Source organism: Rhizobacter sp. P1_G5 (assembly GCF_056405435.1).
The window spans coordinates 1-45,287 of sequence record NZ_JBFUCB010000003.1; the positions used below are offsets into that span (position 1 = coordinate 1).

General features: G+C 70.6%; 42 protein-coding genes. 22 read left to right on the plus strand and 20 right to left on the minus strand.

Annotated elements, in window-relative coordinates; genetic code table 11:
* Positions 1-1,584 (minus strand): ATP-binding cassette domain-containing protein (locus AC1D12_RS00515; RefSeq protein WP_477838366.1); only part of this gene is annotated, 1,584 nt, incomplete at its 3' end.
* 291 nt (positions 1,585-1,875) lie between these two features.
* On the opposite strand from AC1D12_RS00515, the gene AC1D12_RS00520 reads away from it, so the two are divergent.
* Positions 1,876-3,696, plus strand: a complete 1,821-nt coding sequence (locus tag AC1D12_RS00520; protein WP_477838368.1) for an ATP-binding protein — start codon at positions 1,876-1,878, stop codon at positions 3,694-3,696.
* Here AC1D12_RS00520 and AC1D12_RS00525 read toward each other — a convergent pair.
* The 3 genes from AC1D12_RS00525 to AC1D12_RS00535 are packed head-to-tail and all read right to left on the minus strand — an operon-like array spanning position 3,647 to position 9,338.
* A complete protein-coding gene (locus AC1D12_RS00525; RefSeq protein ID WP_477825565.1) occupies positions 3,647-6,754 on the minus strand; it encodes an efflux RND transporter permease subunit in 3,108 nt (1,035 codons plus the stop codon). The genes AC1D12_RS00520 and AC1D12_RS00525 overlap by 50 nt on opposite strands.
* Positions 6,751-7,908, minus strand: coding sequence for an efflux RND transporter periplasmic adaptor subunit (locus AC1D12_RS00530; RefSeq protein ID WP_477825564.1), 1,158 nt, complete (start codon positions 7,906-7,908; stop codon positions 6,751-6,753). The genes AC1D12_RS00525 and AC1D12_RS00530 overlap by 4 nt, the downstream gene beginning before the upstream one ends.
* A complete protein-coding gene (locus tag AC1D12_RS00535) occupies positions 7,905-9,338 on the minus strand; it encodes an efflux transporter outer membrane subunit (protein ID WP_477838370.1) in 1,434 nt (477 codons plus the stop codon). Before AC1D12_RS00535 ends, AC1D12_RS00530 begins: the two co-directional genes overlap by 4 nt.
* Positions 9,339-9,447: 109 nt before the next feature.
* Here AC1D12_RS00535 and AC1D12_RS00540 point away from each other — a divergent pair, with 109 nt between their 5' ends.
* From AC1D12_RS00540 to AC1D12_RS00550, 3 genes are all read left to right on the plus strand, one after another.
* Positions 9,448-10,140, plus strand: a complete 693-nt coding sequence (locus AC1D12_RS00540) for a response regulator (RefSeq protein ID WP_047506747.1) — start codon at positions 9,448-9,450, stop codon at positions 10,138-10,140.
* A complete protein-coding gene (locus AC1D12_RS00545) occupies positions 10,140-11,180 on the plus strand; it encodes a sensor histidine kinase (protein WP_477838372.1) in 1,041 nt (346 codons plus the stop codon). The genes AC1D12_RS00540 and AC1D12_RS00545 overlap by 1 nt, the downstream gene beginning before the upstream one ends.
* Positions 11,181-11,319: 139 nt before the next feature.
* A complete protein-coding gene (locus tag AC1D12_RS00550; RefSeq protein WP_477838374.1) occupies positions 11,320-13,122 on the plus strand; it encodes a carbohydrate-binding protein in 1,803 nt (600 codons plus the stop codon).
* 49 nt (positions 13,123-13,171) lie between these two features.
* Here AC1D12_RS00550 and AC1D12_RS00555 read toward each other — a convergent pair whose 3' ends face one another.
* The 5 genes from AC1D12_RS00555 to AC1D12_RS00575 are packed head-to-tail and all read right to left on the minus strand — an operon-like array spanning position 13,172 to position 16,323.
* A complete protein-coding gene (locus AC1D12_RS00555; protein WP_477838376.1) occupies positions 13,172-13,675 on the minus strand; it encodes a hypothetical protein in 504 nt (167 codons plus the stop codon).
* A gap of 30 nt (positions 13,676-13,705) precedes the next feature.
* Entirely contained in the window at positions 13,706-14,107 is a 402-nt protein-coding gene (locus AC1D12_RS00560; protein WP_477826206.1) for a TA system antitoxin ParD family protein, read from the minus strand.
* 42 nt (positions 14,108-14,149) lie between these two features.
* On the minus strand, positions 14,150-15,031 hold the full coding sequence (locus AC1D12_RS00565; protein ID WP_477838378.1) for an RNA polymerase sigma-70 factor: 882 nt from the start codon (positions 15,029-15,031) through the stop codon (positions 14,150-14,152).
* Between the two features lie 51 nt (positions 15,032-15,082).
* Positions 15,083-15,577 carry an Ohr family peroxiredoxin gene (locus tag AC1D12_RS00570; RefSeq protein WP_477838379.1) on the minus strand — a complete coding sequence of 165 codons (495 nt, stop codon included), beginning with the start codon at positions 15,575-15,577 and terminating at the stop codon, positions 15,083-15,085.
* The gene (locus AC1D12_RS00575; RefSeq protein WP_477838381.1) at positions 15,574-16,323 is read right to left on the minus strand and encodes an SDR family oxidoreductase; all 750 of its coding nucleotides are present in this window, start codon (positions 16,321-16,323) and stop codon (positions 15,574-15,576) included. The genes AC1D12_RS00570 and AC1D12_RS00575 overlap by 4 nt, the downstream gene beginning before the upstream one ends.
* A 157-nt stretch (positions 16,324-16,480) precedes the next feature.
* Between AC1D12_RS00575 and AC1D12_RS00580 the strand changes: the two genes are divergently transcribed.
* Positions 16,481-17,476: a LysR family transcriptional regulator gene (locus AC1D12_RS00580; RefSeq protein ID WP_477838383.1), complete on the plus strand. Its 996-nt coding sequence runs from the start codon at positions 16,481-16,483 to the stop codon at positions 17,474-17,476.
* Here the strand turns inward: AC1D12_RS00580 and AC1D12_RS00585 are convergent.
* Entirely contained in the window at positions 17,469-17,948 is a 480-nt protein-coding gene (locus tag AC1D12_RS00585) for a carboxymuconolactone decarboxylase family protein (RefSeq protein WP_477838384.1), read from the minus strand. The two genes, AC1D12_RS00580 and AC1D12_RS00585, sit on opposite strands and share 8 nt — an antisense overlap.
* Positions 17,949-18,083: 135 nt before the next feature.
* Entirely contained in the window at positions 18,084-18,311 is a 228-nt protein-coding gene (locus AC1D12_RS00590) for a hypothetical protein (RefSeq protein WP_047506772.1), read from the minus strand.
* 182 nt (positions 18,312-18,493) lie between these two features.
* Between AC1D12_RS00590 and AC1D12_RS00595 the strand changes: the two genes are divergently transcribed.
* Positions 18,494-20,068 (plus strand): AbfB domain-containing protein, encoded by a 1,575-nt coding sequence (locus AC1D12_RS00595; RefSeq protein ID WP_477826212.1) that lies wholly within the window; start codon positions 18,494-18,496, stop codon positions 20,066-20,068.
* A 10-nt stretch (positions 20,069-20,078) separates the two neighbouring features.
* Here the strand turns inward: AC1D12_RS00595 and AC1D12_RS00600 are convergent, their stop codons facing one another.
* The 3 genes from AC1D12_RS00600 to AC1D12_RS00610 form a co-directional block, all read right to left on the minus strand.
* Entirely contained in the window at positions 20,079-20,909 is an 831-nt protein-coding gene (locus AC1D12_RS00600) for an urease accessory protein UreD (RefSeq protein ID WP_477838385.1), read from the minus strand.
* A gap of 178 nt (positions 20,910-21,087) precedes the next feature.
* Complete coding sequence (locus AC1D12_RS00605) at positions 21,088-21,501, minus strand: hypothetical protein (RefSeq protein WP_477827058.1); 414 nt, start codon at positions 21,499-21,501, stop codon at positions 21,088-21,090.
* Between the two features lie 193 nt (positions 21,502-21,694).
* Positions 21,695-23,260, minus strand: coding sequence for a clostripain-related cysteine peptidase (locus AC1D12_RS00610; protein WP_477838386.1), 1,566 nt, complete (start codon positions 23,258-23,260; stop codon positions 21,695-21,697).
* A 133-nt stretch (positions 23,261-23,393) separates the two neighbouring features.
* Here AC1D12_RS00610 and AC1D12_RS00615 point away from each other — a divergent pair, with 133 nt between their 5' ends.
* Positions 23,394-25,655: a tetratricopeptide repeat protein gene (locus tag AC1D12_RS00615; protein ID WP_477838387.1), complete on the plus strand. Its 2,262-nt coding sequence runs from the start codon at positions 23,394-23,396 to the stop codon at positions 25,653-25,655.
* A 93-nt stretch (positions 25,656-25,748) separates the two neighbouring features.
* A complete protein-coding gene (locus AC1D12_RS00620; RefSeq protein WP_477838388.1) occupies positions 25,749-26,720 on the plus strand; it encodes an AraC-like ligand-binding domain-containing protein in 972 nt (323 codons plus the stop codon).
* Here AC1D12_RS00620 and AC1D12_RS00625 read toward each other — a convergent pair.
* The 3 genes from AC1D12_RS00625 to uraH are packed head-to-tail and all read right to left on the minus strand — an operon-like array spanning position 26,675 to position 28,812.
* A complete protein-coding gene (locus AC1D12_RS00625) occupies positions 26,675-27,217 on the minus strand; it encodes an RDD family protein (RefSeq protein ID WP_465112774.1) in 543 nt (180 codons plus the stop codon). The two genes, AC1D12_RS00620 and AC1D12_RS00625, sit on opposite strands and share 46 nt — an antisense overlap.
* 42 nt (positions 27,218-27,259) lie before the next feature.
* Positions 27,260-28,453 carry a urate hydroxylase PuuD gene (locus AC1D12_RS00630; RefSeq protein ID WP_477838389.1) on the minus strand — a complete coding sequence of 398 codons (1,194 nt, stop codon included), beginning with the start codon at positions 28,451-28,453 and terminating at the stop codon, positions 27,260-27,262.
* A gap of 5 nt (positions 28,454-28,458) precedes the next feature.
* On the minus strand, positions 28,459-28,812 hold the full coding sequence (uraH, locus tag AC1D12_RS00635) for a hydroxyisourate hydrolase (RefSeq protein WP_047506788.1): 354 nt from the start codon (positions 28,810-28,812) through the stop codon (positions 28,459-28,461).
* Positions 28,813-28,865: 53 nt separating this feature from the next.
* Here uraH and AC1D12_RS00640 point away from each other — a divergent pair, with 53 nt between their 5' ends.
* From AC1D12_RS00640 to AC1D12_RS00660, 5 genes are read left to right on the plus strand one after another with little or no spacing between them, the layout of a single operon-like run.
* Positions 28,866-29,639 (plus strand): GntR family transcriptional regulator, encoded by a 774-nt coding sequence (locus AC1D12_RS00640; protein ID WP_477827053.1) that lies wholly within the window; start codon positions 28,866-28,868, stop codon positions 29,637-29,639.
* Positions 29,640-29,644: 5 nt separating this feature from the next.
* Positions 29,645-30,592: an allantoinase PuuE gene (gene puuE / locus AC1D12_RS00645; RefSeq protein ID WP_477838390.1), complete on the plus strand. Its 948-nt coding sequence runs from the start codon at positions 29,645-29,647 to the stop codon at positions 30,590-30,592.
* Entirely contained in the window at positions 30,589-32,352 is a 1,764-nt protein-coding gene (gene uraD / locus AC1D12_RS00650; protein ID WP_477825368.1) for a 2-oxo-4-hydroxy-4-carboxy-5-ureidoimidazoline decarboxylase, read from the plus strand. Before puuE ends, uraD begins: the two co-directional genes overlap by 4 nt.
* Positions 32,349-33,581 carry a M20 family metallopeptidase gene (locus AC1D12_RS00655; protein WP_477825369.1) on the plus strand — a complete coding sequence of 411 codons (1,233 nt, stop codon included), beginning with the start codon at positions 32,349-32,351 and terminating at the stop codon, positions 33,579-33,581. Before uraD ends, AC1D12_RS00655 begins: the two co-directional genes overlap by 4 nt.
* 25 nt (positions 33,582-33,606) lie before the next feature.
* A complete protein-coding gene (locus tag AC1D12_RS00660) occupies positions 33,607-34,626 on the plus strand; it encodes an ABC transporter substrate-binding protein (RefSeq protein ID WP_477838392.1) in 1,020 nt (339 codons plus the stop codon).
* A gap of 6 nt (positions 34,627-34,632) precedes the next feature.
* On the opposite strand, the gene AC1D12_RS00665 is transcribed toward AC1D12_RS00660, so the two are convergent.
* A complete protein-coding gene (locus AC1D12_RS00665; protein WP_477825371.1) occupies positions 34,633-35,181 on the minus strand; it encodes an ABC transporter ATP-binding protein in 549 nt (182 codons plus the stop codon).
* A 91-nt stretch (positions 35,182-35,272) separates the two neighbouring features.
* On the opposite strand from AC1D12_RS00665, the gene AC1D12_RS00670 reads away from it, so the two are divergent.
* Genes AC1D12_RS00670 through AC1D12_RS00685 form a run of 4 tightly spaced genes read left to right on the plus strand, consistent with a single transcriptional unit; the run spans position 35,273 to position 38,197 of the window.
* The gene (locus AC1D12_RS00670; protein ID WP_477838394.1) at positions 35,273-36,118 is read left to right on the plus strand and encodes an alpha/beta hydrolase; all 846 of its coding nucleotides are present in this window, start codon (positions 35,273-35,275) and stop codon (positions 36,116-36,118) included.
* Positions 36,115-36,936 (plus strand): ABC transporter ATP-binding protein, encoded by an 822-nt coding sequence (locus AC1D12_RS00675; RefSeq protein ID WP_477838395.1) that lies wholly within the window; start codon positions 36,115-36,117, stop codon positions 36,934-36,936. The genes AC1D12_RS00670 and AC1D12_RS00675 overlap by 4 nt, the downstream gene beginning before the upstream one ends.
* On the plus strand, positions 36,933-37,697 hold the full coding sequence (locus AC1D12_RS00680) for an ABC transporter permease (RefSeq protein WP_047506804.1): 765 nt from the start codon (positions 36,933-36,935) through the stop codon (positions 37,695-37,697). Before AC1D12_RS00675 ends, AC1D12_RS00680 begins: the two co-directional genes overlap by 4 nt.
* Complete coding sequence (locus AC1D12_RS00685; RefSeq protein WP_477825374.1) at positions 37,694-38,197, plus strand: nucleoside deaminase; 504 nt, start codon at positions 37,694-37,696, stop codon at positions 38,195-38,197. Before AC1D12_RS00680 ends, AC1D12_RS00685 begins: the two co-directional genes overlap by 4 nt.
* A gap of 52 nt (positions 38,198-38,249) precedes the next feature.
* On the opposite strand, the gene AC1D12_RS00690 is transcribed toward AC1D12_RS00685, so the two are convergent.
* Positions 38,250-38,981, minus strand: a complete 732-nt coding sequence (locus AC1D12_RS00690) for an aspartate/glutamate racemase family protein (RefSeq protein ID WP_477825375.1) — start codon at positions 38,979-38,981, stop codon at positions 38,250-38,252.
* Positions 38,982-39,265: 284 nt separating this feature from the next.
* Here AC1D12_RS00690 and AC1D12_RS00695 point away from each other — a divergent pair, with 284 nt between their 5' ends.
* The 5 genes from AC1D12_RS00695 (at position 39,266) to AC1D12_RS00715 (ending at position 44,074) form a co-directional block, all read left to right on the plus strand.
* The gene (locus AC1D12_RS00695; RefSeq protein WP_477825376.1) at positions 39,266-40,258 is read left to right on the plus strand and encodes an ABC transporter ATP-binding protein; all 993 of its coding nucleotides are present in this window, start codon (positions 39,266-39,268) and stop codon (positions 40,256-40,258) included.
* Positions 40,259-40,296: 38 nt separating this feature from the next.
* Positions 40,297-41,571, plus strand: a complete 1,275-nt coding sequence (locus AC1D12_RS00700; protein ID WP_477838396.1) for an ABC transporter substrate-binding protein — start codon at positions 40,297-40,299, stop codon at positions 41,569-41,571.
* Positions 41,572-41,655: 84 nt separating this feature from the next.
* Positions 41,656-42,504 (plus strand): ABC transporter permease, encoded by an 849-nt coding sequence (locus AC1D12_RS00705; RefSeq protein WP_477838398.1) that lies wholly within the window; start codon positions 41,656-41,658, stop codon positions 42,502-42,504.
* Complete coding sequence (locus AC1D12_RS00710; RefSeq protein ID WP_047506816.1) at positions 42,504-43,379, plus strand: ABC transporter permease; 876 nt, start codon at positions 42,504-42,506, stop codon at positions 43,377-43,379. The genes AC1D12_RS00705 and AC1D12_RS00710 overlap by 1 nt, the downstream gene beginning before the upstream one ends.
* A gap of 2 nt (positions 43,380-43,381) precedes the next feature.
* The gene (locus AC1D12_RS00715) at positions 43,382-44,074 is read left to right on the plus strand and encodes a GntR family transcriptional regulator (protein WP_477838399.1); all 693 of its coding nucleotides are present in this window, start codon (positions 43,382-43,384) and stop codon (positions 44,072-44,074) included.
* 17 nt (positions 44,075-44,091) lie between these two features.
* On the opposite strand, the gene AC1D12_RS00720 is transcribed toward AC1D12_RS00715, so the two are convergent.
* Complete coding sequence (locus tag AC1D12_RS00720; RefSeq protein WP_477838400.1) at positions 44,092-45,147, minus strand: MBL fold metallo-hydrolase; 1,056 nt, start codon at positions 45,145-45,147, stop codon at positions 44,092-44,094.
* Positions 45,148-45,287: the final 140 nt, after the last annotated feature.

Below are 45,287 nucleotides of genomic sequence, written 5' to 3' on the forward strand. Positions count from 1 at the left end.
GCCCTGCAGCGCGCGCTGCAGTTCCAGCGTGCTGTCGAGGTCGAGGTGGTTGGTCGGCTCGTCCAGCAACAGCAGGCAGGCCGGCTGGCCGCGCCACAGCGCGCAGGCGAGCGCGGCCTTCAGGCGCTCGCCCGCACTCAGCGCGCCCATCGGCAGCTCGACGTGCACCGCACCCAGGCGCAGCTGGGCCAGGCGCGTGCGCAACTCGGCGGGCGGCAGCGGGCTGTCGAGATCGCGCAGGTGTTCCAGCAGCGTGCGCTGCGCCGGCAGCGCGGCCGCGGCGTCCTGGTCGAGCACCGCGAACGGCACATGCAGCGTCGCGCTGCCCGCGGCCGGCGGCAGCAGGCCGGCGATCACCCGCAGCAGCGTGCTCTTGCCGCAGCCGTTCGGGCCGGTCAGCGCGATGCGCACCGGGCCGCTGAACGACGCGTCGCTCACCGGCGCTTCACCGTGCGGCAGCTGCAGGTCGTCGAGGCGCAGCACCAGCTTGCCGGGCACGACGCGGCTGGCCGGCAGCGCGACGAACACCGCCGGCTCCTGCGCGACGCGCCGGGCGGCATCGCGCACCGCAGCGTCGAGCGCGTGGCGGGTGCCGGCGTCGCGCTTCACGTCGCGCGCGTTCGTCGCCTCGGCCGTCTCGCGCATGCCGTTGATCGTGATCGCCGACAGGTTCGCGCTGCGGGCGTTGCGGCGCGCCTGCGACTGCTTGCGCTGCCGCGCAGCGTGCTCGCGGCGCAGCCGGGCCAGCGCGGTGTCGCGCTCGTTGCGCGCATGGGCGAGCGCCGCGCCGGCCGCCGCCGCCTGCGCATCGCGCTGCGCGACGTACAGGCCGTAGTCGCCGCCGTAGACCGACAGGCCGCGCGGCCCGAGCTCGACGATGCGGTCGACCGCACGCAGCAGTTGCCGGTCGTGGCTCACCAGCACCACTGGGCGCTGGCACTGGCGCAGCCAGCGCTGCAGCCACGCACGCGCCGGTGCATCGAGGTGGTTGCTCGGCTCGTCGAGCACCAGGCAGTCGGCCTCGGCCGCCATCGCGCCGGCCAGCGCGACGCGCATGCGCTCGCCGCCGCTCAGCACGGCCATCGGCGTGTCGGGCGAGACACCGGGCAGCCCGGCGTCGGCCAGCGCCTGCGCGGTGCGCGCCGGCAGGTCCCACTGGCCGTCCGCGAGCAGCAGGTCGTCGGCCGTCGCAAGGCCCGCCGCGAGGCGCTCGACCGCCGCGAGCGCCGCGGCCAGGCCCATCGCATCGGCCACGCGCCGCGGGTCGTGCGCGAGCAGCGGCGGGGACACGAGGTGCGCGCGGCCGGCGCGTTCGACGCGGCCGCCCGAAGGCGCGAGGCCGCCGGTCAGCAGCTGCACCAGCACGCTCTTGCCGGCACCGTTGCGCCCGACGATGCCGAGCCGCCCGGGCCCGATCGACAGCGACAGCGGGGTCGACCACAGCGCGCGGCCGTCGGGCGTGCGCCATTGCACGTCGCGCAGCTGGAACGCGAAGGAGGAAGCAGGAACGGAAGAAGCAGGAACGGAAGACGGGGCGGGCGGATGCGCCCCGGACGGACGCGGGCCCGTGGAGATCGATGACATGGCTGGCTTTCCAAGGAAGCTTCCGAAGAAGCAGGCACGCCACGCCGCCTCAAGGGGGCGTGGAACGGCGTTCGAAGGAAAGGCTCAGCGGCGCATCGGACGGGCAGGCAGGGCTGGAAAGACGGCGATCCTAGCGACGCTGTCGCGCACCGTCAACGCGCCGTCGTCAACTTGAAGGATGAACGGTCGGCGGCGCACCCTCCAAAGGCGGGATGCCGGGCCCTGTTGCGTTGTAGGACCGCGTACCATCCTCCGCACACCCAGCAAAGCGCATCACCGCAAAGGCGCGACGTGGAGACGACAGCCCCCGGTCCCGGCGACGAGCCCGGCCTCGCGTTCGAGGCCGGCGAACTGGCCGCGCGCAAGGCTGCGAACGCGCGCCGAGTCCACACCGTCCAGATCCCGGCGATCCGCGCCGTCGGCTTCGTGATCGTCTGCCTGATGGTCGTGCTGCAGGCGTGGCGCGAGGGCACGGTGCTCGCGCCGCTGCAGCTCGCGCTGATCGGCATCAACCTGCTGTACGCCGCGCTCGGCTGGATCGCGCTGCGCATCGGCTGGAAGCGCACCGGCCGGCTCGACCTGAGCCTGCTGCTGTTCCACGTCGACGTGCTGGTGTGGATCGCGAACCTGCACTACCTCGAGAAATCCAACCTCTTCTTCGCCTACCTGCTGCTGATGCGGGTGGCCGACCAGGTCGGCTTCGGCTTCCGGCGCGCATTCTGGTTCAACCACGTGGCGGTGGTCGCCTACCTGGTCTACGCACTGTGGCTGTGGACCTGGGAGCCGGCCGCGGTGCAGTGGCTCGAGCGGCTCGCGATCGCCGCGACGATGTACGTGCTCGGCGCCTACCTGTCGGTGACGGGCCTGGTGATCGAGCGGCTGCGCAACCGCATGAGCATCGCGGTGCGCTCGGCGCGCGAGATGGTCGACAGCCTCGAGCAGGYGAGCCGCGCCAAGTCGCAGTTCCTCGCGATGGTGAGCCACGAGATCCGCACGCCGATGAACGGCATCCTCGGCACCACCGAGCTGCTGCTGACGACCGGGCTGCAGCCCGACCAGCACCGCTACGCGAAGACCGCGCACCGCTCGGCGATGGCGCTGCTCGCGCTGATCGACGATGTGCTCGACCTGTCGCGCATCGAGGCCCGCAAGCTCACGCTGCACCCGGTCGCGGTCGACGTGGGCACGCTCGCGGCCGAGACCGTCGAGCTGATGAGCTTCGCCGGCCGCGACAAGCCGGTGACGCTGAGCTGCTCGCTGCCCACCGCGCTGCCGGCCGTCGTCGAGTGCGATCCGGTGCGGGTGCGGCAGGTGCTGGTCAACCTGCTGCACAACGCGATCAAGTTCACCGAGCGCGGCACGGTCGCGCTGGTCGTCACGCTGCTCGCCGACACGCCCGAGGCGGTGCGGCTGCGCTTTCGGGTCGAGGACACCGGCATCGGCATCGCGGCCGACAAGCTCGGGCTGATCTTCGATGCGTTCACGCAGGTCGACGGCAGCAGCACGCGCCGCCACGGCGGCACCGGGCTGGGCCTCGCGATCGTCAAGCAGCTGGTGGAGCTGATGGACGGGCGCCTGGGCGTCACCAGCGAGCCGGGCGTCGGCTCGGCCTTCTGGGTCGAGCTGGACATGAAGAAGTCGACCGCGACGCCGGCACCGGCCGCCACCACGCTGTCGGCGCTGCCTGCCGAAGCGGCCGAGCCGCGCGGCCCGCTGCGCGCGCACGTGCTGCTCGCCGAGGACGATCCGGTCAACCAGATGGTGCTGCACAGCATGCTGGTGAAGCTGGGCTGCGAGGTCGACATCGCGTCCGACGGCGCGGCCGCCTTCCGCGCCGCGCAGGAGTTCCGGCACGACCTGATCTTCATGGACCTGCACATGCCGGTGATGGACGGCCACGACGCGGCGCGCCAGATCCGCGCCTGGGAGCGCGAGCAGGGCGGCTACACGCCGATCGTCGCGCTGACCGCCGACGCGCTCGACGGCGACCGCGAGCGCTGCCTGCAGGCCGGCATGAACGATGTCGTCACGAAGCCGGTCAGCACCGCGATGCTGGCGTCGGTCATCGAGCGCTGGACGGGGCACCCGACGCAGCCCGCGTCGCCCTGGTGAACGGCAGCCGCTGGATCGCCAGCAGCAGGTCGTCGACATAGGTGAACACGACCGGGATCACGAGCAGGCTCAGCACCGTCGACGTGAGCAGCCCGCCGATCACGATCACGGCCATCGGCTGGCGGAAGCTCGCCTCGGCGCCCAGCCCGAGCGCGTTCGGCAGCATGCCCGCGCCCATCGCGATCGTCGTCATCAGGATCGGCCGCGCGCGCTTGTGGCAGGCATCGAGCAGGGCGTCGAGCCGCCCCATGCCGTGCGTGCGGCGCGCCATGATGGCGTACTCCACCAGCAGGATCGAGTTCTTCGTCACGATGCCCATCAGCATCAGCAGCCCGATCACCGACGGCATCGAGAAGCTCAGGTGCGTGACCAGCAGCGCGAACAAGGCCCCGCCGAGCGACAGCGGCAGCGCGCACAGGATGGTGGCCGGCTGCAGGAAGTCGTGGAACAGCAGCACCAGCACCGCGTAGATGCAGAACACGCCGATCGCCATCGCGAGGCCGAAGCTCTCGAACAGCTCGCCCATGCGCTGCAGCTCGCCCTGCTCGACCGGGTGCACGCCGGCCGGCAGGTGCTGCAGCGCCGGCAGCGCCAGCGCCTCGCGCTGCACCTCGCCGAGCGTGCGGCCGGCCAGCTCCACCGTCAGCGTCACGTTGCGTTCGCGGTCGAGCCGGTCGATCTGCGCCGGGCCGCTGCCGATCGCCAGCTCGCCGAGCGATGCGAGCGCGACGCTGCCGCCGCTGCCGGCCACGCGCAGCTGGCCGATCGCGGCCAGGCTGTCGCGCTGCGAGGCCTCGACGCGCACGCGGATCGGCACCTGGCGCTGCGGCAGGTTCAGCTTGGGCAGCGCCGTCGAGTAGTCGCCGTAGGTGCCGATGCGCAGGACATCCGCGGCGGCCCCGGCGGTCACGCCCAGCGCCGCGGCACGCGCTGCATCGGGCGTCAGCTGCACCTCGGGCCGTTGCAGCGCGGCGCTGGATGTCACGTTGCCGATGCCGTGCAGCGTGCGCAGCTGGCTCTCCAGCGCCGCGGCGGCCTGGTCGAGCGCCGCCGCATCGTTGCCGGCCAGCGTCAGCTGCAGGCTTTCGCCGTTGCCGCCGCCGCCCACCGCGCTGCGCACGCCCGGCAGGCCGCGCAACACGCCGCGCAGCTCGGCCTCGATCGCCGACTGCTTGCTCGCGCGCTCGCCGCGCGGTACCAGGTCGACCGTCAGCGTCGCGCTGTTGCTGCTGGTGCTCGCGCTCGACGAGGTGCCGGGGTGGTCCTCGCCGGCGGTGATGCCGACGGCGCTGAACACCTGCTTCACGCCGGGCACCGCGCGCATCCGGCGCGAGGCCTCGCTCGCCACCGCGTCCATCTCCGCCAGCGTGCTGCCGGGCGGCAGCGTCAGCGTGACGCGGGTCTGCGCGTTGTCCTGCGCGGGCAGGAATCCCGACGGCAGCAGCGGGATCAGCGCGAGCGACAGCGCGAAGAACGCGAGCGCCGCCAGCACGGTCGTCTTGCGCCGGCGCAATGCGCTGCGCGCCCAGCCGAGGTAGCGCGTCATCAGCGCGCTGTCGGCGGCCTCGTGCGGCGCCGGCGCGCCGCGCGCCTTCATCAGGTAGGCGGCCATCATCGGCGTCAGCAGGCGCGCCACCAGCAGCGAGCACAGCACCGCGACCGAGGCGGTGACGCCGAACTGCCGGAAGATCTTGCCGACGACGCCCGACATGAAGGCCGTCGGCAGGAACACCGCGACCAGCGTGAAGGTGGTCGCGACCACCGCGAGGCCGATCTCGTCGGCCGCCTCCATCGCCGCCTGGTACGGCGTCTTGCCGGCCGCCAGGTGGCGCGCGATGTTCTCGATCTCGACGATCGCGTCGTCGACCAGGATGCCGATCACGAGCGACAGCGACAGCAGCGTGATCGTGTTCAGCGAGAAGTCAGCCAGGACCATGAAACCGAAGGTCGGCAGGATCGACAGCGGCAGCGCCGCCGCCGAGATCAGCGTGGCCCGCGTGTCGCGCAGGAACCACCACACCACCAGCATCGCGAGCACCGCGCCTTCGAGCAGCAGGTGCATCGAGCCGCGGTAGTTGTCCTCGATCGGCGCGACGGTGTTGCTGGCCTCGGCCAGCGCGACCGACGGGTTGGCCTGCCCGAAGGCGGCGACCGCGCGGCGCACGGCGCCGGCGACCGTCACGTCGGAGTAGCCCTTCGAGCGCGACACCTGCAGCGCGACCACCGGCGCGCCGTCGCGCCGCGCGAGCGACGTGCGCTCGGCCGGCCCGTCGACGATGCGGGCGACCTGGTCGAGCCGCACGCTGCGGCCGTCGCCGAGGGCGATGCTCATCGCCGCGAGCTCCTGCGCCGAGCCGACCGCGGCCAGCGTGCGCGCCGACTGCCGCTGGCCGGCGATGTCGCCCTGGCCGCCGGAGCTGTCGGTCTGCGCCGCCTTCAGCTGCGACGAGACGGTGGCCGGGCTGATGCCCAGGCCGGCCATCAGCGCCGGGTCGAGCTCGATGCGCACCTCGCGGTCGATGCCGCCGATGCGCTGCACCGCGGCCACGCCCTTCACCGACAGCAGGGCCTTCGTCAGCTCGTTGTCGACGAACCAGGACAGGTCCTGTTCGTCCATCGACGCGGAGGCGGCGGTGAAGGTCAGCAGCGACGAACTCGCCGCGGTGCTCTTCGACACGGTGGGTGCCGACATGCTGGCCGGCAGGTCGGCGCGCGCGCTGTCGACCGCGTTGCGCACCTCGCTGAGCGCGACCTCGGCGTCCTTCTCGATCTCGAAGCTGACGGTGATCGCGACCGTGCCGTCGGTGATGGTGGTCGTGATGTGGTCGAGCCGCGTCAGCGACGCGAGCTTGTCCTCGATCTTGCGGGCGACCTCGGTCTCCAGCTGCGCGGGCGCGGCGCCCTCCAGCGAGGCCGACACCATGATGGTCGGCAGGTCCATGTCGGGAAAGTCCTGGATCTGCAGCTTGTGGAAGCCGATCAGCCCGAGCACGGTGAGCAGCACGAAGACGAGGACGGCCGGCACCGGGTTGCGGATCGACCAGGAGGAAATGTTCACGGGCGGGCGCCTTGCGGGTTCGGGTTGTCGTTCAGGGTCAGCTTGACGGCGGGGGCGGCCTGCGCGACCTGCACCGGCGTGCCTTCGGAGAGGAAGGCGCCGCCGCTCGCGACGACGCGGGCGTCGTCCTTCAGGCCGGTCAGCACCTCGACGCGGTCGCCGATGCGCCGGCCGATCGACACGGTGCGGCGCGTGACGGTGCCGTCGTCCTTCAGCAGGAACACGTCGTTGCGGCCGTCGCGCGGCACCAGCGCGGTCTGCGGCAGCGTCAGCGCCGGCGTCACCGGTCCGTCGATGCTGCCGTTGGCGAACAGGCCGGGCTGCACCGCGCTGTCGGCCGGCAGGCTGACGTAGACGAGCGCGCGGCCGGTGCTGGTGCTGAAGGTCGGCGCGACCAGGCGCACGCGGCCTTCGATCACCTGGCCGCTCGCGAGCGTCAGGTGCGCCACCTGCCCGGCCTGCACCTGGGCGAGCTGGCGGGCGGCCAGCTCGGCGCGCCATTCGACCTTGCCCTGGCGCACCAGCCGGAACAGCTCGGTGCCGGCCGGCACCACGTTGCCCAGCACCGCGCTGCGCGAGGACACGATGCCGTCATCGACCGCGAGGATGCGCGTCTGCGACAGCTGGATGCGGGTGGCGAGCAGGTCGGCCTCGGCCGACGCGAGCGCCGCCCGGTTGGTGGCCTCGGCGATGCGGTAGTCGTCGACCTGCTGGCCCGACAGCGCGCCGCTGCCGTCGACCGCGCCGGCGCGCTGCAGGTTCATCTGCGCCTGCGCGAGGCCGGCGCGGGCCTGCGCGACGGCGGCCTGCTGCTTCTGCAGCTGGGCCTGCAGCGCGTCGTCGGCCAGGCGCGCGAGCAGCTGGCCGCGGCGCACGCGGCTGCCCACGTCGGCGAGCAGCTCGGTGATGCGCAACGAGCCGGTCTCGGCACCGATCACGGCCTCCTGCCAGGCGCTCAGCGTGCCRCTGGCCTGCAGCGTCTGCGGCCAGGCGGTGCGGGTCGGCGTGGTCAGCGCGACGCTCAGCGCGGCGGCCGGCGTGGCGGCCTGTGCCGGGGCGGCCGAGGCGGTGCCGCCCCACACCTGCCAGGCGCCGCCGCCGATGGCGATCAGCAGGGCCGCGGCGATCGCGGTGGTCTTCAGGCTTGGTTTCATGGTCGGGCTCCGGGGGTTGAAGGGGCGGTGGCTTGCAGGGTGTCGACGGTCCAGCCGCCGCCCAGCGCCTTGTAGAGCGCGACCCAGTCGCGCACCTGGTCGCGTTGCAGCGTCAGCAGCGTCGTCTCGGCCGAGATCGCGGCGCGGCGCGCTTCCTCCAGCGTCATCAGGCTGCTGCGGCCGGCGCGCCAGTCGGCCTGCACCGAGGTGAAGTAGCGCCGGTAGCGCTCGGCCGCGGTGCGGGCATCGCGGCTGCGGCGGGCCGCGCCTTCGAGGTTGACGAGGGCGGTCTCGACCTCCTTCACCGCGCTGCGCACCGCGCTGCGGTAGCCGGCGAGCGCGGCGTCGTACGCGGCCTGCGCCGAGTCGACCGCCGAGCGCGCCTGCCCGCCGTCGAGCAGCGGGATCGACAGGCTGGGGCCGAACGACGCGCTGCGGGTCGATCCGGCGAGGCTGGAGGACGACACGCTGATCGTGCCGCCCAGCGTGAAGCTCGGGTAGCGGCCGGCCTCGGCCTGGCCGATCTCGGCGCTGGCGGCGGCGAGCGCTCGCTCGCTGGCGACCAGGTCGGGCCGCTGGCGCAGCAGGTCGGCCGGCACGCCGTCGACGCTGAAGGCATCGGGGATCGGCACGGCCGGCGGCGTCGCGTCGATCAGCGTGCGCAGCGCCGGTTCGTCGGCACCGGTCAGCGCGACGAGCGACTTGACCAGGCCTTCGCACTCGGTCTGCTGCGCGATCAGCGTGGCGTTGGCGCTGGCGGYGCTGGCCTCGGCCAGGTCGCCGTCGGAGGCGGCGCTGAAGCCGGCGCGCACCTTGACCTGCGTGAGGCGCACGGTCTCCAGCTGCGAGCGGACCTCGCTCTCGTCCTGCCGGGCCAGCAGCCGGCAGGCGCGGTACTGCACGTACGTGTCGGCCACTTCGGCGGCGAGCGAGACGCGGGCCTCGTGCCAGTCGGCGCCGCGCGCATCGACGCGGGCCTGCGCGGCTTCGCGGCCGCGCCGCAGCTTGCCGAACAGGTCGATCTCCCACGAGGCGTCGAGGCCGCCGCTGCGTGTCGTCGTGTCGCTCGTGACACCGTCGGTGCGCTGGTGTGACCGGCTCGCCGAAGCGCTGCCCGTGAGCGACGGCGCTGCCGACGCACGGGCGCTGCCGAGCGCGGCCCGCGCGGCGGCGATGTTGGCCGCGGCGGTCGCGAGCGACGGGCTGTCGGCCTCGGCCATCTGCACCAGGCGCGCGACCGTCGGGTCGTCGAAGGCCGACCACCAGCTGGCGAGCTGCACGCTGCTGCCGTGGTGCGGCAGCGCGGCCTGCCACGTGCTGCCGGTGGCGACCGCGGGGGCCTGGTAGTCGGGGCCGACGACTGCGCAGCCGCTCAGCAGCAGCGCCAGCGAGACGCCGAGCGCAACGGGTTTGACGAGGAATCTGGACATGCCTTCATCGTAGGAAAGCGCTCTGTCGGGCGGTGTTCGGCTGCGTCAAGTTGGGTAAAAGCGGGCGGGCGAAGGGTGTCGGCGGCTGTCGCCGCGCCATACTTCGCCGATGATTTCCGTGCTGCTGGTCGATGACGATGCCGAACTCACGTCGATGCTGGGCCAGTACCTGCAGCGCGAGGGTTTCGATGCGCACGCGGTGCACGACGGCGAGGCGGGGGTGGCCGAAGCGCTGTCGGGGCGCTACGCGATCGCGGTGTTCGACGTGATGATGCCGAAGCTGAGCGGCATGGAAGCGCTGCGCCGCATCCGTGCGACGAGCCGGCTGCCGGTGCTGATGCTCACCGCGCGCGGCGACAACATCGACCGCATCGTCGGCCTCGACATGGGCGCCGACGACTACATGCCCAAGCCGTGCATGCCGGGCGAGCTGGTGGCGCGGCTGCGCGCGATCCTGCGGCGCGTCACGCCCGCCGGCGACGAGGGCGCGTCACCGTCGCGGCGCCTGCAGGCCGGTGCGCTGGAGCTGATGCCCGGCAGCCGCAGCGCGCTGTGGCGCGGCGTGCCGCTGGAGCTCACCGGCACCGAGTTCAGCCTGCTGGAGGTGCTGGCGCGGCAGGCGGGGCAGCTCGTCAGCAAGCAGGACATCTCGAAGCGCGCGTTCGGCCGGCCGCTCGAGCGCTTCGACCGGCGCATCGACGTGCACATCAGCAGCATCCGGCAGAAGCTCGGCACGCGCGCGGACGGGCAATCGTGGATCCAGGGCGTGCGCGGCATGGGCTACCAGCTGCTGGTGGACTGATGGCGACCTTCTGGAAGCTGTTCGTCAGCCTGTGGGCGATCTGCATGATGGCCTTCGGGGCCTCGGTGGCGGTGCTGCATTTCACCGGGCACCGGCCACCACCGGACGACGGACTGTTCCCGCTGCTGCCGATCGCGCTGGGGGCGCTGATCAGCCTGATCTTCAGTGCCGGGGTCGCCAGCGTGCTGTCGCGTTCGCTGGGCCATCTGCGCTGGGGCCTGCAGCGCGCGGCGCAGGAGCGCTTCGAGACGCGGGTGCGCCCGCTGATGGACCCGCGCAGCAACGAGTTCGTCGCGGTCGCGCAGGAGTTCGACCGCATGGCCGAGCGGCTGCAGCTGATGCAGGCGACGCGGCGCACGCTGCTGCACGACCTGTCGCACGAGCTGCGCTCGCCGCTGGCGCGCATGCAGGCGGCGATCGGCCTGAGCCGGCAGGATGCCGAGGGCGCGCGGCTGCTGCACGAGCGCATCGAGCGCGAGGTGCAGCGGCTGGACCTGCTGGTCGAGGAGCTGCTGACGCTGCACCGGCTCGAATCGGCCGACGATCCGGCCGGCGAGCGGCTGGCCACCGCGCGGGTCGATCTCGTCGAGCTGCTGGTGGCGATCACCGACGACGCGGGCTTCGAGGCGCGGGCCGCGGAAGGCCGCAGCGTCGAGCTGCGCAGCGGCGGCGGTGCCTTCGTCGCGAACGTCAATGGCGACCTGGTCTACCGCGCGTTCGAGAACGTGATCCGCAACGCGGTCAAGTACACGGCGCCGGGCACGCGGGTGGAGGTGGAGGTGCGGCTGCCCGCGCATGGCAAGACGCTCGAGGTGCTGGTGTCCGACCGCGGGCCCGGCGTGCCGGAAGACAAGCTGCAGGCGATGTTCGAGCCCTTCGTGCGCCTCGAAGGCAGCGAGTCGGTGCGTGGCACCGGGCTCGGGCTGGCGCTCGCGCGCCGCGCGATCGTCTCGCACGGCGGACGGATCGACGCGAGGCGGCGTGACGGCGGCGGGCTGACCGTGTGCATCCAGCTGCCGGCGGACGGGCCGCAGGCCTGAATCGGGACCGGGCCCGGTTCACTGAAACCTGCGCACTGAAACCCGCTGTTACCCGGCGCGCGATGCGCGCCATCGCGAATCTCGCCTACGCTTGGCCCTCATTTTTGAAAACGGTTTCAAACCAGAAGGGAGCGTGATGGTGTCGAACAGGAATTCCGTGTCGTCGTTGCGTGCGGGCCTCGCCGCCGCGCTGCTGTCGGTGCTCGCGGCCGGCCCCGCGCTGGCCGACGTGCCGGCGCTGTCGGTCAGCGGCAACCAGCTGCAGGTGGGCGGCACGCCGGGCAGCCTGTCGGGCGTCAGCTACTACTGGAGCAACAACGGCTGGCCGGGCGCGAAGTACTACAACGCGAGCACCGTGGGCTGGCTCAAGTCGGACTGGAAGGCGAAGGTGGTGCGCGCCGCGATGGGTGTCGAGGACGCCGGGGGCTACCTGCAGGACCCGGCCTCGAACAAGGCGCGGCTGAAGGCGGTGGTCGATGCGGCGATCGCCAACGACCTGTACGTGATCATCGACTGGCACTCGCACTACGCCTGGCAGTACCAGGCGCAGGCGATCGAGTTCTTCCAGGAGATGGCGCGCACCTACGGCAAGAACAACCACGTCATCTACGAGATCTACAACGAGCCGAAGAACGACGCGAGCTGGAGCGGCAACGTGAAGCCGTATGCGCAGGCGGTGATCGGTGCGATCCGCGCGATCGACCCCGACAACCTGATCATCGTCGGCTCGCCGAACTGGTCGCAGGATGCCGACGTGGCGTCGCGCGACCCGATCACCGGCTACTCGAACATCGCCTACACGCTGCACTTCTACGCCGGCACGCACGGCCAGTGGCTGCGCGACAAGGCGACCACCGCGATGAACAACGGCCTCGCGCTGTTCGTCACCGAATGGGGCTCGGTGAATGCCGACGGCAACGGCGGTGTGGCCACCGCCGAGACCAATGCCTGGGTCGATTTCATGAAGGCGCGCAAGCTGAGCAATGCGAACTGGGCACTCGACGACGCACCCGAAGGCTCGGCCGCGCTGGTGGGCGGCGCGAGCGCCACCGGCGGCTGGCCCGAAGCGTCGCTGACCGCGTCGGGCAAGCTCGCGCGCAGCATCGTGCAGGGCTGGCCGGCGCCTGCGCCGACGACCTGCAGCAACACCGTGCTGCCGGCGACGCTGCAGGCGGAAAGCTTCTGCCAGATGTCGGGCGTGCAGGTCGAGGCCACCGCCGATGCGGGCGGCGGCAGCAACCTGGGCTACATCGACGCGGGCGACTGGATGACCTATGCGGTCGACGTGCCGGCCGACGGCAACTACCGCGTCTCGTACCGCGTGGCGAGTGCCGGCAGCGGCGCGAGCCTGCAGCTGGAGCAGGGCGGCGGCACGCCGGTGTTCGGCACGGTCAACATCGCCAGCACCGGCGGCTGGCAGAACTGGACGACGGTGTCGCACGTGGTCGCGCTGAAGGCCGGCAAGCAGGTGCTGGGCGTGTCGACCAAGACCGGCGGCTTCAACCTGAACTGGCTGCAGGTCGAGCGCGCCGACAGCGGCGGGACGGCGATCGCCACCGTGAAGGCGAGCACGTTCTCGCAGATGAGCGGCGTGCAGACCGAGGCCACCACCGACAGCGGCGGCGGGCAGTCGGTGGGCTACATCGATGCGGGCGACTGGCTGTCGTATGCCGGCACGCCGATCACGATCCCGAGCACCGGCACCTACACGATCGCGTTCCGCGTCGCGAGCCTGGACGGCGGCGGCTGGTTCTCGTTCGAGGAGGCGGGCGGCACGCCGGTGTATGCGACGGTGTCGGTACCGAGTACCGGCGGCTGGCAGAACTGGACCACGGTGAAGGCCACGCTGACGCTGACCGCGGGCACGCACAAGTTCGGTTTCAAGGCGCAGACGGGGGGCTGGAACCTCAACTGGTTCAGCGTGACACYGGGCGTGCAGTGAGCATGACCCGGTTGCGGCCGGGTTGCGGGAACCACCCGCTGCGCTGGGTTCAGGCGTCCGGGGGCCTGAAACGATCCGCATGGGCCGCGGACATCAAGGTCCGCAGCGTCGGCCACTTGCGTGTCCAGAACGGGCCGGCCGGGATCAGGCTCGGGTCGATCGCATCGGCCACGTGCCGCCCCCAGCGGGCCGCGACCTTGCGGCCGGCGTCGCTGAGCGCGAGGCATTCGATTTCCGACACGAGAGTCTGCAGGGGGCTGCGGCCGGCGGCGGTGTCGGCGGGTGATGCCAGCACCGCCTCCGATTGCAGAAACTTCCGCGCGACCTCGATCGCCAGCGACAACTGCAGCGCGCCTTTCTCGTTCTTCTTGTCCGGCAGCTCATGCAGGTTGGCCGCGCGGCTGCAGAGCAGGTCGAGCGGATGCATCACCAGGAAGCCGTGCTGGCCGAACTCGATGTGCATCGCGCGCTGCAAGACCTTCTTCGCGTCGAGGCCGATCACCTTGAAGATGACGTCGACGTTGACGAATTCCTCGGCCGAGATCCACCACATGCCATGGTGTTTCGGCTGCCCTGCGCCGCGTCACCACCCCTTGCCCGGCTTGGCCGGCAGGCGCTCGGTGACCTTGGCCGCCTTCACCCGTTCGCGTGAGAACAGGAAGAGGCTTTCCGGATCGCGTTCGCCGCGTTCGACGGCGCGCTCGAACTCCGCCTTCCTGGCGGTGATCGATGCCGCGCCGGTGTACGTCTTGCGCCGGCGGGTCTTGCCCGGCTCCGACGTGATGTGCGCCAGGATCCGGTCCTTGACGCCCGGGTCGCCCTGCAGCAACAGCAGCGACTCTTCCATCGTGATGCCGGCCGCATCGAGGGCCGCACCCAGGCGCACCCAGTACTCGATCTGCTCCGCCAGAGAACGGTGCACCGCCTCGCCGGCTGCAGCCGCAAGTTCATAGACGCCGTCGGACACGCGGATCGATTTGGCCATGGGGCCATCTTATGTGGCGTTTTGCGACATGACAAGGAGTCGTCAGCACCCTCCGAACGCCTGCGCCACCCGCACCAGCTTGTCCGGATTGCGCTGCACATGGATGCGCACGATGCGCTCGCCGTCGGTCTCGTACGACTGCGCCGATTCCAGCGCGCCGTGGAAGAAGCGCAGCAACCCCCACTCGCCGTTGATCAGCGCGAGCTCGATGCGCTGCTCGTCCTCCGGCCGCAGGCTCGCCGCGAAGAGCAGCTGCGCGATGCGCTGGCCGCCCAGCATCGGCCGCCCGAAGCTCGGCACCTTGCCGCCGCCGTCGCCGATCAGTTCCGCGTCGTCGGYCAGCATCGCCTTCAGCGCCGAGAAATCGCCGCCGGTCAGCGCCTGCGCGAAACGCCCCAGCAGGCGCCGGTGCGTGTCGGGCGACACCTCGAAGCGCGGCCGCTCCTCGCGCAGCTGCTCGCGGGCGCGGTGCACCAGCTGCCGGCACGCCGCCTCGCTCTTGCCGATCGTGCGGGCCAGCTCGTCGTAGTCGGCATCGAACACCTCGCGCAGCAGGAAGGCCGCGCGCGCCTCGGGCGCGAGCCGCTCCAGCATCAGCAGGAAGGCGACCGACAGGTCGTCGGCGCGCTCCAGCATCTGCTCCGGCGAATCCTGCGCATCGGTCAGCACCGGTTCGGGCAGCCACAGGCCGGCATAGTGCTCGCGCTGGACCTTCGCGGCGCGCAGCCGGTTGATCGACAGCCGGGTCGTCACGGTGATCAGCCAACCGGTCGGGTCGTCGCGCGCCACATAGTCGGCCTCGTGCCAGCGCAACCAGGCGTCCTGCACCACCTCCTCGGCCTCGGCCAGCGAGCCGAGCATGCGGTAGGCGATGCCCCGCAACCGGGGGCGCAGGCCGTTGAAGGTGAGCGAGGCGGTGTCCATCGATGGCAGATGCTCGAGTCACCCATTCTGTGACAAGCCGGCAGGGCGTGGTCACGGCGCGAGCCGCACCACGCTCGCGATGCCCTGGCGGGCCATCTTGGCGTAGGGGCACAGCCGCTCGGTCTGGCGCACCAGCGCCTCGGCCAGCGGCCGGTCGACGCCGGGCAGGGCGATCGCCACCTCGGCGCTCAGCGTGTGCAGCCCGTCGACCGGGTCGCGGCCGAAGGCCACCGAGACCGCCACCTCGGCGCCGTCGAGCGCGATCCCGTGGCGCGCCGCCAGCAGGTTCAGCGCGCCGTGGAAGCAGGCCGCATAGCCGGCCGCGAAGAGCTGCTCCGGGTTGGTGCCGCCGCCCGGCCCACCCAGCTCGGCGGGCAGCCGCAGCGCGAGTTGCAGCGCGCCGTCGTCCGAGCGCACGATGCCGGAGGCGCGGCCGTGCTGCGCCTCGCCGCCGCTCACGCGCACCGTGGTCTCGTACAGCGGCTCGAACGCGGGCCCGTGGTATTTGTCCAGCAGCGAGACTGGCGGCGGGCGCAGGCGGGTCATTGCGCGGCGAACCACGCCTCGAAGTTCACCGTGCCGAGGCGCGCGCCGTCGCCCGGCACCAGCGTGCCGTCGTCGATCTCGGCGCCGAAGTAGCGCGCATGCGCGTCGTCGACCACCGTGCGGGCGTCGTCCTTGGCGGCGAGGAGGCGCCGCACCAGCTCGGCCAGCCGGATGCGCTCGGGCCCGGCGATCTCGACCGTCGTGCGCAGCGGCTTGCCGAGCGCCACGTCGTGCATCGCATCGGCCACGTCGTCCGACGAGATCGGCTGCACGAACGCCGGCGACAGCCGCACCGTCTTGCCGTCGGCCTCGGTGCCCGATTGCGCGATGCCGCCGAGGAACTCGAAGAACTGCGTCGAGTGCACCAGCGTGTACGGCAGCGGCGAGGCCTTGATCAGCGCCTCCTGGGCCGCCTTGGCGCGGAAATAGCCGCTCGCCTGCAGCCGCTCGGTGCCGACCACCGACAGCGCGACGATGTGCCCGACGTCGGCGGCGGCTGCTGCGGCCAGCAGGTTGCGCGTCGAGGTCTGGAAGAAGTTCATCACCGCGTCGTCGGCGAACGACGGCGAGTTCGACACGTCGACCACCACCTTCGCACCCGCCAGCGCGGCGGCCAGGCCTTCGCCGGTGAGCGTGTTGACGCCGGAATTGGGCGAGGCGGCGAGCACCTCGTGGCCGCTGCGGGCCAGGCGTTGCACGAGCTTGCTGCCGATCAGGCCGGAGCCGCCGATCACGACGATCTTCATGGTGGGCTTTCAGGAGTTGCGGAGGGTGGAACGGATGCTAGGGAGCGCGTCCCGCCCGCGGAAGCCCTGCGGCAGGGACCACGCTGTTGCCTGCCGCGCACCAATCTTTTTTGGGGCGGCCTGTCACAAACCCGGGGGCTCGCGTGTTCTACAGGTCATGGACGCCTCAACCTCACTCGCTTCCCCTGCCGCGGCCGACACGCTGGCGGCCAGTTTCGCGGCCAGCTATGCCRGCGTGGTCGCCTTCATCGCCGTCGTCGACGAGGGCAGCTTCGCGAAGGCCGGCGAGCGGCTCGGCATCGGCCGCTCGGCGGTGAGCCGCAGCGTGCAGAAGCTGGAAGCCCAGCTCGACGCGCGGCTCTTCCACCGCACCACGCGCAGCACCGCGCTGACACGCGAGGGCGAGCTGTTCCATGCGAACTGCCGCGTCGGCGTCGAGCACATCGTGCAGGCGCTCGACGACATGCGCGAGCTGCGCCAGGGGCCGCCGCGCGGGCCGCTGCGCATCGCGTCGGCGCCCGGCTTCGGCCGCAAGGTGGTGGCGCCGCTGCTGCGCGGCTTCCAGGCGCGCTACCCGGAGATCGAGCTCGACCTGCGGCTCGACGACCGCCCGGCCGATTTCACGACCGACGGCATCGACGTGGCCTTCCGCGACGGCCGCATGGACGACAGCCAGGTGATCGCCAGGCAGCTGGTGCCGATGCAGGTGCTGGTGGTGGCGTCGCCCGCCTACGCGCGCCGGCACGGCCTGCCGCGCAGCGTCGACCAGCTGGCCGCGCACCACTGCATCAACGTGCGGCTGGCCTCCGGGCGGGTGCGCGATTGGGAGTTCAAGGTCGACGGCCAGCCGCGCAAGCTGGTGCCGCCGTCACGCCACACCTTCAACGATGTCGAGCTGGCGCTGCAGGCGGCACTCGACGGCCAGGGCCTGGCGCAGGTGGCCGCCTACCAGGCCTGCGAGCTGCTGCGCAGCGGCGAGCTGGTGTCCTGCCTGGGCGGCCAGGCGCCGGACGACCGCGGCCACTGGCTGTGCTGGCTGAGCCGGCGCCAGCTGCCGGCGCGCATCCGGGTGTTCATCGACCACATGACCACCGAGACGCGCGCGCTCGACCTCGAGTGCCCGCCGTTCGGGGCGGTGCCGGGGGTCAGCTGAGCCTGGCCTTGTCGAGGCCGAACGCGGTGTCCGACGAACCCGGCACGGTGCGGAACGCGACGTTGATGCGGTTCCACGCGTTGATGTTCATCACCGCGTAGGTCAGGTCGGTCAGTTCCTTCTCGGACAGCTGGCCGCGCACGCGCTCGTACACGTCGTCGGGCACGCCGTGCGGCGCCAGCGTGGTCAGCGCCTCGGTCCAGGCCAGCGCGGCGCGTTCGCGCGGCTCGAACAGCGTCGATTCGCGCCAGATCGCGAGGTGGTGCAGGCGCAGCGGGCGCTCGCCGTGGATCGTCGCCTGCTTGATGTGCATGTCGAGGCAGAAGCCGCAGCCGTTGATCTGCGAGGCGCGGATCGAGACCAGGTCGTGGATCTTCTCCTCGATCGTGCTGTCCTTCACCAGCCCGCCGAACTCGACGAACTTCTTGAAGAGTTCGGGCGCCTGGTGGACGTAGTTGATGCGTTGGGTCATCACATGCTCCTTGAGCCCCAGTGCGGCTGGGGTGCCCGGTTTCTGCTGAGTGCGGAATGGGGCAAATCGTAGGAGCGGGGTCCGCGCCGCGGAAGGCATGCGGCGGGGACCACGGTGTTGACCGCGGGGCACCAATCAGGGCGAAGGCTTCTGCGTCAGCGCCCGCACCTGCGCGGCCACGTCGGTGAGCTGGATCTTCAGCGCATCGAGCTCGCCGTCGACCGCCTCCGAGAAGGTCTCGAGCAGCGCGCCGAAGGCCTGCACGTCGGCGTTGTCGCCCCAGCCGTTGGCCTGGGCCAGGCCCTGGAACTTCTTCGCGATGCGTTCGGCCGTGATGCCCGATCTGGTGTGGGTGGCGTTCATGGGTGGTTTCCCTGGGTGAGTGGTTCGGATCGCCATCGTGCCACCCCTGGCGCACGGCTGCGGCGCGTTGCAAGGTGGTGCTTTATGAAACCGCTTGCAAAACCGCTAGGATCCGGCGATGGGCACCGTCAGAGTGCCCGGCAGCCGCGCCGATCGCCACACACATCACGTTGGAGGACACCATGAGAACACTGCGACCTTTGCTTGCGCTGCTGCTGGGCCTGATGGGCCTGCTCAGCGCGCCGTTCGCGTTCGCGCAGAACTGGCAGCTCGTCTGGCAGGACGAATTCCACGGCAGCATCAGCCCCGACTGGGTCTTCGAGACCGGCACCGGCTCGGGCGGCTGGGGCAACAACGAACAGCAGTACTACCGGCGCGAGAACGCGACGGTCGAGAACGACGCGCTGGTCATCACCGCGAAGCGCGAGGATTTCGGCGGCATGCGCTACACCTCGGCGCGCATGAAGACGCAGGGCAGGAAGAGCTTCAAGTTCGGCCGCATCGAGGCGCGCATTGCGCTGCCGGGCAAGCAGGGCACCTGGCCGGCGTTCTGGATGCTGGGCAGCAACATCAGCACGGTCGGCTGGCCTGCGTCGGGCGAAATCGACATCATGGAGCAGATCAACACCGGCGCCGACGTCTACGGCACCGTGCACTGGCAGGCCGCCAACGGCAGCTACGCGTCGTACGGCGGGCACGTGGCCACCAGCATCAACAGCTACCACGTGTATGCCGTCGAGTGGGACACGAACACCATCAAGTGGTTCGTCGACGGCGCGCAGTACCACGTGATCGACATCAGCAACAACGCCGGCGGCACCGATGAGTTCCAGCGCGATTTCTTCCTGCTGCTGAACATGGCGGTGGGCGGCAACTGGCCCGGCTTCAACATCGACGAAGGGGCGCTGCCGGCGCGCATGCTGGTCGACTACGTGCGCGTCTACCAACCGGGCACCGCGACCACGACGCAGGCGGCCTGGACCAGCCAGAACATCAACGGCAACGTGATCCGCCACCAGGCGAGCCGCGGCCGCATCGACCCGGCCGGCAGCGTCTCGCCGATCGCCGACGGCAACTGGACGATGGTGCCGGGCCTGGCCGGCGGCGGCGTCTCGTTCCAGTCGGTGAACTATCCGAACAGCTACTTGCGCCATCGCAACGGCGAGGTCTGGCTCGATGCCAACGACAACTCGACGCTGTTCCGCCAGGACGCCACCTTCAACCAGCGCGCGGGCCTGGCCAATGCCGGCGCGACCTCGTTCGAATCGTGGAACTTCCCCGGCCGCTACCTGCGCCACCGCAACTCGCTGCTGTACGTCGAGAGCATCGCGAGCGACGGTGACCGCAACGACGCCACCTTCGCGCGCACGCCGCTGCTGCAGGGCTCGGCGATCACGCTGGAGGCCGAGAACTACGCGGTGATGCAGGGCATGACGGCCGAAGCCTGCACCGAAGGCGGCCAGAACCTCGGCTACATCGACGCCAACGACTGGGTGGTGTGGGACGTGAACGTGCCCAGCGCCGGTACCTGGACGGTGCAGTACCGCGTCGCGAGCCAGAGCGGCGGCGGCGTGCTGCAGCTCGAGCGCGCCGGCGGCACGCAGGTGTACGGCAGCCTCGGCGTGCCGTCGACCGGCGGCTGGCAAAACTGGACCACGGTCTCGCACCAGGTGCAGCTGAGCGCCGGGCAGCAGCAGATCGCGGTGAAGGCGCTGCAGGGCGGGTGGAACCTGAACTGGATCAGGCTGAGCCGTTGATCCGGGTCCGTCAGGTGCGCCACACCCGGGGCACCTGCGCAGGCAACGCCCACGCGATCTCTCGCCAGCGCTTCCACACGCCCGTCAGCAGCTCCATCGCCGGCTCGACGCGGTGCGCCAGCACCCGCACCACGACCACCTCGTCATGCGGCGACGTCGCGCCGGCAGTGGCGCGCAGCGCGTGTGCCTCGAGCTGCTCGCGCGCCGCATCGATCAACACCTCCCGCCGCGCGCCCGCCAATGCGGAGCCACCAGCGAACCACATCGTCGCGAGCACGCTGTGCCCCGCGAAGCCCACCGGCGAATCGAGCAGCAGCCGGTCCTCGCCATCGACCGTGCCACGTTCCAGCCACACGCCCGGCAGCTCGATCTGCTGCGTGTAGCGGCCTGCATCGAACAGCTCGCCGCTGGCCGGCAGCCCGAGCGCCAGCACGTCCCAGCCGATCATCTCGGCACCGGGTTCCAGCTCGAAGCGCATGCGGTTCTCGGCCAGCGTGCGCCGGTAGCACAGCGTCTCCAGCGGCAGCCATTCGAGGCGCGCACCCTCGGCCACGCGCGCCGTCAGGCTCTGCACGGCCGTTTCGCCGAGGCTGCGGTAGAAGCGCGTCGCGCCCGGCGTCGTGATCAGGGCATGGGCGCCGGCGTCGAGCGTGGCTTCTATCGCCAGCACATCCCCGCCGACGATGCCGCCAGGCGGGTGCACCAGCACGTTGTGGCAGATCCCGGGGCCTTCGGGATGGAGGCTTTGCAGGACGCGCAACGGCCCGCTGTGTCGGTCGTGGACGACGCAGCGGCCGGCGTCGTGGCGGTAGTGGAGTTGCAGGCGACCGTTCCAGGCCATGGGCTCGGGGTGTTGATGCGGGGCGCGTGCAGTGTAGGGGCGGCCGCCGCATCCTCGGTCGGCACCGGCCGCCGCGTCTCCAGCAGCCAGATGCCGGGCGTGGTGTCGGCGAACGGGATCGCGACCGGCCCGAGGGCCGCCAGGCGGCGTTTGATCGACGGCAGCATGCGAGCCTCCTTCAGTGCGTCCGTGCGCCGGTGCGCGTGAACGGGGGCTCGGCCGGCTCGTCCACCGCCGGCTCGTCGAAGTAGCGGGCCGCCATCGCCTGCGCCATCTGCGATGGCGTCAGCAGCTGCAGGTGGGCCGGCGGCGCGGTGCTGCGGCTGATCAGGTCGAGCAGCAGGTCGAGTGCGATCGCGGTGGTCGACAACGCGAGCCACAGCAGCACCTGCTCGAGCCAGTCCTGCCCGATCACCAGCGCGACCGGCACCGAGACCCACAGGCTCAGGCAGTAGAAGCAGGCGAGCGACGAGCCCTCGCCGGCCCAGCGCCGCAAGGTCTCCAGCACGCGGCGCGGGCCGGCTTGCACGTGCAGCAGGTGGGTGAGGCGCCAGACGGCCAGCGCGCCAAGGACGGACAGGTACCACTTCATGGGCGTCTCCTGAGGATGGGATGGGGTGGAGGAATCCATGGACCGCATTCCATCGGCCCCGCCTTCCCATTGACACGCCCGTGTGCGGCCCGATCGCCCCGGGCGCGAGACGATCACGAGACGATGGGGCGCCGGACACAAAAAACCCCTGGGAGGACGGGCCTCGCAGGGGTTGAGGGGGAGCGCGGTGTGATCAGGCGCGGCGCGGTTTGTCCTCTCCCTTGGGGATGATGTCCCCGTCACCGCAGGGGTCGGGTTGGCGGCCCTTCGGCGGCTCGTAGCGCGCGTTGAACACCGGGAACTCGGGGATCGCCGCCGGCAGCAGGCCCTTGAACGGTTGGCCCTTGTGGTACTCGACGATGAAGTCGACCCAGTCGGTGACCTTCACGAAATCGATGATGTGCGGCTGCACGCGCGGCAGCGTCGGGTCGGGGTTCACGTCGAGGTAGTACGGCGAGCGCCAGTCCCACAGGCCGAGCAGCAGCGGGTCGGGCAGGAAGATGTTCATCGCGAGGTTCTTCGCCGAGAAGTCCCACAGCGCGCCGGGGGCCGTCCACGGCGCGTCGACGGCGCCGTAGCGCTTGATGTCCTTCAGCGCATCGCGCAGCCCGGCCGCCGCCTGCTGCACCTTGAACGGCGCGAAGTCGGTGGCCAGCAGCTCGGTGGCCAGGCTGTCGATGTCGGTCAGCTCGTCCGGCGTCTCCAGGTCCATGTTGGCGTTGGTGTCGAACTGCTGGGCGCGGCGGATCGCGGCGCGGATCTTCTGCACGATCGCCGGGCGTTGCGCAGGCGTCGAGGTGCGCAGCGCGGCGAGCAGCGCATCGGCCAGGTCGTCGATGCGCTCGACGATCGCCTGCAGACGGCCGAGCTGCACGACGCAGCCGACGGTCGGGTGGTTGCCCTTCGCGGCGAGGATGTCCTTGTTGCCGTCGGCGAACCACTGCGCGAGCTGCTGCGCGGTGGCGCTGCCGGCCGCCGCCAGTTTCTGGAACACCGCCGGGTAGGCCGCGCCGGCGGTGAAGAAGTTGTAGTTCTCGTAGCCGGTCGCGTAGTCGGCGTACGGCGCCACCGTGTGCAGCACCTCGACCGACATGTTGAAGCAGTTGTTGAAATGGATCGCGGCCAGCTTCGGGACGCCGGCGTCCTGGGCCTGCTTCAGCGCGTCGCCGAGGCCCCAGGTGGAGAGCGGCATCTGGCTGACCGGCAGCACCGGCGAGCCCTGCGGCAGCACCGGTGACCCCTGGGGCAGCACCGGCGAGCCTTGCGGCAGCACCGGGGTGCCGCCCGATTCGCTGAGGTGCCACTCGAAGGCGCCGCCGGCGGTGATGTTGTGGGCCGTCAGCTTGCTGCGATCGATCTCGGGCAGGAACCCGGCTCCATGGCCTTCGAGCGCGAGCACCAGTGCGGCGGCGGGATGGGCCTGGTGCGCCTGGCGCAACAGGCCGGCCAGCGTGTTCGGCGAGGTCATGTCCTGCTTCCAGCGCGAGGTGACGACCACGTCGGCCGGCTGCAGCGCCGCGATCTCCACGAGGTAGGAATCGTCGTCGGCCAGGTCGATCAGCGCGGTGACGTGCACGCCGCTGGCAGCGATCTTCGGCAGGGCCCGCATCAACGGGTGCTGCGACAGGTCGCGCGAGGTTCCGTCGGGGAACCCGCTCAGCACGGGATCGCCGCCGAACGGCGCGAGGACGACCAGCGCGACGCCGTCGGTCGCGGACGAGGTGTTCGGATCGGAAGCAAGGAGGCGGGGCAGGGGCATGACGGTTCCTCGATGAGGCAATGGGTGCGAAATCGCGTCGATACACTAACCGTCGCGCGCTCGCATGCCCAGGCATGGCGGACCGCGCAAATCCGTCGCGGTCCGGACGATCGCGAGACGATGCACCGGATCCATGGCGAACCATCCCCCTAACTTGCAGGGCGGCCCAGGTGCCGCAGCGCTGCCGCTGCCGGCCGGCACGGTGGAAACCCTGCTGGGGCAGGCGCTGGCCGCCCACAAGACGGGCACGCTCGACGACTGGCTGCGGCGTCGGCCCCGGGCCACCCGCTGGTTCGTCAGGCGCTTCCTGCAGCCGGTGCTCGGGACCGCCGGCGATGCGTTGCCGCGCGACCGTGCGCTGGTCGAGGCGACCGCGCTGTGGCTGCGCTGGGTCGTCTCGCAGCTGCGCCCCGACCAGGCGTCCGTGCTCTCCGGCATCGATGCCGCGGCATGGGTGGATCGCACGAGCTGGCGGCCGATGCTGGCCTTGATGTGCCACTACGGTTTCGAGCCGGTGCCCGATTTCCGGCAGCGCTACCGCCGCCATCCCGACGAGGCGGCCAGCGAGAACCTCTGCGGGCTGTGGGCGATCGGCCCGAGCACCTTCTACCGCTATCTCGAGAAGGGCAAGCGCCTCGCGGCCGAGGCGCTGCTGGAGCGCCCCGCGGCCGGCGAGCGGCGCATCGCGATGCGGCAAATGGTGCTGCGCGAGCTGCTGCCTCGCCTGGAGCTCGCGTCACCGGCGGAACTGGTCGATTGGCACCGGCGGCAATCGACGCTGGCGCTCGCGCAACAGGACACGTTGTCGGCGCTGTGGCACCTGCAGCAGGCGAGCGCGCCGGCCGCCTTCATCGAGCTGCTGCAGCGCGCGCGGGTCGACGTGGCCGACGATGCGGAAACCGATGCGCTGATCGCGCTCGTGGCCGCCGGTGCGTCGGACCCCCGGCAACGCTTCGACCTGCTGCTGGCACAGGCGGCGTTGTGGCGCATCCGCGATGCCGGCGATCGCGAGCGCCAGGCCTATGAGCAGGCGCTGCGGCTGGCCAACGGGTGCGGCGACGCCCTGATGCTGGGCATCGTCTACGGCGCACTCGGCAAGTTCTATGAACCGCGCGACGCCGACCGTGCCTTCGCGTGCTACGAGGACAGTGCGGAGTTCCTGCGCCGCGCGGGCCTGGAGGACGGCCGCCCGCCGGGTGCGGCGGTCGCCGAGGAGTACCTGGCGACGCTGGTCAAGCTCGCCTGGCTCTACGTGCTGCGCAACGACCCGCGCTCGCGCGCCGTGCTGGACCGGGCGGAGCCGTTGCGCCGCGACCCGTCGCTGTCGCCCGCCACGGTCGGCATGCTGGAGCAGACCTGGGGCGAGTACTGGCGCCGGGCCGGCGACCTGCGCCGGGCGCTCGAGCACAAGCACCGCGCGCTGAACATCTTCGAGCGCGAGGGCGACCGGCTGTCGGTGCTGAAGACCTACGCCAACCTCAGCCTGATCTACGGCGACGCGAAGGATTTCGACAGCGCGATCGCCTATTCGCAGCGCATCCTCGGGATGGCCGGCAGCGTTCCGATCGAACCGGAAACGCTGACCAGCACGCACCTGAACCTCGGTGCGACCTACTTCTGGCAGGGCCGCTACGGCGAGGCGATCGCCGAGTACCGGCAGGCCCTCGCGATGGGGGAGCAGGCCGGCCTGAGCCTGCACGTGCGCCGCGCGCACTACAACCTGGCCGAGGCGCACTACAAGCGCTACCAGCTCGACGCACAGCCCGATGACGAAAGCCAGGGCGATGCGCACGCGGCCGCGGCGCTGAAGGTCTCGCCGGGCGACAGCGATCCGGCCCACCTTGAGGCCACGCGCAACCTGAAGACCGAGATCCTCGGCCCGCGCGACGGCGCGCCCTACGACCGCCTGCTGCCGGAGGAATTCGCGGCCCACTTCGACGAGATGGCGCAGATCCAGCGCCACCGGGCAGTGCTGGCCGTGCCGATGGGGGCCGAGGCCCATGTGCGCGCGCGCCTGGCCATCGCGAACGCCTACCTCGCGATGTCGTCGAAGGAGCGCGAGGCGGCGCTGCAGCTGATCCAGAAGCACGGCCTGGGCGACGGCTTCGCGGCCGAGTTCGAGCAGCTGCGCAGCACCTTCAACCGCGAGCTGACGCGCGAGCAGCAACTGGCCACGCAGTGGGAGCGCGAGGCTGGCGAGCTGCTGCAGGAGCAGCGGCGCATCGCGGTGCTGGAGCACCTGTTCCGCGCCGGGTCGATCCAGAAGAGCATCTACGCGCAGGTGTGCGGCGTCGGCCTCGCGACGGCGTCGAAGCACCTCGCGACGCTGGCCGAGCGCGGCCTGCTGGAGCAGACCGGCAAGGGGCCGAGCACGCGCTACGTGCTGCCGGGCTGAAGTGTGTCGTGGACGACACAGACGCGCGGCCGTCATGTCTTGATCAAGGATTCGGCATGCAAGCCGCCGGCCCCCTCGGTAATCTGGTGCGCGATGAATGTGTCCGCCCCCGCCCACCCTTCCGTGCCCGAGACCTGGACGACCGATGGCCTGCCGCCGCGGCGGCAGTTCGACGCGTGGCGCGAGGTGATCGTCGATGCGCACCTGAGCTGGGACATCCCGAAGATCGCCTGCGACCGCTTCCCCGCCTTCATGCGCCAGCACCGGCTGGGCGGCGTGCGGCTGACCGACTGCACGTCCGCGGCGACGGTGAGCGGTACGCGCGGGCGGCGGCAGATCGCCCGCGACGACAGTGCCTGGCTGACCGTCGTGATGGTCGCGCAGGGCACCGAAACGCTGCGCTTCGGCGGCGACCGCGAGCTGCAGCTGGGCGCCGGCATGTTCACGCTCTGGGACAGCACGCAGCCGATGGCCTTCCAGACCAGCGACGACCTGCGCCAGATGTCGATGCTGGTGCCCGAGGCCGAGCTGCTGCGCCGCCTGCCGCGGGTGCGCGACCTGGTCGGGCGGCCGATGGACGGCCGGCAGGGCGCGGGCGCCTTGTTCGTCGAGCATTTCCAGCTGCTGATGCGGCGCTTCGGCGAGCTTCCCGCCGCCGGGCGGCAGGTAGCGCTGGGCGGCGCGCTCGACCTGCTGGGCCTGTGCCTGGGCGAGCAGCCGGCGCCGGGCCTGCGGCAGCTGGTGCGCGAGCAGCTGCTGCGCCACATCGAACAGCACCTGGCCGAGCCCTCGCTCGGCGTGGCGATGCTGGCGCGCCGCTTCCGCATGAGCGAGCGCAACGTGCACAAGCTGTTCGAAGGCACCGGCGAGACGGTGAGCGGCTGCATCCGCGACCGCCGCCTCGCGATGTGCCGGCGTGACCTGGAGGCGCCGGCGATGGCGGCGCGCCCGATCGCCGAGATCGCCCGCCACTGGGGCTTCGCGGACCCCAGCCACTTCAGCAAGGTGTTCCGGGCCGCCTACGGCGTGTCGGCGCGCGAGTTGCGTGCGAAGGCCGGGCGCTGACCGTCGCGCACCACCACCGTCCCTGCCAGCTTGTCGTGCCAGCCCTGCTTGCGTGCGTCGAAGGCGATCCAGAGGAAGCCGAGGAACAGCGGGAGGCTCGAGAGGTAGTAGCCCAGGTAGCGGCCGACGGACTGGCCCAGCGTCGGCGGCAGTCCGGTCTTCGCGTCGACGATCCGCATCTTCATCGCCATCTTGCCCGGCGTCGCCTGCCACTTCATCCAGCAGCCGATGTAGAGCACCGCCGGGAAGACCCAGGTCAGGAAGAACTCGAGCGGGTCGCCGGTGCTCGGGAAGGTCTTGGCGGGGACGTGCTTCAGGGCCCCGTAGTCGGACCCGTAGAAGAACCGGACCAGCGGGATGAAGAAGGCCAGGAAGAGCAGCGTGTCGGCGAAGCTGGCGATCGATCGCCGCCAGAATCCTGCGTACGCCACCTGCGTCGGGTTCGCATCGAGGTCGGCGACGGGAGCCTTCGGCGGGGCGTAGGGATTGGTGCTCATGCAGGACTCTGCGGGTGGGCGATCCCCGGATTGGCATCCGGGCTACGGGTGTGCACCGGCTTCGTACCAGCGCTTCAACACGGCTCGCTCATCATCGCTGATCTGCGTCGCATTGTTCAACGGCATCAGCTTCAGCACCACCGCCTGCTGGTAGACCTGCTGCGCATGCGCGGCGATGCCCTGCGGCGAATCGAGCCGCACGCCCTTGCTCGCGAGCTGCTCGTTGTGGCACATCACGCAGCGCGTGCCGACCACCTGCTGCACCTGCGCGAACGTGACGGGCTGCGAGGCCTGCGCAGCCGGCTTCGATGCCGGCGCGAGCCACACCGCCACCCCGGCCAGCAGCGCCGTGCCCGCCACCGCGAACTCCCACGGCACCCGCCTGCCCTGCGCCAGCGCCTTGTGCCGCACCACGAAGGCATGGCGGATCAGCGCCCCGGCCCCCATCACCAGCACCAGCACCGCCCAGTTGTGCGGCGCGCCGTAGAGAAAGCCGTAGTGGTTGCTGAGCATCGCGGYCAGCACCGGCAGTGTGAAGTAGGTGTTGTGCACGCTGCGCTGCTTGGCACGCTGGCCGTGCACCGSATCGACCGGCTSGCCGGCGCGCATCTGCGCGATCACGGTGCGCTGGCCGGGGATGATCCAGAAGAACACGTTGGCACTCATCGCCGTCGCCATCATCGCGCCGACCAGCAGGAAGGCCGCCCGGCCGGCGAACAGCTGGCAGGCGAGCCAGGCACCGACCACGACCACCACCGCGACCACCGCGCCGACGATGCGGTCGYCGTGGATACCGCGGCCGAACGCGCGGCAGATGCCGTCGTAGACGAGCCAGAACACCGCGAGGAAGGCCAGCGCCGCCGCGATCGCGCCGGCCGGCGACCACGCATGCACCCGCGCGTCGATCAGGAAGGTGCTGGCCTGCCACAGGTACAGCACCGTGAACAGCGCGAAGCCGGTCAGCCAGGTGGAGTAGCTCTCCCAGTAGAACCAGTGCAGGTGCGCCGGCAGCGACTTCGGCGCCACCATGTACTTCTGCGGGTTGTAGAAGCCGCCGCCGTGCACCGCCCACAGCTCGCCGTCGACGCCCTTGTCCTTCAGCTCGGGGGCCTCGGGCTTCAGCAGGCTGTTGTCGAGGAAGACGAAGTAGAACGACGAGCCGATCCACGCGATCGCGACGACGACATGCGCCCAGCGCAGCAGCAGGTTGACCCAGTCCAGCACATAGGCTTCCATGCGCGTCAGCTGCCGCGGTAGGTGGAATAGGCCCAGGGGCTCGCGAGCAGCGGCACGTGGTAGTGGGCGCCGGTGTCGGCCAGGCCGAAGTCGATCGGCACGCTGTCGAGGAAGGGGGGCTCGGGCAGCACGACGCCGCGCGCGCGGAAGTAGTCGGCCAGCTCGAACACCAGGCGGTAGCGGCCGGGCATGAAATCGGCGCCCTCCAGCAGCGGCCCGCCGGCGCGGCCGTCGGCATCGAGCTGCACGCTGCGCAGCAGGTGCGGCGTGGCGCCATCCACGCGATACAGGCGCACTGCCATCCCGGCGGCGGGGCTTCCGTTCATCGTGTCGAGCACGTGCGTCGTCAGTTTTCCCATGGTGGGAAAGTGTATACACTTTGCCTTCGAGAGCCAACCGAGCCGCCCGCTCCATGCCCCGCGCCGCCAGCCCCAAGTCGACCCCGCTGAAGCAGATCCGCCCGGCCCGGCGGCGTGCCGGCGCGGCTGATGGCGGCAGCGCGCAGCACATCGGGACCACGCAGCGCATCGTCGACGCCATCACCACCGCGATCGTCGAACGCCGGCTGATGCCCGGCACCAAGCTCGCCGAGCAGAAGATCGCCGATCTCTTCAAGGTCTCGCGCACGCTGGTGCGCCAGGCGCTGAACCAGTTGAGCCGCGACAAGCTGATCACGCTCGAGCCGGCGCGCGGCGCGCGCGTCGCGATGCCGAGCGTCGACGAGGCGCGCCAGGTGTTCGAGGTGCGCCACATGATCGAGGCGGCGCTGGTGCGCCGCGCCGCCGGCGCGCTCGATGCGGCGCAGCTGGCCGCGTTGCGTGCCCACCTGGCCGCCGAGCGCGAGGCCGTGCTGCGCACCGACGTCACCGGCCGCACGCGGCTGCTGGCCGATTTCCACGTCGTGCTCGCGCGCATGCTCGGCAACGAGGTGCTGGCCGAGATGCTGGCCGACCTGGTGTCGCGCTCGTCGCTGATCTCGCTGATGTACCAGTCGGCGCATTCGGCCGAGCATTCCTTCGAGGAGCACGTGGCCATCGTCGACGCGCTGGAGCGGCGCGATGCGCGCGCCGCGGTGCGGCTGATGCAGGCCCACCTGCGCAGCGTCGAGCGCAACCTGCGGCTCGATCCGCGTGTTCCGCCCCTGCCCGATCTCGCCGGCGCGACGCCGGCCCACGCCACCGCCTGAACGCCATGCCACCAACCACCTACCCCCGCGACCTCGTCGGCTACGGCGAGCACCCTCCGCACGCCGAATGGCCGGGCGGCGCCCGCATCGCGGTGCAGTTCGTGCTGAACTACGAAGAGGGCGGCGAGAACAGCGTGCTGCACGGCGACGCCGGCAGCGAGCAGTTCCTGTCGGAGATGTTCAACCCGGCCGCCTACCCGGCGCGCCACCTGTCGATAGAGTCGATCTACGAGTACGGCTCGCGCGTCGGCGTGTGGCGGCTGCTGCGCGAGTTCGAGCGCCGCGCGCTGCCGCTCACGGTGTTCGGCGTCTCGATGGCGCTCGAGCGCCACCCCGAGCTGACGCAGGCCTTCGTCGAGCTCGACCACGAGATCGCCTGCCACGGCTGGCGCTGGATCCACTACCAGCAGATGGACGAAGCCACCGAGCGCCAGCACATGGACATCGGCATGGACATCATCCACAAGCTGACCGGCGATCGCGCGTTCGGCTGGTACACCGGCCGCGACAGCCCGAACACCCGCCGGCTGGTGGCCGACTACGGTGGCTTCGAGTACGACAGCGACCACTACGGCGACGACCTGCCGTTCTGGCTGCAGGTGCGCAAGACCGACGGCAGCCTCGCGCCGCACCTGGTGGTGCCGTACACGCTCGACACCAACGACATGCGCTTCTCGCTGCCGCAGGGCTTCGCGACCGGCGACGATTTCTTCACCTACCTGCGCGACAGCTTCGACGTGCTGTACGCCGAGGGTGACGAATCGCCGCGCATGCTGAGCGTCGGCATGCACTGCCGGCTGCTCGGGCGGCCGGGGCGCTTTCGCGCGCTGCAGCGCTTCCTCGACCACGTGGAGGCGCACGACCGGGTGTGGGTGTGCCGCCGCGTCGACATCGCGCGCCACTGGAAGAGCGTGCATCCGTTCAACCCTGACAACGCCTGGGTGTGGAAATGAGCGTCAGCCTGCAGCAACTGAACGAAGCGACGCTGGAGGGCTTCGTCGCGCTGCTCGATGGCACCTACGAGCATTCGCCATGGATCGCCGAGCGCGCGTTCGCCGCGGCGCCGTTCGCGAGCCTCGCGCAGCTGCGCCAGGCGCTGGTGCAGGTGGTGCGCGATGCGCCGCGCGACGAGCAGCTTGCGCTGGTGCGCGCCCATCCCGAACTCGCTGGCAAGGCGCGCGTGGCATTGACGAGCGAGTCGGCCAGCGAGCAGTCGGTGTCCGGGCTCACGCAGTGCTCCGAGGCGGAGTACGCGCGGCTGCAGGCGCTGAACGCCGCGTACCGTGAGCGCTTCGGCTGGCCGTTCATCCTCGCGGTGCGTGGTCCGCGCGGCAGCGGGCTCACGCGCGCGCAGATCATCGAGACCTTCGCGCGCCGCGTCGACGGCCCGGCCGATGTCGAGCTGGCCGAATGCCTGCGCCAGATCCACCGCATCGCCGAGCTGCGCCTGGACGACAAGTTCGGCAGCGAGCCGACGCTGGGCAACCAGGTGTGGGACTGCGCCGAGCTGCTCGCGCAGCACAGCGACCCCGGCTACGCCGAGCAGGGCCAGCTCACCGTCACCTACCTGACCGATGCGCACCGTGCCTGCCAGCGGCAACTGGTGCGCTGGATGCAGGAGTGCGGCTTCGACGAGGTGTCGGTCGATGCGGTCGGCAACGTGGTCGGCCTCTATCACGGGGCGGACCGCGCCGCGCCGCGCCTGCTCACCGGCTCGCACTTCGACACCGTGCGCAACGGCGGCAAGTACGACGGCCGGCTCGGCATCTTGGTGCCGATGGTCTGCGTGCGCGAGCTGCAGCGCGCCGGCCGGCGCCTGCGGCACGGCATCGAGGTGGTCGGCTTTGCGGAGGAAGAGGGGCAGCGCTACAAGGCCACCTTCCTCGGCTCGGGGGCGCTGATCGGGCAGTTCGACGTGCGCTGGCTCGACCAGCAGGATGCCGACGGCATCGCGATGCGCGACGCGATGCGCGCTGCCGGCCTCGACCCCGCGACGATCCCCGCGCTGCAGCGCGACCCGTCGCGGTACCTCGGCTTCGTCGAGGTGCACATCGAGCAGGGGCCGGTGCTCAACGAGCTCGACCTGCCGCTGGGCGTCGTCACGTCGATCAACGGCAGCGTGCGCTACCTGGGCGAGGTGATCGGCATGGCCAGCCACGCCGGCACGACGCCGATGGACCGCCGCCGCGATGCCGCGACCGCGGTGGCCGAGCTGGCGCTGTACGTGGAGAAGCGCGCTGCGGCGCAGCCGCACCTCGTCGGCACGGTGGGCATGCTGACGGTGCCGAACGGCTCGATCAACGTCGTGCCGGGCCGCTGCCGCTTCAGCCTCGACCTGCGCGCCACCACCGACGAGGCGCGTGATGCGCTGGCCCGCGACGTCGTCGCCGAGCTGGAGCGCATCTGCGGGCGGCGCGGCCTGCAGCACACGCTGGAAGAGACACTGCGCGCCAGCGCCGCGCCGAGCGATGCGGCCTGGCAGGCCCGCTGGGAGCGCGCGGTCGAGGCCGGCGGCTTGCCTGTGCACCGCATGCCCAGCGGCGCCGGCCATGACGCGATGAAGCTGCACGAGGTGATGCCGCAGGCGATGCTGTTCGTGCGCGGCGGCAACTCCGGCATCAGCCACAACCCGCTGGAAACCATCACCACCCACGACGCACAGCTGTGCGTCGAAGCCTTCCAGCACCTGCTGGATCACCTGGAGACGACATGAGCGACGACCTCTGCGCGCGCCTCGATGCGTGGATCGACGCGCACTTCGATGAACAGACCCGCTTCCTGCAGGCGCTGGTGCAAGTGCCCACCGACACGCCGCCGGGCAACAACGCGCCGCATGCCGAGCGCACGGCGGCCCTGCTGCAGGGCTTCGGCTTCGAGGCTGAACGGCACGTGGTGCCGGGCGACGAGGTGCGCGCGGCCGGCCTGGAGAGCATCACCAACCTGATCGTGCGGCGTCGTTACGGCGACGGTCCGACCATCGCGCTGAACGCGCACGGCGACGTGGTGCCGCCCGGCGAGGGCTGGTCGCACGGCCCGTACAGCGGCGACATCGAGGGCGGCAAGCTCTACGGCCGCGCGGCGGCCGTCAGCAAGAGCGATTTCTCGACCTACACCTTCGCGGTGCGCGCGCTCGAGGCGTTGGGCGTGCCGCTGAAGGGCGGCATCGAGCTGCACTTCACCTACGACGAGGAGTTCGGCGGCGAGCTCGGCCCCGGCTGGCTGCTGAAGCACGGCCTGACGAAGCCCGACCTGCTGATCGCCGCCGGCTTCAGCTACCAGGTGGTGACGGCGCACAACGGCTGCCTGCAGATGGAGGTGACGGTGCACGGCCGGATGGCGCATGCGGCGATCCCCGACACCGGCATCGATGCGCTGCAAGGCGCGGTCGTGCTGCTGAACGCGCTGTATGCGCAGAACGCGCTGTACCGGCAGGTCACGTCGAAGGTGGCGGGCATCCGCCACCCGTACCTCAACGTGGGGCGCATCGAGGGCGGCACCAACACCAACGTGGTGCCGGGCAAGGTGGTGCTGAAGCTCGACCGCCGGATGATCCCGGAGGAGAACCCGGCCGAGGTCGAGGCCGCGCTGCGCCGGGTGATCGCCGATGCGGCGGCGCAGGTGCCGGGCATCACGGTCGAGATCCGCCGCCTGCTGCTGGCGCATGCGCTGCAGCCGCTGCCGGGCAACCGGCCGCTGGTCGAGGCGCTGCAGCGGCATGGCGAGGCGGTGTTCGGCGAGGCCATCCCGACCTCGGGCTCGCCGCTGTACACCGACGTGCGGCTCTACAGCGAGCGCGGCATCCCGGCGGTGATCTACGGTGCCGGGCCGCGCACCGTGTTCGAGAGCAACGCGAAGCGGGCCGATGAGCATGTGGTGCTCGACGACCTGCGGCGTGCCACGAAAGTGGTGGCGCGCACCTTGCATGACCTCCTGAAGGGCTGAAACGCCGATCCACCGGAGACCTCGCATGTTCGCTCGCCTGCTGGCCCTCGCCGCCGCCTTCCTCGCGCAAGGCGCCATCGCCCAGGACACCCCGATCAAGTTCCAGCTCGACTGGCGCTTCGAAGGCCCGGCGGCGATGTTCCTGGTGCCGGCCGCGAAGGGGTATTTCAAGGCCGAGAAGCTCGACGTGACGATCGACGCCGGCAACGGCTCGGGCGGCGCGGTCACGCGGGTCGCGTCGGGGGCGTACGACATGGGCTTCGCCGACCTCGCGGCGCTGATGGAGTTCCACGCCAACAACCCGACCGCGCCGGACAAGCCGGTCGCGGTGATGATGGTCTACAACAACACGCCGGCCGCGGTGCTGGCGCTGAAGAAGTCCGGCATCAGGGCGCCGGCCGACCTGAACGGCAGGAAGCTCGGCGCACCGGTGTTCGATGCCGGCCGCAAGGCCTGGCCGATCTTCGCGAAGGCCAACGGCATCGGCAACGTGGCCTGGACCGCGATGGACCCGCCGCTGCGCGAGACGATGCTGGTGCGCGGCGACATCGACGCGATCACCGGCTTCTCGTTCACCTCGCTGCTGAACCTCGAGGCGCGCGGCGTGAAGGCCGACGACGTCGTCGTGCTGCCTTACCCGCAGTTCGGCGTGAAGCTCTACGGCAATGCGGTCATCGTGTCGCAGGCGTTCCTGAAGAAGCGCCCGGACGCGGTGAAGGCCTTCCTGCGCGCGTTCGCGAAGGGCATGAAGGACGTGGTGGCCGACCCGGCTGCCGCGGTCGCCACCGTGAAGGCGCGCGACGGCATCGTCAACGAGGCGCTGGAGCTGCGGCGCCTGAAGCTCGCGCTCGATGCGACGGTGCTGACGGCCGATGCGCGGGCCGAGGGCTTCGGGGCGGTGCTGGCGCCGCGGCTGAGCCTGATGGCCAGCCAGGTGTCGGACGCGTTCGGCACCAAGGAGCGTGTGAACCCGGCGGCGGTCTGKGCCGACGGCTACCTGCCCGATGCGGCCGCGCGCAACCTGTTCGCGGTGGTCCGGAAGTAGCGCATGTCAGGGCACCACGGCCGACAACTGGAACATCAGCGCCGAGTTGCCGAGCACGTTGACCTGGGTCGACAGCGCCGGCGTCAGCTGCCAGCCGACCGTCAGCACCAGCCCGGGCGAGAAGCCCTTGTAGTTCAGCGGCACCTTGTCGTCGAACGGCGCCTTGTAGCCGTAGATCAGGCCGGCGGTCCACTGCGCGTAGAGCCGGTTCCAGTCGCTGAAGTCGGTCAGGCGCTGGCCGACGTAGGCGTAGGCGCTCGGCTGGCCGAACGAGTTGCTGAAGTAGGTGAGGCCCGAGACCACGCCGTTCGGCCGCTCGCGTTCGAGGCCGACCATCCACACGTAGCGGTGGTCCGGATCGCGCGAGTAGTGGTAGGTGGCCGGCGAGTACATCAGGCGCCAGACATCGGCGGCGGGTGCGACGTCGGCGGCGGGGGCGGCTACAGTGGCCGGCGGCGCCTCGGGCGCGTCCGGGGCAGCGGGTACGGTTTGCGCAGGGGTGCAGATCGACACGCCGCAGGCGCACACGGCAGACGCCAGGGCAGGAAACTTCATGGCGCTGATTGTCGCGAACTCTCGACCCCGTTTCTGGAGCCAGCTGTCCAGGCGTGTCGGATGGCTGTGCTCATTGATGTCATGCGTTGTCATGCTGCAGGGCTGCGCGTGGTGGGACCTGAAGCAGAGGCAATGGGTGTTCCGACCCTCGCCGGGGCAGCCGGCCGACGTGGTGCTGCGGCCGGGCGACGTGTCGTACGCGGTGGCGGTGCCTGGGGCAACACCCGGGGCGCAGGACCGGCTGCAGCTGTGGTGGATGCCGAATGCCGACCCGCAGGCGCCGACGCTGCTGTACCTGCACGGCACCTTCCGCGCGCTGTACCGCAACCTGCCGAAGATCGACGCGCTGCGCGATGCCGGCTTCTCGGTGCTGGCCGTCGACTACCGCGGCTGGGGCGAGAGCACGCCCCTCGTGCCGTCGGAGGCGACGATCCTGGCCGATGCCGACATCGCGTGGGCCGAGCTGGTGAAGCACCAGCCCGATCCGCGGCGGCGCGTGATCTTCGGTCATTCGATGGGCGGCGGCGTGGCGGTTGACCTGGCGAGCCGCCAGCACGCCGGGCGCGACTACGGCGGCCTGATCCTCGAGTCGACCTTCACGCGGTTGCCCGACGTGGCCGCCGAGCTGGGCGCGATCGGCACGGTGGTGTCGTGGCTCGCCAACGAGCAGTTCGATTCGGTCGACAAGATCGGCCGCATCGACGCGCCGATCCTGATCATGCACGGCAGTGCCGACGACACGGTGCCGGTGACGCTGGGCCGCAGGCTGCGCGATGCGGCGCCGGCCGGCACGCGCTGGGTCGAGTTCAGCGGCGGCTCGCACAGCCGGCTGCACAGCGAAGATCCGGCGCTGTACCGCGAGGCGGTCAAGTCGCTGATCGCGCGCCTTGCGGCCCCTTCACCCCCTTCATCGGCTGCATCCGTCGCATCCCCATGAGCCTGTCCACGCCGCCCTTCGTCGATTTCCGCAACGTCTGGCTCGCCTACAACGATGAACTGCTCGCGCGCCGGCAGTTCGCGATCGAGGACATCTCGCTGCAGGCGCAGCCCGGCGAGTTCATCGCGATCGTCGGGCCCTCGGGCTGCGGCAAGTCGACCTTCATGAAACTCGCGACCGGCTTGAGGCGGCCGTCGCTGGGCACGGTGGTGGTCGACGGCCGCGAGGTCGCCGGCCCGCTGAAGATCACCGGCATGGCGTTCCAGGCGCCTTCGCTGCTGCCGTGGCGCAGCACGCTGCGCAACGTGCTGCTGCCGCTGGAGATCGTCGAGCCGTACCGCTCGCAGTTCCGCGCCCGGCGCGGCGAGTACGAGGCGAAGGCGCGCGCGCTGCTCGCAAGCGTCGGCCTGGCCGGCTACGAGGACAAGTTCCCGTGGCAGCTGTCCGGTGGCATGCAGCAGCGGGCGTCGATCTGCCGTGCGCTGATCCACGAGYCGAAGATGCTGCTGCTCGACGAGCCGTTCGGCGCACTCGATGCGTTCACGCGCGAGGAGCTGTGGTGCACGCTGCGCGACCTGCACGCGGTGCAGCGCTTCAACGTGATCCTGGTGACGCACGACCTGCGCGAGGCGGTGTTCCTCGCCGACACGGTGCATGTGATGACCCGCGGCCCGGGGCGCATGCAGGTGCGCCGCGAGATCGGCTTCGAGCGCCCGCGCGAACTCGCGCTCACCTACACCCGCGAGTTCAGCGACGTGGTGCTCGAGTTGCGCGAGCACATCGGCAGCATCCGCCGCGCGCCGGAGGCGGTGTCGTGACGGGCCGGCGCGAGCGCCTGGCGCCGTGGCTGCTGCTGGCCGCGGTGCTGCTGCTGTGGGAGCTGGCGTGCCGCGGCTTCGGCATCTCCGACTTCATCTTCCCGAGCCCGTCGCGCATCGCGCAGCAGCTGTGGGAGTTCCGCGCGGTGATCGCCGCGCATGCGTGGCGCACGTTCTGGGTCACGATGCTGGGCTTCGGCCTGGCGATCGTGGTCGGCGTGCTGCTGGGGTTCCTGGTCGGCAGCTCGCGGTTGGCGTATGCGGCGATGTACCCGCTGATGACGGCCTTCAATGCGCTGCCGAAGGCGGCCTTCGTGCCGATCCTCGTCGTGTGGTTCGGCATCGGCGTCGGGCCGGCGGTGCTGACGGCGTTCCTGATCTCGTTCTTCCCGATCACGGTCAACATCGCGACCGGCCTGGCGACGCTGGAGCCGGAGCTGGAGGACGTGCTGCGCGTGCTGGGCGCGCGGCGTACCGATGTGCTGCTGAAGGTCGGGCTGCCGCGCTCGATGCCGTATTTCTACGCGTCGCTGAAGGTGGCGATCACGCTGGCCTTCGTCGGCACGACGGTGTCGGAGATGACGGCCGCCAACGAAGGCATCGGCTACCTGCTGATCTCGGCCGGCTCGTCGATGCAGATGGGGCTGGCGTTCGCCGGGCTCGCGGTGGTGGGCGCGATGGCGATGGCGATGTACGAGCTGTTCGCGATCATCGAGCGGCGCACGACGGGCTGGGCGCATCGGCGGGCGGGTGCGGCATGAGCGATTTCTCGAACCCCGATCCGACGCACGAGCAGAGGCTGCGGCATCTGCGGCGTGCGAACGAGGTGGCGCGGCGGGCGATGGGCCTGGGTCGCCATCCGTTCGGCGCGCTGCTGGTGGCGCCGGACCACGAGACGGTGCTGGCCGAGCAGGGCAACATCGACACGGTGCAGCACGCCGAGGCCACGCTCGCACGGCATGCCTCGCTGAACCATGCGCCCGGGTTCCTGTGGAACTGCACGCTGTACACGACGGTGGAGCCGTGCGCGATGTGCGCCGGCACGCAGTACTGGGCGCACATCGGGCGGTTGGTGTATGGCGTGTCGGAGGCGGCGCTGCTCGCGATCACCGGCGCGCATCCCGACAACCCGACGCTCGACCTGCCGTGCCGCGAGGTGTTTGCGCGCGGGCAGAAGGCGGTGCGGGTGTGGGGGCCGGTGGGGGAGGTGGAGGCGGAGCTGCTCCAGCTGCATCAGACGTTCTGGTCCGCGAGCCCGTAGCCCGGGTGACAACCCGGGATCGTGGACCACGAATCCCGGATTCGCATCCGGGCTACGGTGAATAGGGCGCTGCCAACCCCACATACGCCTTGCGCAGCGGCGCCGCATAGTCCCCGCGCTTGCTCGTCCCGAGCCCGATCGCGACCAGCCCCTCGGCCAGCTTGACGGCCGCCGCGACGCCGTCGACCACCGGCACGCCGAGCTCGGCCTGCAGCCGCGCACACAGGTCGGCCATGCCGGCGCAGCCCAGCACGATCGCGCCGGAGCGGTCGCGCTCCAGCGCCTGCCGGGCGCTCGCGAGGATGCGTGCATAGGCGTCGCTCGCCGGGTCGTCGAGTTCCAGCACCGCGATGTCGGTGCCGTGGATGCCGCGGCAGCGGCGCTCGAAGCCGTACTGCAGCACCAGGTGCTCGGCGATCACGCAGGTGCGCGTGAGCGTCGTGACGACCGAGAAGCCGGTGGCCACGAGCGACGCGCAATGGAACGCCGCCTCCGCGATGCCGATCACCGGCCCGCGTGCCAGCTCGCGCGCCGCATGCAGGCCGGGGTCGCCGAAGCACGCGATGACGTGCGCATCGGCGCCCAGCACCTCGCCCGCGCGCACCTGTTCGGCCACGCCGGCGGCGGCCCACACGTCGTCATGGTGCCCCTCGATCGACGGTGCGCCAAAGCTCGGTTGCACCGCGTCGATCACGGTGCCGGGCGCGGCGACCGCGCGCGCGGCCTCGCCGATCTTGGCGGTCATCGACGCGCTGGTGTTGGGGTTGATCAGGCGGATCTTCATCGTCGGCTCCTCGGGTCTGTGGGCTGCTTTGTATACAAAGCGGGCCCGGGTATCGCCATCAGCTGAGCAAGTCGTGCGCCCGTTCCAAGGCGTGCCGTCGCCCCAAAATCGGGCGATGCCAGAGGCCAACTTGCGCACTTGGTGCAAGCCGCAGTGCTGGATCGGCCAAGCAGCCGCCGCGGAACCGGCTCTGCCGGGCCGCWGGTGGCGCCCCCTGGGGGGAGGCGCCGAAGGCGCTTCGGGGGGAGCGTCATCTGGCACATGCTTTGCATACATGGGCGACCATGAAGCCCGACTCGTCCCTGGTGCTCACCTCGCTGGTCAAGCGTTACGGCGACACGGTCGCCGTCGACGGCATCGACCTGACGATTCCCTCCGGCAGCTACTGCTGCCTGCTGGGGCCCTCGGGCTGCGGCAAGACCTCGACGCTGCGCATGATCGCCGGCCACGAGCTCGCGAGCGACGGGCAGATCCTGCTCGGCGGCAAGTACATCACCTACAGCGCCGCCGCCGACCGCGGCACCGCGATGATGTTCCAGAGCTACGCGCTGTTCCCGCACCTGAGCGTGCTCGACAACGTCGCGTTCAGCTGGAAGATGCGCGGCAAGCCGCCCGCCGAGCGCCATGCGCGGGCGCGCGAACTGCTCGCGCTGGTCGCGATGACGCCCTACCTCGCTCGCCTGCCGAGCGAACTCTCCGGCGGCCAGCAGCAGCGCGTGGCGCTGGCGCGCGCGCTGATGACCGAGCCGCGCGTGCTGCTGCTCGACGAGCCGCTGTCGGCGCTCGATCCGTTCCTGCGCGTGCAGATGCGCGCCGAGCTGAAGCGCTGGCAGCAGGAGCTCGGCTTCACCTTCGTGCACGTGACGCACTCTCAGGAAGAGGCGATGGCGCTGGCCGACCAGGTGGTCGTGATGAACCAGGGCCGCATCGAGCAGACCGGCTCGCCGCGCGAGGTGTTCAACGCGCCGCGCAGCGAGTTCGTCGCACGCTTCATGGGCGCGCACAACGTGATCGCGTCGCCGGCCGGCCGCATCGCGGTGCGCTCCGACCGCATGCGGCTGCAGCACCATGCCGACACCGAAGGCCACGCCGCCGCGGTGCGCGCCGTCGAGTACCAGGGCACGTACGTGCAGGTCAGCCTCGCGCCGCACGGCGAGGCGGCCGATGCGCACTGGACGGCCACCGTCTCCGACGCCAGCTTCGACGCCGCGCCGTTCGCGCCCGGCGACACCGTCTACGTCAGTTGGGCCGCGCACGAGGCGCATGCGCTGGCTTGAATCCTTTCCGTTCCCACAAACACCCCGAGGAGCCTTCCATGTCCGACCACAACGATCCGACCGCCACACCGAAGCTCGGCCGCCGCACGCTGCTGAAGGGCGCGGCCGCCGCCGGCGGCACGCTGGCCTTCCCGTTCGTGCATGCGCAGGAGAAGATCACGCTGCGCTACCTGGGYACYGCGGTGAACCAGGACAAGGCCATYGCCGASAAGTTCAAGGCCGACACSGGCATCRMGATCCAGTACRTCSCSGTSACCACYGACGACGTGACCAAGCGCGCCGTCACCGCGCCGAACTCGTTCGACCTGATCGACACCGAGTACTTCTCGCTGAAGAAGATCCTGCCGACCGGCAACCTGCTGGGCATCGACACCAAGCGCATCAAGAACGCCGACAAGATCACGACGCTGTTCACCAAGGGCGAAGTCGGCGGCAAGAAGGTCGGTGACCAGGGCACCGCGCCGAAGAAGGTGATGTACGTCGCATCCCCCACCGCGAAGGACTTCGCGAAGGAGCCGACGCAGTTCATGACGCTGATCCCGACCGTCTACAACGCCGACACGCTGGGCATCCGGCCCGACCTGATCAAGCGCCCCATCGAGAGCTGGAAGGAACTGCTGAACCCCGAGTTCAAGGGCAAGGCCGCGATCCTGAACATCCCGTCGATCGGCATCATGGACGCGGCGATGGTGGTGGAGGCGGCGGGCCTCTACAAGTACCCCGACAAGGGGAACATGACGAAGAAGGAAATCGACCTGACGATCAAGACCCTGATCGAGGCGAAGAAGGCCGGCCAGTTCCGCGCGCTGTGGAAGGATTTCAACGAGAGCGTGAACCTGATGGCCTCGGGCGAGGTCGTGATCCAGTCGATGTGGTCGCCGGCCGTCACCGCGGTGCGCACCAAGGGCATCGCCTGCACCTTCCAGCCGCTGAAGGAGGGCTACCGCGCGTGGGCCGCCGGCTTCGGCGTGCCGAAGACGGTGAGCGGCAAGAAGGCCGACGCGGTCTACGAATTCATCAACTGGTTCCTCGACGGCTGGGCCGGCGCGTACCTGAACCGCCAGGGCTACTACAGCGCGGTGCTGGAGACCGCGAAGGCCAAGATGGAAGCCTACGAATGGGCCTACTGGATGGAAGGCAAGGCGGCCGCGCAGGACATCAAGTCGCCCAACGGCGACCTGCTGGCCAAGGCGGGCAGCGTGCGCGACGGCGGCAGCTACGAGACGCGCATGGGCGGCATCGCCTGCTGGAACGCGATCATGGACGAGAACGCGTACATGGTTCAGAAGTGGAATGAGTTCGTAGCTGCATGAGCCCCCCAGTCGCTTCGCTCCTGCCCCCAAGGGGCGCCACCCCTGGGCCCGGCAAAGCCGGATCCCGGGGCGTTGCTTGATCCCATGAAGCCCACTCGTCTGCCAGCGTGGTTGCAGGCCACACCATTCGCCATGGTGTTCCTGCTGTTCCTGGTGCTGCCGCTGCTGCTGGTGGTGACGGTGAGCTTCTGGCGCGCCACCGACTACGAGCTGATCCCGGCCTTCACCTGGCAGAACTACCTCGACGTCTTCAACGAGACCACGGTCCGCACCTACCTGTCGACGCTGAAGTYCTGCTTCCTCGTCTGGCTCGTCACGCTGCTGATCGGCTTCGCGGTGGCGTATTTCCTCGCGTTCCACGTGCGCTCGGTCGGCGCGCAGACGCTGCTGTTCATCCTGTGCACCGTCCCGTTCTGGACCTCCAACGTGATCCGCATGATCTCGTGGGTGCCGCTGCTCGGGCGCAACGGGCTGATCAACCAGGGGCTGCAGGCGATCAACGTGATCGATTCGCCGATCGAGTGGCTGCTGTTCAGCGATTTCTCGGTGGTGCTCGCCTTCGTGCACCTCTACACGATGTTCATGATCGTGCCGATCTTCAACTCGATGATGCGCATCGACCGCGCGCTGATCGAGGCGGCACGCGATTCCGGCGCGAGCGGCTGGCAGACGGTGTGGAACGTCGTCGTGCCGCTGAGCCGCACCGGCATCATCATCGGCTCGATCTTCGTCATCACCATCGTGATGGGCGACTTCGTGACGATCGGCGTSATGGGCGGCCAGCAGATCGCCTCGRTCGGCAAGATCATCCAGGTGCAGACCTCGTACCTGCAGTTCCCGATGGCCGCGGCCAATGCGGTGATCCTGCTGGCGGTGGTGCTGATGATGATCTGGGGCCTGACCCGGCTCGTCGACATCCGGAAGCAACTCTGATGCACGCCGACAAGCGCCCGCGCAGCTTCTACGCCCTCGCCGCGGTGTTCGGCGCGTTCGTGCTGTTCCTCTACGGCCCGATGATCACGATCTTCGTGCTCAGCTTCCAGGGCCCCGAAGGCGGGCTCACGTTCCCGATGCGCGGCGCCTCGCTGCACTGGTTCGCGAAGCTGTGGGAGGGCATGGGCGTCGTCGACATTGCGGCCGCGTTCCGGCGCTCGGTGGCGCTGGGCAGTGTCGTGATGCTGCTGACGGTGCTGCTGTCGCTCGGTGCCGGCCTCGCGTTCCGCAAGAAGTTCGCCGGCTCGGGCGTGCTGTTCTACACCTCGGTCGCGAGCCTGATCATGCCGTCGATCGTGGTCTCGCTCGGCATCGGGCTGCAGTTCCGGCTGATCGACACCGCGTTCAAGGGCGTGCTGGAGAGCGTCGGCGCGAGCGGCCTGCTCGAGGGCTACGGCACCGCGATGGGGCTGTACACCTCGGCGCTCGGCGCGCACATGACGTGGACGCTGCCGTTCGGGCTGCTGATCATGCTGGCCGTCTTCAACCGCTTCAATCCGGCCTTCGAGGAAGCGGCGGCCGACCTGGGTGCCACGCCGTGGCAGAGCTTCCGCCACGTGGTGCTGCCGCTGATCGCGCCGAGCCTGGTGGGGGTCGGCATGTTCGGCTTCACGCTGAGCTGGGACGAGATCGCGCGCACCTCGCAGGCGATCGGCGACGTCAACACGCTGCCGCTGGAGCTGCAGGGGCTGACCAGCACCGTCACCACGCCGGCCATCTACGCGCTCGGCACGGTGACGACGGTGGTGTCGTTCGCGGTGATGGGATGCACGCTGGCGCTGGTGAAGTTCCTCGGCAAGCGGCGCGGCGCCTGACGATGGCCGAAGCGTCCGCGGCGACCGGGGGTGCCGATCGGGTCTATGAGGCGATCTATGCGGCGGTGATCGACCACCGCCTCGCGCCCGGTTCGCGGCTGCGCGAGGAGGAGCTGGCGCAGACCTTCGAGGTCTCGCGCACGCTGGTGCGCCAGGCGCTGCACAAGCTCGCGCAGGACGGCGTGATCGTGCTGCGGCCGAACCGCGGCGCGCAGGTGCCCGAACCGACGCGGCGCGATGGCGAGCATGTGTTCGATGCACGGCGGGTGGTGGAGTGCGAGGTGGCGCGGCGGCTGGCCGGCAAGCTGAGTGCCGAGCAGCTGGCCGAGCTGCGCCAGCTGGTCGAGGCCGAGGCGCGGGCGACGAAGTCGCAGAACAAGCAGGAGGCGATCCGGCTGTCGGGCGAGTTCCACCTGAAGCTCGCGCGCATGAGCGGCAACCCGATCTTCGTGCGGCTGCTCGAGGAGCTGCTGCCGACCACCTCGCTGCTGATGGCGCTCTACAAGTCGCCCGGCGAGCCGATGTGCGTCGCACACAGCCACCAGCAACTGCTGCAGGTGATCGCGAAGGGCGCCGGCGCGGGCGCGTCGACCGAGATGCGGCGGCACCTGAACGAGATCGAGCGCAGCCTGTCGCAACCGGTGGCGAAGGCGGTGCCGGCGTTGCGGGATGTGTTTCGAGGGTATCGCTCGTAGGCCATCTATCCGTTCGGTCAGAGGCACGCGAAGCGATACACCCCGTCAGCATCCACCGAGCGCACGAGCTTCCCCGCCAGCCACAGCGCATGCAGGTGCGCGATCGATTCGCCCATCGCGAACGTCGTCTGGTGCAGGTCGAGCTTGCGGGTGAACAGCACCGTGAGCAGATCGGCCGCGCTCTGCGGCGCCTCGGCGCACGCCTTCATCACGTCAGCGAAGCGATCGTCGTGGTGCGTCACCAACTGCTGGATCCGCGTGTGCATGCCGCGGAACGGCCGGCCGTGCGACGGCAGCACCAGCGTGTCGGCCGGCAATGACGCGTAGCGCTGGATCGACGCCAGGTACAGCGGCAGCGGATCGGCCTCCGGCTCCAGGTCGATCACGCTGACGTTGGTCGAGATGCGCGGCAGCAGCATGTCGCCCGAGATCAGCACGCCGAGCCCGGCGCAGTGCAGCGACATGTGCTCCGGCGCATGCCCGTAGCCGGAGATGCACTGCCAGCCGTGCCCGCCGATCGTCAGCACCATGCCGTCGAGCAGCCGGCGGAACGCGGCCGGCACCTGCGGCACCATCGTCGCGTAGTAGTTGCTGCGCGCCTTGATCCTGGCCACGGCCTCCGGATCGGTCAGCCCGTGGCCGGCCATGAACTTCGCCGCCGCCTCGCCGCCGAAGCCGGTGGTGGAGGTGCTGGCCAGCCGCGCCGCGTTGTAGTCGGTCGCGCTGATCCACAGCCGCACGTTCCAGCGCTCGGTCAGCCAGTGCGCCAGCCCCATGTGGTCCGGGTGCATGTGGGTCACGATCACGCGCAGCACCGGCAGGCCCTGCAGCTCGGTCTCGAACACCTGCTCCCAGGCCGCCTTCGTCGCGTCGTTGGTGATGCCGCAGTCGACGATCGTCCAGCCGGCGCGGCCCTCGATCTCGTCGCGCAGCAGCCAGAGGTTGATGTGGTCCAGCGCGAAGGGCAGCTGCATGCGCAGCCAGCGCACGCCGGGCGCCACCTCCAGCGTCCGGCCCGCCTCGGGCAGGTTCTCGCCCAGCGGGTACTGCAGCTGTCGCTCGAGCTCGTTCATCGGCTTGGTCGGTGATGTCATGGGGCGGCTACACTTTACGTATACGTCAATCAGCCGATTCTAGGTTTTCATGCCGCACGCTGCTGTCGCCGAGGTGYCCGCCACCTCGTCCACCCCGGGAATCACCTACACGATCAGCG

Coding starts and splice junctions, on each gene's coding strand:
- AC1D12_RS00540 (WP_047506747.1), top strand. CDS start 9,448: ATGATTTCCGTGCTGCTGGTCGATGACGATGCCGAACTCACGTCGATG.
- AC1D12_RS00545 (WP_477838372.1), top strand. CDS start 10,140: ATGGCGACCTTCTGGAAGCTGTTCGTCAGCCTGTGGGCGATCTGCATG.
- AC1D12_RS00555 (WP_477838376.1), bottom strand. CDS start 13,675: ATGTGGTGGATCTCGGCCGAGGAATTCGTCAACGTCGACGTCATCTTC.
- AC1D12_RS00560 (WP_477826206.1), bottom strand. CDS start 14,107: ATGGCCAAATCGATCCGCGTGTCCGACGGCGTCTATGAACTTGCGGCT.
- AC1D12_RS00570 (WP_477838379.1), bottom strand. CDS start 15,577: ATGACCCGCCTGCGCCCGCCGCCAGTCTCGCTGCTGGACAAATACCAC.
- AC1D12_RS00575 (WP_477838381.1), bottom strand. CDS start 16,323: ATGAAGATCGTCGTGATCGGCGGCTCCGGCCTGATCGGCAGCAAGCTC.
- AC1D12_RS00585 (WP_477838384.1), bottom strand. CDS start 17,948: ATGACCCAACGCATCAACTACGTCCACCAGGCGCCCGAACTCTTCAAG.
- AC1D12_RS00590 (WP_047506772.1), bottom strand. CDS start 18,311: ATGAACGCCACCCACACCAGATCGGGCATCACGGCCGAACGCATCGCG.
- AC1D12_RS00595 (WP_477826212.1), top strand. CDS start 18,494: ATGAGAACACTGCGACCTTTGCTTGCGCTGCTGCTGGGCCTGATGGGC.
- AC1D12_RS00600 (WP_477838385.1), bottom strand. CDS start 20,909: ATGGCCTGGAACGGTCGCCTGCAACTCCACTACCGCCACGACGCCGGC.
- AC1D12_RS00605 (WP_477827058.1), bottom strand. CDS start 21,501: ATGAAGTGGTACCTGTCCGTCCTTGGCGCGCTGGCCGTCTGGCGCCTC.
- AC1D12_RS00610 (WP_477838386.1), bottom strand. CDS start 23,260: ATGCCCCTGCCCCGCCTCCTTGCTTCCGATCCGAACACCTCGTCCGCG.
- AC1D12_RS00615 (WP_477838387.1), top strand. CDS start 23,394: ATGGCGAACCATCCCCCTAACTTGCAGGGCGGCCCAGGTGCCGCAGCG.
- AC1D12_RS00620 (WP_477838388.1), top strand. CDS start 25,749: ATGAATGTGTCCGCCCCCGCCCACCCTTCCGTGCCCGAGACCTGGACG.
- AC1D12_RS00625 (WP_465112774.1), bottom strand. CDS start 27,217: ATGAGCACCAATCCCTACGCCCCGCCGAAGGCTCCCGTCGCCGACCTC.
- uraH (WP_047506788.1), bottom strand. CDS start 28,812: ATGGGAAAACTGACGACGCACGTGCTCGACACGATGAACGGAAGCCCC.
- AC1D12_RS00640 (WP_477827053.1), top strand. CDS start 28,866: ATGCCCCGCGCCGCCAGCCCCAAGTCGACCCCGCTGAAGCAGATCCGC.
- puuE (WP_477838390.1), top strand. CDS start 29,645: ATGCCACCAACCACCTACCCCCGCGACCTCGTCGGCTACGGCGAGCAC.
- uraD (WP_477825368.1), top strand. CDS start 30,589: ATGAGCGTCAGCCTGCAGCAACTGAACGAAGCGACGCTGGAGGGCTTC.
- AC1D12_RS00655 (WP_477825369.1), top strand. CDS start 32,349: ATGAGCGACGACCTCTGCGCGCGCCTCGATGCGTGGATCGACGCGCAC.
- AC1D12_RS00665 (WP_477825371.1), bottom strand. CDS start 35,181: ATGAAGTTTCCTGCCCTGGCGTCTGCCGTGTGCGCCTGCGGCGTGTCG.
- AC1D12_RS00670 (WP_477838394.1), top strand. CDS start 35,273: ATGCTGCAGGGCTGCGCGTGGTGGGACCTGAAGCAGAGGCAATGGGTG.
- AC1D12_RS00685 (WP_477825374.1), top strand. CDS start 37,694: ATGAGCGATTTCTCGAACCCCGATCCGACGCACGAGCAGAGGCTGCGG.
- AC1D12_RS00690 (WP_477825375.1), bottom strand. CDS start 38,981: ATGAAGATCCGCCTGATCAACCCCAACACCAGCGCGTCGATGACCGCC.
- AC1D12_RS00695 (WP_477825376.1), top strand. CDS start 39,266: ATGAAGCCCGACTCGTCCCTGGTGCTCACCTCGCTGGTCAAGCGTTAC.
- AC1D12_RS00710 (WP_047506816.1), top strand. CDS start 42,504: ATGCACGCCGACAAGCGCCCGCGCAGCTTCTACGCCCTCGCCGCGGTG.
- AC1D12_RS00715 (WP_477838399.1), top strand. CDS start 43,382: ATGGCCGAAGCGTCCGCGGCGACCGGGGGTGCCGATCGGGTCTATGAG.
- AC1D12_RS00720 (WP_477838400.1), bottom strand. CDS start 45,147: ATGAACGAGCTCGAGCGACAGCTGCAGTACCCGCTGGGCGAGAACCTG.